This window comes from Xenorhabdus doucetiae, from assembly GCF_000968195.1.
GTDB classification, from domain to species: Bacteria; Pseudomonadota; Gammaproteobacteria; order Enterobacterales; family Enterobacteriaceae; genus Xenorhabdus; species Xenorhabdus doucetiae.
This window is the reverse complement of the sequence record NZ_FO704550.1, coordinates 1,441,784-1,499,454: the sequence shown is the minus strand read 5'-3', so window position 1 is coordinate 1,499,454 and position 57,671 is coordinate 1,441,784. Positions and strand designations below refer to the sequence as shown.

The following is a 57,671-nucleotide window of genomic DNA, read 5'->3' as shown; positions in this document are numbered from 1 at the left end:
AATGGGGTCTTGCAGGCCAATGTGGCGTTCGACAAGGCCCAGTTCAATTGTCAGAACATGGCCAAACGGATGATGGATTTTGCACAAAACAATAAATGGACACAGTCTGCCGCGATGCAGGAATACAAGACGCTGGTTAACAGCGGGGATGGTGATGCAGTGAGAATCAATAATGCCGGCAGCAAAGCCACCGGTACGGGCGGGCATCCGTGGATTGGCGGCAAAAAGCAGGGCGGCAGGGGACAGAATGCTATCCGCCCGACCCGCGATTTGGCCGGCGCGGGATTTAATATGATGAACAACCAACCTGTGCTGAGCCAGTCTGCTGTTCGCCCGCAACACTGTGATGGTGGTGCCTGCCGCAAATTCCAGAATGCGCGTGAGGCGGCCGATGCCGTGGTGAAAGTGCTGGGTGATCGGGCGATCCGCACCTGTGCCAATGCCGCGGAATGCACCAGTGGCGGAGAAAATCAACAACCGGGTGCCACGATGGCCGGCACGGGGTTTGCACCGATGCTGGAAACACATACTCAGGCCAATATTGAGCAACTGGTCAAGCTGGTCAATGGCACGGAAAAACCGACGGCAGCGAATCTGGCCAAACTGAAAACCGGCAGTCTGGCGGTGACCAAAGGGGTGATTCAGGCGTTGCAGCGTGATCCGGACAGTGCCGCGCTGACAGCACGTTTAGCGGGTGAGCTGGCCATGGCGGAAACGACTGAAACGGCGTTGTTGATGCGGCGGATGCTTATCACCGGCATGTCAGAGCCGAATGCGGCGGCCCAGCCGGAAGCCTTAGCTGAAGGGGAACGGCGGGTTGCGGCGCTGGACCGGGAAATCACCGCGCTGAAAAATGAAATGCAACTGAAACAGGAACTAGCCCGCAATTCTATTCTGACTATTATCGAACGGGAAAATGTTCGCATTCAGGCTCATCCACAAAAACAGGTGCCGGACAGTAGCGATGCGCGTTTTCACCGGCTGGAAATGCCCGGCAATAACAGTCGGTCAGGTCGGTGATGGCAGAAATAACAAAAGCACAGATGATTCGGTTAGTGAAAAAAGGGTTCAGGACAGCCCTGATTATCACTGCGGTCACCATTATCACGTTGGTGATGGGCGGCTCAGGACTTAATCATGCTGAAAAATTCACTGACCTTTATCATTGGATTGCAAAAACAAAACCGTTCTGGCTGGTCTGGCGGCTGGGCCTGTATCTGATGCTGGGCTGGGGCGGCTGGAAAATCTGGCAGGTTACCAAAACCAAGCCGGAATACCGTGCGGCGTTGTTGCGTATGATGATGGTCAGCCTGCTGTTTATCCTGCTGTGTGAATATGCCCTGTCAGGCCATTATTGAGGGAACGCCATGACCACAAACAGCTATCTGGAATATTTTCTGACCTTACTGGGTTGGATCGTCAACAATGGCCTGTGGCAGATCCTGATTGCTACGGGGTTGTTTACGCTCCCTTTGGTGATAAAGGTGATAGCTGTCTGGCTGAAAGTCAGGGAAAGCGGCGAAGAGGAAGGTTATGGTGGGTTACAGTCGCTGGCCCGTATTGAAAACACCCTGTACAGCGCCTTTTTCGTCATGATGATCTGCTGTGTGCCGCTGGTGAATGTCAGCCTCAGTACCCTCCAGTATGATCAATCCAGAGCGAAAAGCTGCGGCACCTGGACACCCAAGGCACCCAGCGACAGCAGTTATGCACCGGTGATGTCCAGCCTCAATCATCAGACCGCTGCCGTGCCGCTCTGGTGGGCAGTGGTGCACCGCTTGTCAAAGGGCCTGACGCAAGCGGCGGTTGCCACCATTCCCTGCTGGCCTGATTTGCGGCAACTGCGTTTTGACGTGCAGCACACCCGTATTGCCAACGCCGCACTGGCGGCGGAATTGCAGGATTTTACCAATTACTGTTATGCCTTAGCGTTGTATCAGTGGCAACAACGGGATCAGGGGCAAACCACAGATCCGGCCACACTGCATGATATCGACTGGCTGGGCAGCCGCACGTTTTTAGCCGGTGACTATAACACCCTGCAATCGCGCACGCCCAGAGCCAATTACCCATGGAACGAGAGCCGGGACAGCGGCCGACCCAATACCGGGCAGGGCGGTTATCCGACCTGCAAAGCGTGGTGGTCAACACCCCAAACCGGACTGGAAGCCAGAGTGCTGGCGCAGGCCGATCCGGGATTATGGCTGCGTTTATCAGCGGCCCTGAAAATGATGGGAAAAGACAGTCGTGAATATAAAGAAGCGGTGATCCGCCGTCTGGTCAGTCCGGTTAACCTGGCGGTGTCGCAGGACGGCTATGTGTATGCCGGCTATGGCGGCAATGCAGATTTTACCCTCTGGGACCGGTTCAGTCGGGTTGGTGCAAGTGCGGGCGCGATGTTGGGCGGATTGATTGCCTATCCGATGTTTGATGCCGTGCGCCAGGCCTTGCCGATGATGCAGGCGGTGATCCTGATGGCATTGTATATTCTGCTGCCGTTGATTTTGTTATTTGCCGCGTATGAATTTAAGACCGTTTTTACGCTGACGTTTGTGATTTTTGCGCTGAACTTTCTCACCTTCTGGTGGGAAACCGCCCTCTGGCTGGACAGTTTTCTACTGGAAGCCCTGTACGGTTCAGAGACCCACAGCCTGTTTAATCTGGCGGGGTTGCAGAACACCTCCGATGACTTAATTATGGGGCTGGTGATGGGCACGCTGTTTATCGTCCTGCCGATGGTCTGGCTGGGGGCACTGGCGTGGGCCGGCGTCCGGATGGGGGATATGGCCGGTATGATGAGCCAGGGCGTGGGACAGGTCAGGCAGTCTGCCGGCATGTTCGGGCAGATGGTGATGCAGAAAATGATGTCAAAGGGAAAATAGCAAAATGAGAATTTTCTCTTTCAATGCAGGGTGGAATGATTTTACAGGTTGCATGTCCGATATTATTAGACCGATTTTTCAATAAAAACAGATTAAGCCGGAAGATAAATATTCTTTCGGCTTTTTTGATAGTTATCACATGATGTTGTCTTCGTGAATATGTATCATGTTCATGAAAATTTCGTAAGCGTCAGCTAAACTACACCTTGTTTATCACCTTTTTTCCATGGCAGCAGTTTTCCCAGATCCGGGGCGAGCTGGCATAACTCATCCAGACAAGTCATGACATAATCGAAGGGGATCATGCCATTGGCTTTCGCCGTTTCAATGACACTGTAGAGGATCGCTCTCGCCTGCGCACCGCGCGGGGTATGGCTGAACAGTCACACCTTTCACCTGATGACAAACGGTTTGATCGCCCTTTCCGCCCGGTTATTGTCGATCGACAAGCGACAGTTCTCCAGATAGCGGAGCAGTTTGGGCCATTGGTTGCCCAGGTTGGGTGATGAAGGGACAACCTCCCCTGTTTTCGATATTAAAAACAAGCGATTAAAGGAACTGTGTAAACAGGTTGATGAGCTTAAAGCAGACGATCAGGAAGTGATCTACCGCATTCTGGATATGGCGATCACGCAGGAGAAGATGAAGCAGGTAATGCGTTGATATTTAATCATGGCTGAACGCAATTCAGCACCAGAAGTGACCATTTCCAAAACACAGCACCGTGTGAAAGTCGGCTATGTTGGCATCTGCCACACCAACCGTAAAACCAAAGTCCCCACTCGTTACTCACAAAGCCCCAGCCTCCAGCTTAAAGGCGACTGGCTGAAGGAAGCGGGATTTGACACCAGAACCGGCGTTACTGTGAGGATTTCACAGGGGGGAATCGTGCTGATCGCCGACTGCAACGAGGTGCAGGAACTGCGCGAGCAGCTTTATCAGGTGCGGCAGGTGGTAAAAGGGATTAAGGACGGGATGTTTAGTGTGCTGAACAACGGTGGCTAAATAAAAATAGCCGGGAAGATTTTATTTCTTTCCCGACTTATCCGTAATTATACCAATCTAACTTGAAGATGCAGGTTTTAAAATCTGAAAGTTGTCAGTCAGTCTAGTCGTGAGTTCTTTCGCTTTTTCTGGCAAAGTGACATGAAAAAAGTGACGAAGGGTTTCACGGAATGTCTTCGCATCCGGAAAATAAACATTGTTACGTACTTGCTCATTCATATACTTCCACAATCGCTCTATTGGATTGAGGTTTGGGCTGTAAGGCGGTAGGTAATGCAGTTCAATATTAAGGACATATGCCACCTCTTTCACCAATTCTGCCCGGTGGTAACCCGCCCCATCCAGAATAATATGAATTTTTTGCGAAAGTGGGTAAGTTTCTCTAATAGCGCCGAAAAAATACGCGATATTTTCGGCATTGATACTCGGGTATTCACGGATCACGGTGTCTTCAATTCGTTGTAAATTGAGGGCGCCCAGAAGATTGAGACGGGTACGACTGCCGGTGGTTTCGACCACTTTTACCTGATTTTTCCCCGCTTTCATCCAACCATAGCTGAGCTTTGTGGACTGCGAAGGATGCACCGCATCAATAAATAGGATAGGTTCATTCTGACCTGCCCGGTCTTTCAGAGACTGGTAGTCATCAATAAATTGTTGCTGCTTATCCGCATCGAATTTATGAGGAACGCCCTTTGGCTTTTTGTAGCTGAAACCTTGTCGGTGAAGCCATTTCGTCATGCCTCCCACGCTGAAAGACACCTGCCAACGAGCTCGTACATAATCCACAATTTGAGCGGTCGTATGCAGCAAATTTGCCGTCAAATAATCAACCAGATCGGCGGTTTGTTTGGCAGAGAGATGGCTTTCAGAACCGCCATTTTCGGGGGTGAGTTTTTCCTGCGCGATGAAATCTTTTAGGTGACGGCTTACCGTAGTTTCATGAATACGTAAGGCCTGAGCAATCATCTGAGCTGTCCAGCCCTCTGACGCCAAAAGCACGGCCTTGATGCGATCACAGACTCGACTATCACGAGTGGTATCATGCATCAATTCGAGGGCACGTTTTTGTTCTGGTGTCAGATGAATTTTCATGATTGCAAGCATGATCGGGTTTGGATAAGAAATCAAGCATCTTCAATGGCGATTGGTATATATTTTTTTATCTGGATGATTTGTTGCTATAGAAAATGCTTTATAAATCGCTATCCCAACACTTTCAAAATCTGAATCAGCAGGAAGACATATCATGTCGTCTACTAACATTGTTTCCCATTTATTGATATTGAAATTGTCGAAAGGAATAATTTCAATTCGGTTTCTATCAAAATTCCTCTGAGCAATAACCAACCTACTAGTCCTTAACAGTTCTGAATAAGACTTTGCACCAATCCAGCCACAAAGTTGTTTCCTCAGTTCCTTCAACTCCCACGGAGAATAAGAAGGTTTAATAGCCCCATAATTATCAATAGCTCTTAACACACTCTCACCCAGCAAGGAATAGTTTATGTCTATAGGCAACGAATTTGTTAATGCTACATTTTCACTGGGACATTCACTCTGTCGCTCATCTTGTTTCGAACGCTGAATGATAAAATATTTATCCCCATACTCGTAAATAATGGCATCGTGTTTTTGCATATTAGCCCTACAAGTTTCCAATGGTTGTTGGATCTATTCTGTTCACACTCGTTGGCCCTATAGTCGTTCCAGATAAAGGACCGCTCTCAATAATGCCTCCATTTTGGGACAGTAAAGGATATCCTTTCGTTTGGTTTTTAGTGAATGGAGCCGTTGTTGATGCTTTTGCATCTACTAACTTAATCGGTGAATTAGGTGATGTTATTGCATTATCAACAATAACTCTGTAGTTAACTGGATTACCATTAGCATCTAAAGGACGAATATAGACCTGCTCAAATACATTATTTGCACCATATTTATTCTGAGCAGCCTGAGTAACAGTAGCTTCCCACGTTTTTCCGTTAGCTCTATTTTGGGCTAACTGTTGAGGTGTACATTTTAACCCAAGAGGATCGATCCATGAGAGGGGATTCGGTGCATACCGATATAAGTTAATGCCCCCCGCCAGCCCTATCGGGTCTTCGGGACTACCCCGACACGGTCATACTTTTTGAAGCGATTTTTCCGTTTACTATCAGCACGTTAAAGTACCCACCTTACCCGTTTCGCCCACGCCCGCGAACTCAAAACGCTGATACGCACTTTCAGGATTTTTTTGCCCTGCGCCGGAAGGCAGTATAGCCGCGATTTTCGGCCATGATGGGCTGAACCGCCGGATTTTGTGACCGGTTTCCCTTTCGGCAACGGGCGAACGTCGCCCAACTTGTTTGGGCGGCGGGCGGCCGTTCTGCGGGTGCGGGCGGCACAGAGCCTGCCAGCGGCGCCCCTGCGACGCTCTGGGGCACGGAACGTTCAGGTACAACACTGTGTTTGCATGACAGCGGGTTTTGTTCAAGGGAAGCCCCCTGCGGGGGCTGCACGGGGCGGAGATGGCGAGCACGGCAACGAGCAACGGAGCGCAGCGCAGTGCGAGCCGCGCGCCGCCAGTGCAGCGGGGTTGGGGCGGGGGAGGTAAAACCGGAGGCCGCAGGCCGACCTGCCTTCAGGGTTGTTGGCTGGACGCAGCAAAGCAGCTAAAGAAGAACACGGATTGCTGAGGACTGGCTCAGAAGGTCAGAGCAGAAGGCGCCGCCTTGTGCGCCACACCCTGCGATGCCGAACAGCGGGGGCGCAGACATAATGTTAATTAGGCGATGCGAGCCGCTTTGCGGTGTGCCTGACTGGCACGCACATGAACGGCGAGTTTCGCCTAATTCCCTCGCATTATGTTGAATAGGCTTTGGGCGGCTACGCCAGCGTGAACGGGGACACCGTGGCCGCCGCCGCTCATTGCCTATTTACCCCCGCCGACGCCGAGGCCGACGGGCAGTCCGGCCACGGTCTGCCCCTGCACCGCACCCTGCCCAACTCAACGGGGATTATCGGGCTGTCCGCCACGTTGGGCGTGGTTGTCCAGTGCTGTGCTGTCAGCCATGCTGTGCCCTGAACGGCTCTCCGGGGGTTCGGTATGGCTGTCTGTTTTCGGTAAGGCCGGATTGTCACGTTCGGCCGGATGGGTCTGTTGATGCACTTTCTTGAGCTGGCCGATGGCCACCCGGGTATAGAGTTGCGTGGTATCCAGCTTCTCATGCCCCAGCATCGCCTGGATATGCCGGATATCCGCCCCGTTGTCCAGCATCTGCGTGGCCATTGAGTGCCGGAACAGGTGACAGGCGCCCGGCTTGTCAAGTCTGGCCTGCTGCCGGATGGCTTTCGCGGCGATGTGCGTCAGGTGGCCCGGACTGAGCGGCCGGCCTTTTTGTGAGATAAACAGATACCCGCTGTCATGCTGCCCGGCCAGTTCGGGACGCACCTGCGCCAGATAGCGTTCCAGCCAGTGCAGCGCCCGTTCCCCGACAGGCACCACCCGGTCTTTGTTGCCCTTGCCCTGCCGGACAATCACGGCGCCCCGTTCGACGTCAATATCACTTTGTCTGAGCTGGCGCAGCTCCATGCGCCGGATGCCGCTGCTCCAGAGCACTTCCAGCATCACCCGGTTGCGCAGCCCCAAGATACTCTGGTCATCCAGGCTGTCCAGCACCCGTGCTGTTTCACCTTCACTCAGTATCTGGGCGGGTAACCGCTTCTCTTCTTTCGGCAACACCAACTGCTCGGCGGGGTTATAGAGGATGTGGTGCCGTTGCAGCAGCCAGCGGAACCACAACCGCAGCGTGCTCAGGCGTTCACGCTGCCCGTTATGACCGTAAGGCTGGCCGTCGGCCTTGCGGTAAGCCCGCAGGTAGCGCTGCCAGCTTTCCAGCAACCCCAGCGTCACCTGCGCAGGATAACGGACGGTGCGCTGTTCGCACCAGTCCACGAACGGGAGCAGCCGTTCCCGGTAGCTTTCCAGCGTGCGCGGGGCTTTTCCCTGTGCGGCCTGCGTATCCAGATACGCCTCCAGTTGCTGGCGTAAGGTGGCGAGCAGAGGGGGATGTGAGCTTGTCATCGGAGTTTCCTTCTTTTTTATTGTGTGAGTGAGAGAGGGGACAGTACGGCCGGGGGGGAGTTAGGGAAGTGGCCGGAACAGTGATTTTTGCCTGAGGCCGACCGCGTTGACCGGAAGCCTTGCTATACCTGACGTTGCCGGGATTCAGCTGACCCGACTGCCTGCCGACGGGATGCCGACCTGTGGGCGACTGCTCATCCCTTTACCCCGACCGGAGAAGATCATACTGTCCCGGTCAGGGGGCTATCAGGCCGCACAGGTGCGCCGCCTCGCTGCCGTCACCGTCAAACAGCAGTTCATAGGCGAACGTCAGGCCGCGGCGGTGCAGTAACAGGTATTCCATTTCGACCAGCCGGGACAGGTGCACCTTGAGCTGGGTATCGCCCCACTGCACCGTATCCCGTAACTGCTTGCGGGTAAACATCATTTCGTGGCGGGGCTGGCCGCTGTCCCGTATCCAGTCCTGTATCAGCAACAGTAACTTGCGCGTCTGCGGCGGCATCTCGTCGAGCGTCCGGCCTAAGATGTCATGTGCGAGCTGGTTCGCCAGCCGGATATCGTCCTTGCTGACTTCGATGTATTCCAGCACCCTGCCGCGATGTTCAGCCACCTTGACTTCCCGCTGGTACTGGTGAAGCAGTGCGATGCTCTGGATTAAGGTCAGGTATTTCATATGGTCACGCCGGGTGCGGGTTTTGTCTGACATAAAGGTCAACTGGCTGGCGTAAGGATTGACCACATTCAGCGGTTTCAGCAGCCGCTGGGCGTTCTGGTGCAGTTCAGTGAGGTAGTCCCGTTCGTTCTCAGCCAGCAGGCCTTCGAGCGTCTGCTTATGGCGCTGCACCGCATGGATAGCTTCGGTCTGTTCGCGGGATTCATTGACGGTCAGCACCAGACAGCGGTTCAGCAGCTCTTCATCGACATCAATGGCGGTCGTGGTCAGCATCAGCATCACCGGGCCTTTCACCGTGTAGCTTTTGGTCACCAGATTGCCCGTGGTTTCGTCCTTGCCCGTGCTCGCCATGGTCAGCTCACCGTCACTCTGCAACAGCTTGAGCGCATAGGCCGCCTGCCGCACCCCTTCTTCTTCGGCAATGGCGAGGATTTTATGCTGGAGATTGGTTTCACCGAGGTAGAACAGGCTCTGGCCGGTCATGGCGCTGTACTGGATACGCTCTTCTTCGGGGATCAGGTTGAGCACGGCGTCCATTAATGATGATTTTCCCGCCGCACTGCTGCTCTGGATCAGGACGGCTAAGGGTTTGGGCAGTTTGCGGCTCACCGCCGCCAGATAGCCCGCTAACAGGTTGGTTGATTCACCGACCACGCCACAGGCGGCTAAGTCAGCCGTGATACGTTCAATAAGATTTTCAGCTTGCAGCAAGGCCAGTGCCGCTTCCCGTTCCGCTGTCCCCATCGCCGGGGCTTTCTGTGCCGTGCCCGCGGCCGCCTGCTGCTGCCACTGTTCCACCGCCAGTAACACCTGCCCCAGTGAGCGGCGCAGTTCCGCTTCTCCCAGCCCCAGTTCGGTCGCGGCCAGCCGGGCATAGCTGTTGCGGCTGCGGGCGCTCATCAGGTCAACCCCGTCGGCGAACAGCACCCCGCTTTGGGTGTCCAGTACCTGCGCATTGAGTTTCATCGCTGCCGCCCCTGCCCTGGCTGCACTTAAGCCCCGCAGGCACCAGCGTAATATGCCGATGGAGACCAGCAGTTCACCGTGATCACCGGATTCACAGACCACGCCCGGCGTTACGTTGGGCAGGGAGGCAGCCGCTAAAGAAGCCGCTGGTTCTGGCGCGGTGACGAGTTCCGCTGTCTGCCGCTCAACGATCTCCATGCCTGCCACGGCCTGCATCGGCACCGCGCCCTCAATCAACAGCGAGAAGGCGGTTTCCGGCTCGGCCAGCTGGCACAGATAACTGTTCGCATCCCTGTCCGGCGGGAACACCACGCGCAACGGGGCGATCCCTTTGGCGGCCAGCGCAGCCGCCAGTTTCACTGCAGCGTCATTGCCGGCATGGTCATTGTCGAACGCGATCAGGATTTGCTTAATGCCGTGCTGTTCGAACGCCTGCCAGTGATCATCCGTCACCCCGTTCACGCCATAGGCGGCGGTGACATTACGATGACCGGACACCCAGAACGACATCGCATCCATCAGTGATTCACACAGGATCAGGGTCTTGGACGCACTCAGCGCTGCGGCATTCCAGACCCCGGCCTGTTTGCCCGGCAGATAGAGATGCGCGACCGTGCCGCCACGCAGCCGATCACCGATTTTACGCCCGTACATCTCCTGCACCTGCCCCTCAGGGCCGATCACCGGCACAACCAGCGAGCCGACAAAATGCTCATGCCCCGACTCACGCATGATGCCTGATGTCCGTAAGCGGCGGCGGATCTCCTCGCCCGCTTTCACTTTTTTCGGGGGCAGGCGGTAAGCCAGCGTGCGGTTGGCAAAACCCAGCTTGAACTGCGCCACTAATTCAGGATGGTTGAGCCGCCGCTTCGCCAGATAATCCTGCGCTTCCGGCGCATTCAGCAGGGTATGGTGATAAAACTCAACCACCCGTGCCAGCAGCGCCTGTTGCCCGACCGCCTCCCCGGCCAGTTCCGCAGGCTGCACCAGCGGCTCGACCGAGGGATTAACACCCAGCACGGCACGCAACCGTTCCACGGCATGACGCAGGCTCAAGTTTTCGGTTTTCATCACCCAGTCCAGCACCGACCCGCCCGCGTCGCAGCCAAAGCAGTGATAGAGATTTTTCGATGGGGTAATCACCATGGAGGGCGTTTTCTCTTCATGGAACGGGCACAGCACGGTCATGTCCCTGCCGCGTTTAAAAAGCTGCCGCCCCTGCTGCTTAAGGATAGCCACCAAGGAGACGGCGGTTTTCAGGTGCTGTAATTCTGCGTCGGGAATGCGAGCCATATCATAATCCTTTAAAATCACGTCAAGGTCACTATTGACCTATATAATACAGGTCAATATAATACTTTCAAGACTTAGATTAAAAAAGGACACCTATCATGATGAACAAACACATTAACTGGCTTTGTTCATTTATGACTGATTTTGGTAAACGGCTTGCTGGATTACGCAAGGAAAGACAGCTTACACAACTGGAACTGGCTAATTTGCTGGATATTCAGCCCCGGATGGTTGGGCGCTGGGAGCAAGGGCAGGTTAAGCCACAGTTTGACTACATTATTAAATTGGCACAGTTACTTGAAGTCAGTATTGACCATTTGCTATTAGGCGAGGAAGGCACAACCGCACCTGTTTTTGATATTAAAAACAAGCGGCTAAAAGAGTTGTGCCGGCAGGTTGACGCGTTAGCCGCAGAAGATCAGGACGTCATTTGTCATTTTCTGGATATGGCTATCACGCAAGAGAAGATTAAACAGGCAATTAATATCACACGCTAAGAGTTAACGCGTTCTGATTGTGTTGGAGCACAACCAGAACGCTCACCACAACCAACTACGTAGGAGTTGAATGATGGCTAAGGCGCATTCTAAGCAAAACCGTGCGGTAAATAAAGCAGCGAAAACAGAACGTTATTACACCGTGGGATACGTCCCGCAAAACGACAAGGCCAAAGCACCGCCCGCGATACACCTTAAGGGGCAGTGGCTTAAAGCAGCGGGCTTTGAGATTGGCAGCGCGGTCACAGTGAAGATTATGGAGGGCTGTTTAGTGCTGATCCCCGACAGCGACGAGGCGAACAGCCTCAAACAGCAATACCAGCGCCAGCGGGCGCAAATCAGTGACATTAAGCTGAGAATGCGTGAACTGATTGGAGATTACAAAAGCGGCTAAAAGCAGGGAGTGAGCCGCTCTTAACAAAACAAAGCCGGAAGATCACGGGGATCTTTCCGGCTGTGTTGGATATTAATCTCTACTCATCATATTCGATAGTTGCTTCTAAGGCAGCTCTCAGCCAGTCCCAAAATGATTCGAATTTACTTACATTTTCATATCCTTCACTTGAAAAATCATGAATGATAACAACCTGATCGGGATTATCCTTATCCCAACAAGCAACATCATCATTATCTTCTCGCCGAGCGAAAGGAATAATATCTCTGTTTGGATATCTCTTTTTCAAACCATCATAGCGAACTCTGAGCCGTTCTCCCTCCAAAATGATCCAAGGATCAAAATCAAGTAAATTTTGTTCAATTATCCTTTTAAATTCACGTGGATAAGAAAACCATTCTGGAAGTTCTGATTTTGTTAATAGTTGTTCCATATTAATCAAGAGATCCTATAACATTTGAACCATCAGGATATCTATTTCTATATCCTGCACTTTGTTTTCCTATGCGAAGATTAATAGCTTCTTCCCATGTTGATGGTGTGCCTTTCTTCGTTGTAAAACGTTCGACAAATTCTGTTGGCAGTGGTGATGAACCATCATGAATTCGGGCTTTAACATTAACACCAGCCCTTGATGCAGCTAAAACCCTAGTGTTATCTATTGTTGTCAGTCCGCCATCTTTCATGCTAACTACATCAATTGGATCACCCGCCCAACCTTTAGCTTTCATGCTTTGGGTTATTTCAGCAGCACCATTAACAGAATTCTGGCTAAACCTGATAGTCCTCGGATCTAGCTCAACAACCTCTGGTAGGGTACGCGGTTTGGATGCTCCAGCATCCCCTTTATTCCCAACCCCACCCGCCAGACCGTAAGGATCTATCCACTTCGCCGGATTATGCACATACCCGTACGGATTCACCCCGCCCATCAGCCCTATCGGGTCTGCCGAGATGTACTGTGCCGTGTCCGGATTATAGTAACGAAAACGGTTATAATACAACCCACTCTCTTCATCCGCATATTGGCCGCAGAACCGGAGGTTACAGTTAACATGATAATCCGGATCGTTCGACGCAATCACCTGCGATTTCTCTGCTTTTCCCCACGTCTTCAGCCGCTGCGCCCAGATCAGCACGCCCTGCTCATTCAACATTTCTCGCACGGTGCCCTGATGGTCGCTGACAATATAATGCAGCTTACCTTTTTCAACGCGCGCGGACGGCGTGAGCGCCCCCGGCTCATACAGCCAGCGCACGCGGCTGTCCAGCGCCAGCGAGCCATCGGCGTAAACCGGCGTTTCCTCAACCAGCTGGTCACCGCTCCACAGGTAGTCGTGTCCGTAAATGGCCGTGGCGCGTGGCGTCAGGTCCGGCTTGCCGTCCAGCCACCTTTTCAGGTTCGCCGCTGTGAGTTTTCCATCGTGAATTTTGAATTTGCGTATTCTTCGACCAAAAGCATCGTAGCGATAATGCCAGCGCGAACCGTCCGGTGTTTCACACTGCGTCAATTGATTCAACACATCCCAGCGGTAGCGCCAAACCTGCGGCCGGAAGCCGTCACGTTGCTCAGTTTTTTCAATCAGCCGCCCATTGGTGTCATAACGATAGCGGGTATTGCCGTGCTGAACCACCCGCCCTGCCTGCTGGCGCTGGTCGATTTGCGTCAGTGCGCCATGTGCGTCTACCGGAATATGTTGGCTTAAGTTGCCATTAGCATCATAACTGAACTGCTCTTCAAACGGGCGGGCACCTTGATACAATGTCTGGGCTATCTGCCCGTTAGTATTGTAACGGTAACGGGTCTGTCCCCAGCGGCCATCATCAATCACCCGGATATTGTAGGCCCGGTCATATTGCCAGCTACGGTTGACCGCGGTTGCCTGCGGTGGGAAGTAGGGATCGTTTTGTTGCAGGGTTTCCCGGAACAGGGTTGTCGCCCGGCCTGCCGACTGATGCGCCAGCAAACCTGTCGCGGTGTAGCGGCTGGCGAGAATAAAACCGTGGTCACTTTCCCGCACGCTTTCTTGTCCCAGCGGATTATGCTGTAAAGACAACGGACTATGTTGGTTAAACTGGAAATGGTTTAACCGACCCATTTGGTTATAACCAAAATGCAACGTGTTCCCACCCAGCGTTTCTGCAGTCGGCAGGTCATTGAGATTATCCCATTCACGACTAATTTCACGTCCGTTCAGGCGTTCACTAATCAGATGTCCCGCTTCATTATACTCAAATTCCACCACTGCATCCGCTGAGGTGGCACGGGTCATCCTGCCCTGGATATCGTAGGCATAGTCAGTCACAGCCTGCAACTCAGAATACCATTTTCCTGCCTGCCAGTATTCCTGCCGCTGGATCTGGTCTTTAGCGGTATAACTAAAACGAATTAATTGACCGTTGGGATAGCGTGTCAGCGTCCGGCGGCCTGCACTGTCATAGGTATATTCAATTGTCCGTCCGGTAAAATCGGTTTCACGGATAATTTGCCCGGCTAAATCCCGCTCATAGCGATAGGTTTCACCTGTTGCCATTGTCACGCTGTTTAGGCGAATTAAGCGGTCATAACCAAAATGCAGAACTGTACCATCCGGGCGGGTGAGCCGGGTCAGCAGGTCAAATGCCCCATAGGTATAACGTGTGGTATTTCCCTCACCGTCCGTGACCGCCGTGATCCGGCGTTCATTGTCATAGTCAATGAGCTGTTTCACCCCATCCGGCAATTCAATCTCTGTGACACTGCCTTCCGGGCTGGCATGAAACGCGCAGTGTTGATAACGGGTTTGCTGGCCCAGCGCATCCGTCATACAACGCAGTCGTCCCAGTCCGTCCTGTTCGTAATGTGTGGTGTAACCGTTCGGTGCCAGTACCTGATGCAATCGGTGTTGTTCATATCCATAACGCCACTGGGCACCATCCGGTAATACTCGTCTGAGGACTTCGCCATGTTGGTTGTAACGGTATTCCTCACGCCGTCCTTGCGGATCAGTCACGGCGTCCAGGGCACCTTGTTCGCTGTAGTGAAAAATCCATTTTTTACCGTCCGGCAGTTTGGCCTGCAACAGCTGACCATATTCATCATAGTCATAGACAAATACATCACCGTAAGGCAGCGTGAGTTGGGTTAATTCACCATAGGGGGTGTATTCGAAGGTGGTTTTTCTGCCCAGCGGATCGGTTTCTGAGAGTTTATGGCTCAGGTCCCACTCAAGTACCGTTTCCCGTCCCAGCGGGTCAATTTTGCGGGTGATCTGCCCATCTTCGTTGTACCAATAACGGGTACAACCGCCTTCTGCATCCAGATAGGTGGTCACTTTGTTGACATCATCATACAAAAAACGATCTTGCCAGTAGCCTTGTGGGGTATTGACTGAGGTTACCCGTCCCTGTTTGTCATATTCCATCGACACGTCGGTTGTGTCTGTGTCATGCCAGCGGGTCATATAGCCATGGGGATCATATTCGTGCCACAGATGACTGAACTGAAATGAATGACATTCTGACAGGTAGCGTTGTGTATTATAATGGCAAGTCACCAGTGTCTGGCGAAGCGCTTCTGTCAGATATTCAATGGTTGTCAGCCGGTTCTGGTCGTAATTCAACAACAAACGGTAACCGTCGGAATGGGTGATTTGCGACAGCCGGTGCTTTCTCTCACCAAACGGATCTTCGTAATGGAAATCAATGCGGTTGTGATGACGATCACTGATGGCTGATAACAGTCGATGCTTACCCGCGTGCTGTTCAAAACTCAGGGTTAACTGAGTCTGACGGTCAAACAGGTGCAACCCTTCAGTCAGTGTCCCAAACAGCAGATAATGCCCGGCATGCAGGTTTACGGAAAAGACCTTTTCCTCCGGCGTGTGGAAAGTGTAAACGACGCCATCGGCATCGGTGAAGTGGGTCACTTCACCATCCCGCCTTAAGTGCTGTGACCAGTCATCCGCCCACTTCAGGCCGAACAATCCCGAAAAATTCGCTGTTGAACGGTAGGTTCGGGTCAGTGACAAGGGCAGGGTGCCGGGCAGAGAGAGCATCGGCCACTGTTGCAGGAAGTCTCCTGTGGCCATATCAACCGGGTCACCACAGCAATCATCTTGTTTCGGTTTTTTGCTGTCTTTTTGCGTTGATTCCTTCGGTTTATTAGATGTGGCCGTTCCTTTCTTATTACGAGAAAACGGAAATAAGCCAGCACCAACCACCAACCACTGCAACCACTTATTGTTTTCCTGCAGAATGGGCAGCGCTTCCCCCGTTTCCTTGGTAATGGAAATAGACCCGGCAGCACTGTTAATATTGGCGTCACAGGTGGTGCGGTGTCCCAGCCGGGCAATCGGCTTACCGTTGGCAAACACCGTCTTCGCGCCCTCGGCAATCATCCCCGGTGGGTGGTCACTGCACGCCACCGGATCACCCTTCCGCGCCACAGCTTTCCCCTCAAAGAACACATTGGGTGATCCTTCCAGAACCGTTCCGGTATTGCTGCCATAGCTGCCAAGCGCGGCACCGACGCTGGCACACACTCCCCCGGCAAACCCCCCGGCCAGCCCTCCGGCTACGGCTCCTGCGATAACAGCCAGTGCTACACCGCCCGTTCCGACCACCAGTGCACCCACCACAACCGCCGCGACGGCCCCCATTAAAATTCCACCCAACGCGCCCCATAGCCCCGCATTCTTATTCTGGTGAGCAATGGCATCGCCTTTCCGGGCCGGATTTTCTCCTTCAGTGGACACCTTCTGTTGCCCGAATATGCCGGCAAGCATTGGAGCCACTGTAGGGGCAATCGCCTCTCCCACCCAGGTGCCAATTTCCGCTCCGGCTTTCGCCGACGCGACGCCCGCTACAAACGCCGCCCCACCGACGGGGCCACCCGCAGCAACAGCATAGGTGCCTGCGGCAGCCAGACTTGCTTGTTCAAATTCCTCACTTTGCAAAAAGGTCAGTGCCTTATCCGAAAAGGAGGGGTCGGTTTGTGGCGGTGCGGGAGCGGGTTGCCCGCCCCGTGCTGATGACGGTACGTAAACCTGCGGTGGAATATAGGGGCGCCCCGCCGCTGCTGCCCCGGTCATGACACTTTGTGTTACGCTCATATCACACCTCCCTGTTATGGGTTAGCCTTCTGCTCACCACGCAGCCGGAAGGTTGCCATCATCACTTGCATCTGTTCCCGCTGTGCCGACGTCATTTCGCCCTGACAAGTGCCCGTGAAAATCAAGACTTCCTTGGGGGCATTCAGCATCATCATTAACTGGTGAACAGCGCCATTCGGTGCGCGCCAGCGAAACTCAAAAGTTTCGGTTTCAAACCCGTTTAGTTCCCCCGCCTCATGGGCTATCGCTTCATAATCTTTCAGCTGATTGCCAATCGCAGCCATTTCCCGCGCGGCAAACTGGTTGAAGGCTAACCCCCATGGCAGACTGTCACGGGAGATAGTGAAACTGGTGCCACTTTTTTCATCCGGGCTGTTCAATACCAGAATACTCGCATCCTGCCAGCTGGTCGGCAGCATGATGGTACCCTGATTGAAGTGGAAAGGGGATAAGTCAGGTTTATTCATCATAACTCCTTGTCTTTTTCCTGTGATTTCAATGAGAAAAATGCTTTATTTATTCAAATTAATCGCGCCACCGAGCACGGTTATACCGCTGTCATTCAGCTCAATACTGGAACCGCCAAATGAAATTTTGATGTTTGCCTTCGTCATTTGGATGGTGCCGCCGCCTACTTTCAGCGTGATATCATCTTCCGCTTCATACAACTGTGTCCCCGCGCCGGCTTTACCCGCCGCTGTTTTTACCTGCACCACATTGGCTTCAGTACTGCGTTTTTGGCAGATGTTCTCTGTCAGGTTGCCCTGTTCCACGGTCTTGTGTTCATCACCTGTCTGAATGATTAAGTTTCGGTTACCGGCTTCCACCACCAGGATCTGGTCATTTTTTACCGTGGTATGCATGTCCTTTTGTGCATGCAGGGCAAGTCGTTCACTCCCTTTGGCATCCTCAAACAACAGTTCGTTATACCCTTCGCCCTTGTGGGTCTTGGAGCGGAACGCCATCTGGGTTTTGCTGCCCGGCAGCCCGCCCGGCGGGATATTGCTGGCGTGGTAGGTTCTGCCGGTCACTATCGGCTGGTCCGGTTGGCCGGGCCAGGAAATTCCCCCCCCCCTTCCCTTGGCGAGTGCGCGGGGATGGCCAGCCTCCCCCCACCCCTGCCCTTCCCCCCGGGTTGGTTGACCGGTATTCCAGCAGGAACTTTTATTTTTCAGTTTGGCCGTCCCGTTCCCCCGGGAAACTGGAAGGGGACGCGGCCGTACTGGTCACAAAAGATTTCTTCCCCTGCCGGTCCGACGACGGTGGCAATTTGCGGGCCGTCAATGCGCGGTTTTGGCAGCGGCGTTGGCCGCCAGTGCTGGTTGTGGCGGATAAAGCTGAACTCGCTGTGCAGTGTGGTGCCGCTCCCGCCAGTCGTTGTTTCCAGTGCGCCCGGCTGGCTGCCGGTGTGGCTCGTGCTGACCACCTGCCACGGCTGGTTCAGGTCGGGGCGTGGGTGGTTAGTCAGGATGAACAGTTTGCCCGGCTGGATGGCAATGGCGTGACCGTGCCCCTGTCCGGTCAGCGCGTCATTGCGCAGGGCTTCCAACCGGTAGCGGGTGAACGCTTTGCCGTGGGCTTCGTCCTTGAACCGGCCGGGGTAGTCGTAATGCTCGTAATATTGCTCCTGTAGCTGTTCATCCTTCATCTGCTGACTAAATTCCGCCGGCCACGCCGGGTTCTTGAAGGTGTAATCTTTCAGCTCAACCTTGGCCGGGCGCACCTGCGCGCTGCTGGTGAAACTGGTTACCGACGGCTCGCCGGTGGTGCTGATATCATCCGGCTGGTACGGCAGCATGATGCCCGGCGGCACCGAGCCGGCGTCATCGGCGAACACCAGCGTGTTGCGTCCATTGCCGCATTCGAAGAAGTAGAAGATGCCTTCTTCCGCTGTCAGCCGTTGCAGGAAGTCAAAGTCACTTTCCTGATACTGCACACAGAATTCCCGTGCCGGGTGTGGCTGGCGCAGGCTGAATACTATGTCACGAATGCCATGCTCTTTGAGCAAGGTGGTGAGGATGGTCACGATATCCTGCTGCTGGAAAATACGCGAGTTCTGCCGCAGGGAGGTGCGCCATAAATCCGGGCAGATGGTCATCTGGTAGGTGGTCTGGTGCAGCCCGGTGTTGCCCTGTTCAAAGCGGGCGACGCAGCCACTGATACTGCGCTGCTCTTTGCCGTCCTGCGTAATGGTGAGCGTGGCATTGCGGTCAAGAACAGCGGGGAAGTCAATCGCCGGGTCGGCACTCGCCAGTCCCACGCGGAGGTGAAAGGGCCGGGAGAAGCCTTCGCTCAGTGTAAAATCGGTGACGACGAACGTTTGTGGCGGCAGGACACCTGCCGTCAGGGTAAATTGCAGGCCGCTCGGTGCTGCCCCACTGCCTGACAAGCCGGCACCGGCCTGTTGCAGCACTCTGGCCGCGCCGCTGTGACCGGCTGCCGCTTGCTGCGCCAGACTCTGACGGCCACCAAGTGAACCGGCAAAACCACCGGGATTCATCAGGCTACCCTTACCCCCAAGGCCGGGCGCCTGTTTTGCGAATCCCGCTATTTGCTCTCCCTGTTTCAACAGGGATTGCCCCTTCTGCAACTTCGTCATGTGTTTTTTTATTGACATTGTGTGGTTTCCTTATTTTCATTGGTTGCCTTCAATGTTTGTTTTCCCACTGGATTTCTGTACGCAGTCCGGCCTCCGGGCTGGCATTCACCGCGTTCAGGCCAGATGCACAGGCAGGAAAGGGACAGGCAAAGCGTGCCCTGCTTGCCCGTGCCTTTTTCTCATTATGATGGGTTGCTTAACATTCTATCGGTATGTTCTTCGTTAAATTCGTTATAAATTATGTCAGTAGGTAAATTAAGAATGTTATTTTATTGATTTAAATATAAATTAATTTGATGTCTATTTTACCGCTGTTTGAGAAAAATCTGATCGATAAAGAAACCGTAAAGGTCTGCTTTTTTGATTTTCAGAAAATCAATGGATTGCTGACTGTTGTCACGATCTTATCCACGCTGAACTTTCTCACCGTCTGATGGGAAACTGTCCGTTGATTGGTGTGGATCGGGGTACGGATGGGGAATATGGTGGACATGATGAACCAGAACGTGGGGCAGGTCAGATGGTCAGTCAGCAGGTTCGGGCAGATGATGACGCAAGAAATCCTGCCCAACGGTAAATTATTTAATGGGGTGACGGTATTAAGAATACTCTGAATATTGCCTCATTTATCCCCTTTTATCATCCTATTCAGGGTATTTTGGTGCTGGTTTAACCGACAATTTAGATGAATATGCTTAATGTGACCGCGGCTATGGTGTGGTGATATTAACTTATTGCCGTTTTGTTGCATGTCTTTAGTTAAATAGTCTAAATATGCGCCATTGTGATCAACTTCTTGCCAATCTGATTGAAAATTAAACCGCTCCGGCCATAATACCTTATCTCAAATTTTTCTGACTACCATTCAATAATCATTAAGTATCCGACTGGTTCAATTATGGCAACGGTGACTCGCAGCAACATGTTCGCAGGGTTGGCCGGATGGGCTGTATTTGCTGTTCAGCCTGTGCAGGCAGATGACCAACCTTTTATTCATCAGACGCAGCAGCAGCAGGCGTTAGAGCAACGCCTGGAGGCTACCCTGACGTTATTGTCGTTATTTCAATCCGGTCAGGGATCTTCTCATCAGCAGGTTGCAAAAAATGACCATCACGGCTTAAAACTCACCGAACGGCCGGTGCCGGAGAAAGAAACGGTTGCCACTCAAAGTCACTTAAGGACATTATTGTAATGTAAATGATTTTGATAATTATTTATCTGTTTATTTTAAATAAGGCTATTTTAAACAACCCATTGTCATAGTGTTTTTGTGTTATTAGGAAGAAAATCACATGTTACAAACAGCAGAAAAAATCGGTTGGGATGAATTATTGGATGAGTACTTTTTTTCACATATGTTGCGGCCGACAAGCGAGTGGAGCTACAGAAAGGTGAAGCGGGGATTTGTCAATTTTATGGGGGAAACAGTGCAACCGGATGAGGTGACTCACCGGGATGTCCTGAAGTGGCGGCGTTACCTTCTGGGGGAAAAGAAGCAGTCCAGCCATTACCTGGAACAGTAAGGTATCTCACCTACGGGCGGTTTTCAATTTCGGGATGGAAAGAAAATTATTGCCGCATACCCAGAATCCGTTTAATGATGCAGCGGTCAAAAAAGAGAAGAAAAAGAAGAAAATCCTGAGTAAATCCCAGATCACCCGCATTTATCTGCTGATGCAGCAGTATGAGGAAGCAGAGCGGACACAGGCACCCCCACGGGGACGGCGCAGTGCCCTGTATCCGTGGTATTGGTTGACGGTACTGGATACATTGCGTTTTACGGGCATGCGCCTGAATCAGTTGCTGCACCTGCGGCTGCGGGATGTCAATCTGGAAAATAATTCCATTGAATTGCGCGTGGAAGGGAGTAAAAACCACAGTGAGTGGCGCATACCCATGATCCGGCAACTCAAGCCCCGGCTGGCACAGCTGGTCGAACAAGCGAAAGCCTGCGGTGCGGAAGACGATGATCCGCTGTTTGATTTAAGTCGCTTGCGTTTGCGTTATCATGGACAGGTGACCAGTTACAGTTACGATAGGGAAAATCAATACATACGCTCTTTCTTTTATCGTTTATCTAAAAAATGCGGTTTTGCTGTCTCCCCCCACCGTTTTCGTCATACCCTGGCCACGGAGCTGATGAAATCACCGGACCGAAATTTACATCTGGTAAAATGCTTGCTTGGGCACCGTAGTCTGGCGACCACGATGGAGTATATTGATATCGATATGGACATCGCGGGTAAAACGCTGGAGAGTGAGCTGGTGTTTTATATGGACTTTTCTGTATAAAGATAAAGTAACGTAAAAAAACCAGGGCAGATTTCAGTTTGAAAAGGAGGAAGTGTGAACTGTTCTGCATCAAAATTGATGGGATGGAAAAAATGTGAATATCTGATCCCATATCCAGTGAAGCTTTCTTCCTTAACCAACTCTTACTGAAAATTTTTCTTGGGCAGACCGCTGTCGATGGAAAATGAATGTTTTTACAGCTTGAAAAATTAAGGCTATGAATTAACCCATAATTACAGATGCGGACAAAAACGCCTGAATCATAACATGTGCTTACTGACTTTGCTGGCATTTTTTTATCACCAAAGGTTTGAGTTTACTGACGGAACTTATCAGGCCTGTCGGCGATACTATAGTTCCAACCGCCATTTGTAGGAGACCTTTCAAGCCACTGTCCGAATGCTGGTAGTGGAAAGCTGAGAAATATGAATGGACTTATTACTGAATGAACATGACTGTGATGTGAGTGCAGTCAAAAAAATCTGAATCGCCATTTTGGTGTCATTATGCGCTTTGGAATGTAGGTTCTGTTGCGCCCGGATACTGAAACTTGTATCGCCTTTTCAGCGTGAAACTCAACGGTTAGCTTTTAATGACAGAACTTTCTGTTTGTAAATGGATTCGCTGAGAATTGCTGCTTCCCCTTACTTGACATCAGAATCAATTACTGAAATTATTACTTTTGAATAAGAAAAAGGCGCGTGCTGATACAGGTGCCCTGTATTCTTAACTGGCGGTGTTAATACACCATTATCGCACAAAACAGGACTACAAATTCATTAACATTCCCTTAACGACTCTTGTTTTAAGTTTTCCGTTAAGTCTTTGATAAACTTCGATAAGATGATGTTAAAAATTAGTGCCGGAGGCAGAATCTAACCACCGACACGGGGACATTGGATTCTATCTTTGTCTGAACGGTATAGGTCGGCATGGTATTAATCCTTTAAAATATGAAAACTCAGGTTCTTTTTGCCATCAGTGAGATGCCTTGGGTAAAACCCTGCTTATCTGTCACGCCTTCTTTTATCTGACCATCCGGCAGGCAAACCCGATATTTACGCTGAATTAAAAGGTTGCCTTCGTCATCCGTACAACGATAGCGGGCATGGTATTTAGATTGTTTTACCGGAGTTTCTTCAATTAACGGTTTAATATTAGAAAATCCAGGCAAAAGCGGCTTTTCCTCTTCACGCCCCTGCAATTGCGATATCGCGTAACCCGTTGTCCCTGCTGCGCGATGCGTGAATGAGATCGACTTATAATCAAGCTGCACCGTTTCATACGGGATCTGGTCATTGTCATATATCGAATGCGGATAGTGACAGGAAAAATCAATAATGGTTGCGCCTGTCAGTTTAATTTCATAGAAGAGTTCGAGCTGTCCGGCCTGATAGCGGTTGCCGATAGATTCGGGGGTTGAACAGCCCGCCGAGATTAAGCCTTGTTTCTTGCCCTTTAACGACAAGTAAATAAGATAGGACATTCCTGTCTCCTGTCATCTGATTTTCAATGGATGCTCATTACAGCATCAATTAAACAGGATATAACAGTAATGCTTGGATTCGCATATTAAGCGCAACACCGTAATGAACGAAGTAAATGAGTTGGGGTTCCTGTAAATAACTCATTCGGTGTTTTATAATCTCGTGTCTTACGTGGTCGATTATTTAGTCGGTTTGCCACAAGGTTAACCTCCCGCTCTGATACCTTATTAAAATCGGTTCCTTTTGGGAAGTAATCTCTGATTAATCCATTTATGTTCTCATTTATCCCTCTTTCCCAAGGGGAATACGGATGAGCAAAATAAATTTTTGTCTCTAAATTTTTACCGATCCGTTCGTGTTCGGCAAATTCGAGTCCGTTATCAAAGGTAATTGTTTTAACTTTATGTTTTATCATCGATAAATGTCTTGTCGCCGCTTTGGCAACACCTTCTGCTGTTTTATCTTCAAGTTTAATGATGATCGTAAATAACGATTTTCGTTCAACTAAAGTCAATAAGGCACTTTTACGATCTTTGCCAACGATAGTATCCCCTTCCCAATCCCCAATACGCTGCTTTTTATCAACAATTTTTGGGCGATTATCAATACTGACTCTGTTTTTAATTTTTCCTCTGTGCTCATGGCTTCCATAGCGTTTACGATACGGTTTTTTCGCTATCCTAAGATGTTGCCATAAATCACCGCCATTTATTTTATCTTTATAAATCAATCGATAAATTGTTTCATGATGTAAAGAGATTTTCGCTTCCCGCTTGAGATAACCCACAACTTGTTCCGGACTTAAATCTTGCCAAATTAACTGTTTTATCCACTTTGTTATCTCTGGCGTGATTTTTACGGCTTTTACCTTAGAATGACGGCGTTCTAATGCTTTACGCTGAGCTTGTTCAGGTTCATATTTCTCGGCTTCCCGGTTTCGTCTCAATTCCCGGCTAATTGTTGATGGGGCCCGATTAAGCGACGTTGCAATAAAACGTTGTGTAAAACCGGCTTCTTTTAAGCCGAAAATCTGGTATCTTTCTGTTTCGGTCAGTTGCGTATAGGCCATAGTGCATTTTCCTTTGGCGAGAAAGATGCCTACTATAGCAACTGACCGCCTTTCTTAGAAATTGCACTTACTATGCGAATCCAAGATGCTTATTTATTCCAGCGTGGATAAAAGCACACCAGCAAAATTGTGATTAACCTCTCTTCTTAACTTAAATAAAATCAGATAATTACCTAATTTAAATTTCAGATAGTGCCCTAATAAAAAAACAAATTGATGCACTAAATTTATCTTCTTAGATTCATCCGGCTTTTATTTGTCTGTCAGAAAAGGCAAATACAAATATATTCTCAATGCCAGTGGGCTAATTTTTTCTGGCAATTGCTGATCTTTCTCTGATTCCTTACTCCTCGCATTTTGAGGAGTAAGAAAGTGATCGACAATTTTGAATTTTTGTTTAATTCTAAAATAACACACCAATACAACTTATTGATGTTGGATCAAACTGAACGTTCCGATACCAGAAAAAACAACCGGGTATGTAATTAATATATGATTCTGATACACAGAAAATAGATCGCCTAAATAAACATTCCCACTGTAAAGACGCAAAACGATATTCCTTGGATTAATGTAAAGCTGAAAATTGAGTGGCGTATTGATAATGGATCGAGCATGTTTTATGACGCCTCCCAGATGAATATTATTAAAATTCAATATGGGTGTATTATACCCGCCCTGAATATAGCCGTTGAAATTGGTCTTTTTCCCTGTATTGGGTTGGTGCCCAATAATAGCAGGATAAGATGATACCTGAATAAAGGGAAAGCTGCCATATTGATGATAGGTATTAATATTAAAATGCCCACTGACAAACTCTGTTTGTTGCAAGGCAGGGCTGGTTAATGTATCTGGTTTGACATTTTCTTCAAACAGATGGGCTAATTCAGGTTTTTCTTTTACCAGAATTTCATAATGTGAAATTTCTTGTTCATATCGGGTTTTAGAAAGTTCAAATACATCTTGTATTTCTTCATTGGCAGGTGAGAACAAATTTTCTTTATTCATGATTTATCCCTCTTGGTTAAATAAGTGTGGTGACGTCATGAATATATCAGATAATTTATTTATAGGTGATGTAATAGCCCCGGTTTGGCTCATTAATATTTGTCAGTGATTGTTATTTGAATTTGTGTTAATAGACTGTGGTTTTTTATTAGAAATAGAATATTAAATTCATTTATCCCGTCACCTAATTAAATAGGTGACGGGATATTATTTTAATTTACTGCATCAATAATGGCTTTTGTCAGTCTCGATAGCTGTTCTGCCTGAATAATATAAGGTGGCATCAGGTAAATTAATCGGCCAAATGGCCTGATCCACACACCCTGCCGGACAAAATGGCGTTGCAATGTAGCCACATCAACAGGCTGTTTCATTTCAACAACGCCTATGGCACCCAAAACCCGGACTTCTTTGACTGAACGGTGTGATTTGAGGGGCGCTAATTCCGCTTTGAGTTGCGTTTCAATCGATTGAATGCGTTGTTGCCACGGACTCTCAGAGAGTAATTTCAGGCTGGCACCGGCGACGGCACAAGCCAGAGGGTTGCCCATAAACGTTGGGCCATGCATAAAACAACCGGCTGCACCTTGGCTGATCGTTTCCGCCACATGACGGGTCGTCAGTGTGGCGGATAATGTCATATATCCCCCCGTCAATGCCTTGCCCAAGCATAATATATCTGGCTCGATCTGGGCATGTTCACAGGCGAATAGCTTGCCGGTTCGGCCAAATCCGGTCGCAATCTCGTCGGCAATTAATAAGATCTGATATTCATCACAAAGCCGGCGAATTTGGCGTAGATACTCAGGGTGATAAATCCGCATTCCGCCCGCGCCTTGAACAATCGGTTCTAACACCACGGCGGCGATTTCATTATGGTATTGCAGCAATAATCGTTGCAAAGAATTGATATCTTCCGGTTGCCACTCATCACCAAACTGGCACTGCGGAGCATCAGCAAACAGATGATTGGGGAGATAACCTTTGTACAGGCTGTGCATGGAATTGTCTGGATCGCAGACCGACATGGCACCAAAAGTGTCACCATGATACCCATGACGCAGGGTCAGGAAACGATGGCGTTTTTCCCCCTTGGCTTGCCAATATTGCAAGGCCATTTTCAGAGCGACCTCCACAGCGACAGATCCCGAATCTGCCAAAAAAACCGACTCCAGAGAAGCCGGTGTCATCGCCACTAATTGCCGGCACAGTTCAACCGCAGGAGGGTGGGTGATGCCGCCAAACATAACATGGGACATCTTATCGATCTGAGATTTCGCCGCTTCATTGAGGACGGGATGATTATAACCGTGGATAGCCGCCCACCATGAAGACATGCCATCAATCAATTTGCGACCGTCCGATAAAACCAGCTCCACCCCGCTGGCTGATACAACAGGATAAGTGGGAAGAGGATGGGTCATTGAGGTATAGGGATGCCAAATATGGTGCTGATCAAATGCAAGATCGGAAGGGGTCATCATCACTTTGTTGTAAACCTTTTGTGTTTCATTTTGGTTGACATGATAACCACATTATTTAAACTGACAACATTTTTTACATCGGAGATGTTATTGTGAGCGAGCGTCAACAATGGACCATCAAACAGGCACAGGCACTGTTTGATAAACCTTTTTTTGAATTATTATTTCAGGCACAACAGGTACACCGTGAACATTTTGACCCACAACAAGTACAGGTCAGTACCCTGCTTTCGATAAAAACCGGGGCGTGTCCAGAGGATTGCAAATATTGTCCACAAAGTTCCCGCTACAAAACGGGTCTGGAAAAAGAGCGGTTGATGGAAGTGGAAAAAGTCATTGAATCCGCGCACAAAGCTAAAAAGGCGGGTTCAACCCGTTTCTGTATGGGCGCCGCCTGGAAAAACCCGCATGAACGTGACATGCCGTATCTGGAAAAAATGGTCAAAGAAGTCAAGGCGTTGGGGATGGAAACTTGTATGACACTGGGCATGTTGAATCCCTCTCAGGCACAGCGTTTGGCAGAGGCGGGTCTGGACTATTACAACCATAACCTGGATACCTCACCAGAATTTTACGGCAATATCATCACGACCCGCAGTTATCAGGACAGATTGAACACACTGGATAATGTCCGGGATGCGGGCATTAAAGTTTGCTCAGGCGGTATCGTGGGTTTAGGCGAGCAAATTCGCGATCGGGCGGCATTATTGGTGCAATTGGCGAATTTACCGAAGCCGCCGGAAAGTGTGCCGATTAATATGCTGGTCAAAGTGAAAGGAACCCCACTGGAAGACAATGACGATGTCGATCCGTTTGATTTTATTCGTACCATCGCTGTCGCGCGGATCATGATGCCGACATCTCATGTCCGTTTATCCGCAGGGCGTGAACAGATGAATGAACAAACCCAAGCCATGTGCTTTATGGCCGGCGCCAATTCCATTTTCTACGGCTGTAAATTGCTGACCACCCCCAATCCAGGTGAAGATAAAGATCGGCAACTGTTTCGCCGTTTGGGCATTAATCCTCAACAGACAAAAACGGCATTGGGTGACAATCAACAGCAACAGCACTTGGCGGAAGCCATTATTCATCATGCTGATAATGAACAATTCTATAATGCGGCAGTATGATGAGCTGGTCAGACTTTCTCTCCCGACGTTTGGCCGAACGTCGGGGCACCTCGTTATGGCGTAACAGGCAAGTCCATGAGGGATCGGATGGGCGCTTATTGTCCACTTCGGAGGGGCAATTCCTTAATTTTTCCAGTAACGATTATCTTGGCTTGAGTCAACATCCCCGGATTATTGCAGCCTGGCAGCAAGGTGCCCAGCAATATGGCGTGGGCAGTGGTGGGTCAGGGCATGTGACGGGTTACACCGCCGCGCATCATACGCTGGAGCAACAATTGGCCGAGTGGTTGGGATACTCCCGTGCGTTGCTGTTTATTTCGGGTTATGCCGCTAATCAAGGCGTGATTGCGGCCTTGATGGCCGGCGAAGATCGCGTTATTGCTGATCGCCTGAGCCATGCTTCGTTGATTGAAGCCGCCATACACTCTCCCGCACAACTTCGGCGTTTTCTGCACAATGATGTGGGATCGTTGCAGCAACATTTGGCCAAAGTGTGCGTCGGTAAAACGCTGGTGGTCACGGAAGGGGTCTTTAGCATGGATGGCGATGGTGCACCGCTGGCAGCGATTGCGCAGCAAGCGCAATCGACAGCAAGTTGGTTGATGGTGGATGATGCGCATGGCATCGGTATTCAGGGTGATGAAGGACGCGGCAGTTGCTGGATGCAAAATGTTAAACCGGAGATTTTGATCATCACCTTTGGCAAGGCATTTGGCTTAAGTGGCGCCGCCGTTTTATGTGATGAGCAAACTGCAGAATACTTGCTCCAATATGCCCGGCACCTGATTTACAGTACCTCCATGCCACCGGCTCAGGCCGTGGCACTTTCCGCAGCCGTGCGACAAATCCGGGCAGGAGATGCGTTGCGTCAGCAATTGCAAAACAATATTCGTTACTTTCGTCGCGAAGCGCAGCACCTGCCTTTTTCATTGATGAAGTCAGAAACGGCCATCCAGCCGTTAATCGTGGGTGACAATGCGCGTTGTATCGCACTGTCTCACGCGCTCAAGCAAAAAAAAGTGTGGGTCAAAGCGATCCTTCCGCCCACCGTTCCCCCTGACAGCGCGCGATTACGCATTACGTTAACCGCCAGCCATACCCGGCATGATATCGATCTATTACTGGAGGCGCTGCATGGATCTGGCAGTTAAGTCCGTTGATAAGCAGGCGATTGCCGGTGCTTTTGGCCGTGCGGCTTGCAAGTATGACACGGTGGCTAAATTGCAACAGCAAACCGGTGAATATTTGATGGCGTTGGCACAAGCGGAAGATACCGGCAGGCGGGTATTGGATGCCGGATGCGGAACCGGTTTTTTCAGTGCCCGTTGGCAACAGCAGGGTAAACACGTTATCGCCTTGGATCTGGCTTCCGGCATGTTGAACCATGCAAAGGGACGGCAAGTTGCGGATTATTACCTGCAAGGCGATATCGAACATTTGGGATTGGCGGATAACAGCGTAGACCTCTGTTTCAGTAATCTGGCGGTACAATGGTGCAATGATTTGCCCTGCGCATTGCGCGAGTTTTATCGGGTTACCCGTCCCGGCGGCCTTATCGTGTTTTCCACGCTGGCACAGGGTTCGCTGCATGAATTAGAAATCGCGTGGGAGCGCGTGGATGATTATCGGCATATTAACCAATTTCTGCCCTTGCGGGCGATTACACAGGCCTGCCAACCCTATCGGCATAAAGTCATTAACCGGCAGTATGATCAGTGCTATCCACAACTGCTGCCTTTACTGAATTCCCTTAAAGGGATCGGTGCGACCCACCTTCATCACGGCCGCCAACAGGGATTAATGACGAGAAAACGCCTGAATGCTCTTGCCGAAGCCTATCCACGCAATAACGGGGATTACCCATTAAGCTATCAAATTGCTTTTGGAGTCATTTATTGTGACAAATAAATATTTTCTGACAGGAACCGACACGGAAGTGGGTAAAACGGTGGTGAGTTGCGCCTTGCTGCAAGCGGCTAACCAGAAAGGCTATCTGACTGCGGGTTATAAACCCGTGGCGTCCGGCAGTGAAATGACATCGGAAGGAATACGCAACGGCGATGCCTTGGCCTTACAGCGTAACAGTGCCGTGCCATTAACTTATCAGGAAGTGAATCCGCTGGTATTTATGGAACCGACATCGCCTCACATTATTAGTGCAAAACTGAATCAACCCATCGACTTTTCTGTTTTATCCAAGGGATTGGCGGTGTTGGCTGAAAAATCTGACTGGGTGTTGGTTGAGGGTGCCGGAGGGTGGTATACGCCGCTGTCGGAAAAGACCACGTTTGCTGACTGGGTGATTCAGGCGGATTTACCGGTCATTTTGACCGTCGGTGTTAAATTAGGTTGCATTAACCATGCCGTATTAACCGCAAACGCGATTCTCTATTCTGGGTTGAAACTGGCAGGTTGGGTTGCCAATGAAATTGAGCCAGCCGGCAAATATCAGGCTGAATATTTGGCAACCCTGAAACACATGATTCCTGCACCTTTACTGGGCGTAATCCCTTATCTGGGCGGATCATGGGATGAAAATAATCTGGGAAAATATATCAATATTGATTTATTGGTTAACTAATTGTTTACTTTGGGTTAGTTAAGATCGGCACCTGCAATGGCGCTTTCATTGATGTTCTTAAGTAAAAGAGGTGTTATTTCAACAATGATTGAGCCATTTTTGATCAACAAATAACACGGAACAATCCCAAAACAACATAAAAATATTTTGCGATTGAAAAAATTTATCAGTGGGGATAACTCCGCAACCGCCCATGCTTAATAGGTTTTGCTGAGTTATCCACTATTCCTGTGGATAACCTTGTGTATTAGTTTTAGAAAAGTATCCTCATGCAAGGCGATACGCGGCTTGCACCAGATTTGCTGTTATTCTCGACTTGGATTTTTTTATAATCAAAATCAACACGTTAAATAAAATCAATTCCTTTCTTCATCCCTTTGCTATTCAGTGCTTTATCATTTCAATCGTTAATACAAAAATAGAAAAAAGCAAGATCATTATCTGGGGATAAAAATAGTCACCGTTAATGTTAAGTAAAGGTTACCTTCCCTTCCCAGACTCTCTGGTAAACAGTAACATTATTTTTCGAACTGACTTGAAGCTGTTTTTTTATCCAGTATTATAAAGGGATTTTGTGAGTATACTCGTCATACTTCAAGATGCATTGATATCTCCCCGCGATGCGGAGAGATAATAAGCGGCTTTCGTCTTGCGAGTGGTCACTTGAAGTTTGTAGGGTACAGGTCATACGGATGGCATGGGGAAAATGAGCAAAGAAACGAGCAAGGTATTTAAGTTATGTTCTGATTTTAAGCCGGGCGGCGATCAGCCCTCGGCCATCAGACAATTACAGGAAGGGCTGGAAGATGGGCTAGCCCATCAGACGCTTTTGGGGGTAACGGGGTCGGGTAAAACTTTCACGATTGCCAATGTTATCGCAAACTTAAATCGACCTACGATGATCCTTGCCCCTAATAAGACATTAGCGGCACAGCTTTACAGTGAAATGAAAGCGTTCTTTCCCGAAAATGCCGTGGAATATTTTGTTTCCTACTACGATTATTACCAACCAGAAGCCTATGTGCCCAGTTCCGACACCTTTATCGAAAAAGACGCTTCAGTGAATGAACATATTGAGCAGATGCGCCTGTCCGCAACGAAAGCGTTGCTGGAACGCCGTGATGTCGTTGTGGTGGCTTCGGTTTCGGCGATTTATGGTTTGGGTGATCCTGATAGCTATTTGAAAATGATGCTGCATTTAACGGAGGGCATGTTAATTGACCAGCGTGCCATCTTGCGTCGCCTGGCGGAATTGCAATATACCCGCAATGATCAGGCATTCCAGCGCGGAACATTTCGGGTGCGTGGTGAAGTGATTGATATTTTCCCCGCGGAATCGGATGAGCGTGCCTTGCGCGTTGAATTGTTTGATGATGAAGTCGAACGTCTTTCCCTGTTTGATCCGCTGACCGGGCAGGTGCAATACAATGTGCCGCGTTATACCGTCTATCCCAAGACCCACTATGTGACACCGCGTGAACGTATCCTTCAGGCGATGGAAGAGATCAAAACGGAGCTGGAACAACGGCGCAAGGTTATGTTGGCGTCAGATAAGTTACTGGAAGAGCAGCGTATTACGCAGCGAACCCAATTCGATCTCGAAATGATGAATGAGTTGGGTTATTGCTCCGGCATTGAAAATTACTCCCGTTACCTGTCCGGCCGTTCTGCCGGTGAACCCCCGCCAACCCTGTTTGACTACCTGCCGGCCGAGGGTTTGCTGGTGGTGGATGAATCCCACGTGACGATCCCACAGATTGGCGGTATGTACCGGGGCGATCGCTCCCGCAAGGAAACCTTGGTGGAATATGGTTTCCGTTTACCGTCAGCGCTGGATAACCGCCCATTGCGGTTTGAGGAATTTGAAGCGCTGGCACCGCAAACCATTTATGTTTCCGCTACGCCCGGCAATTATGAACTGGAAAAATCGGGTCATGAAGTGGTTGAACAGGTCGTGCGCCCGACGGGGCTGATTGACCCGGAAGTGGAAGTGCGTCCTGTGGCAACTCAAGTGGATGATTTACTGTCTGAAATCCGTCTCCGTGCGGCAAAAAATGAGCGCGTGCTGGTCACCACCTTAACCAAACGCATGGCGGAAGACTTGACGGAATACTTGCAGGAGCACGGCGAACGCGTGCGTTATCTCCATTCCGATATTGATACCGTTGAACGGGTAGAAATTATCCGTGATCTTCGTCTGGGTGAATTTGATGTTTTGGTTGGCATTAACTTGCTGCGTGAAGGCTTGGATATGCCGGAAGTTTCCCTTGTCGCCATTTTGGATGCAGATAAAGAGGGTTTCCTGCGTTCGGAGCGCTCCCTGATCCAGACCATCGGCCGTGCAGCGCGTAACCTGCATGGTAAAGCCATTTTATATGGTGACAAGATCACCCATTCGATGGCGAAAGCCATTGAAGAAACAGAGCGCCGTCGTGCCAAACAGCAGGCATTTAATGAAGAACACGGTATTGTCCCGCAAGGATTGAACAAAAAAATCGGTGACATTTTGAAAATTGGTCAGCCGGTCAATGGCAAAGGGAAAGCGAGAGGGAAAAGTAAAACAGCCTTGGGTACGGACGATTACCGCAATTTGTCGGCGAAAGAGCTGGAGCACAAAATCCGTCAACTGGAAGAGAAAATGTACCAATATGCACGGGATCTTGAGTTTGAACAGGCGGCCAATATTCGTGATCAGGTTCAGGCACTGCGGGCGCAATTTATCGCCAATTCCTGACAATTAATTTGCAATACACCCGATAAACGTCAAGTTGCCGCTTGCAAGACGAAAGCCATTGATTATCTCCCCGCACCGTGGGGAGATAATCAAGGCACCTTGAAAGTACGATGAATATCTATCCAATCAGGGATCGCTAACCCAATTTTTGCAGAGTCTGTTCAATGGCCTGATGCAATAATTCACGGTCATGGCGGTAAGGAATATCCTGTGCTTCCAAAACCTGTTGGGTCACAATCCGGTCGCTGAAAAGGCTGATATCAGTACATGGGCCGACAATCAGCGCGTTAATCATCTTGCGGCCAATCTTACTCTCCATGATGTCAAGTTTATCTTTTAACGAGAGTCCGGCAGCAGCATGGCTGAGTTCTTTCCCTAAATTACCGATATAAATCATGTTGGCATTACTGCGGCGCAGGGACTGGGTCAGATCTTCCAATAACAACAATGGCATCAGGCTGGTGAAAAAACTGCCGGGGCCGATTAAAATCAAATCGGCTTGCTCAATGGCCTCCAGGGCTTCTTTCGTGGCGTTGACATGAGGGTAAAGCAATAGCTCCTGTGGCACACAATTAAGCTGATCGATATTCACTTCGCCATACACGGTATTGCCCTGATCATCGACAGCCATTAAATCAACCGACTGCTCTGACATAGGGATCAACTGGGCATTGACTTTCAGCAGGTTGCGGATCAGGTTAATCGCCTCAAGGGGACGGACACTTAAATGATCCAGCGCTTTCAACATCAAATTGCCCAAATTATGCCCGGATAATTCGCCATTGCCACTGAACCGATATTCAAACATGGCAGAAGCGACGGTGGGTTCCGTGATTAACTGATTGAGGCAATTGCGCATATCGCCCCACGCGATCCCACCTTCCGAACGCCGTATTCTACCGGTTGAGCCGCCATTGTCCGTTGTCGTGACAATGCCGGTCAGGCGGGCGCCGAGAGAAGAAAGGGAAGACATAACGCGTCCAAGTCCATGACCACCGCCGAGGGCGACAACGCGATCCAAATCAGCTAATGTGCGATTTCGCATAGAATTCCTGTTACTGGCTAAACGTAAGGGCTTTAATAAATCGCAGGTAATCTATCACAAAATATGCTGCTTTCAGAAATACCGCAGAAAGCTGATATTATCACCATGAGTTAACTCGTTGTATAATAAGATAGATATCGATTATGGCATTCGCTTTTTATTATTTTAAGCGTTAGAATCTCAGGCCAGCACACCCGAACTTGGAAGGTGTTATTGTGGAACAACTCGTCGATGTATTCTCGCGCAAGTTCTATTACTTGAGATTGTCTATTACTGATGTGTGTAACTTTCGTTGCACCTATTGTCTGCCTGATGGCTATCGGCCTCATGGCCACAAATCATTTCTTTCCCTGCCTGAAATTCGCCGTATCAGCCGGGCATTTGCTGAACTTGGCACAGAAAAAATCCGCCTGACAGGGGGAGAACCCACTATGCGGCGTGATTTCTGCGACATTATTGCAGCGGTTCATGAAAACCCACACATCAAAAAAATTGCTGTGACAACTAACGGTTACCGGATGGAACGGGACGTTTCCCAATGGAAATTGGCGGGTCTGACCGCGATTAACGTGAGTGTTGATAGTTTAGATCCCCGTCAATTTTACGCCATTACCGGACAAGATAAATTTTTTCAGGTGATGCGTGGCATTGACGCGGCTTTTGAGGCGGGATTCGACACGGTGAAAGTGAATGTCGTGCTGATGAAAAATGTCAATGATACCAACCTGCCTGCGTTTCTTGATTGGATTAAACCTCGTTCTATCCAGTTGCGCTTTATTGAACTGATGGAAACGGGGGAAGGTAGTGATATTTTTCATCACCATCACCTTTCTGGCGACGTGATCCGCCGTCAACTGTTGCAACAGGGGTGGCAACAGCAACCACGTGCGCGGAGTGATGGGCCGGCTCAAGTTTTCCGTCACCCTGATTATCAGGGCGAAATTGGCCTTATCATGCCGTATGAAAAAGATTTTTGCCAAAGCTGCAATCGCCTGAGGGTATCCGCGATGGGTAATCTGCATTTATGCCTGTTTGGTGAACAGGGCATCCCATTGCGTGATTTATTATCGGATGACGCATCACTGGCTGATTTGAAACGACGCATCCAAGGTGGCTTGCGCCATAAACGTGAAACGCATTTTCTACATCAGGGTGACAGCGGCATCACGCCGAATCTTTCTTTTATTGGCGGCTGACTTAGCGGCCAGATTTATTTTCAGGCACAATTTTTAGGAGTAAGCATGTCTCAACTAACCCATATCAATCCGGCGGGTGAAGCGCATATGGTGGATATTTCTGCCAAAGCGGAAACGGTGCGTGAAGCACGGGCAGAAGCATTCGTTACAATGCAGGCTGAAACGTTAGCCATGATTGTTGCCGGCGATCACCACAAAGGGGATGTTTTTGCGACTGCCCGTATTGCGGGTATTCAGGCGGCAAAGCGGACATGGGAATTAATTCCGCTTTGCCATCCGTTGCTGCTCAGTAAAGTCGAAGTTCAACTGGAAGCACAAACAGCACACAACCGAGTCAGAATCGAATCTTGTTGCCGCTTAACCGGGAAAACCGGTGTGGAAATGGAGGCTTTGACTGCGGCATCGGTAGCGGCGTTGACCATTTATGACATGTGCAAGGCTGTGCAAAAAGATATGGTTATCGGGCCTGTGCGTTTATTGGAAAAAAGCGGTGGCAAATCAGGCAATTTTAAGGCGGAGGCATGATAAAGGTACTATTTTTTGCGCAAATCCGTGAATTAGTGGACACGGATTCACTTGAACTGCCGAATGACTACCCAACCGTCGCGCATCTTCGTCAGGCACTGGCCGAAAGGGGAGAACGATGGGCGCTGGCATTGGAAGAGGGTAAAGTGTTGTCTGCCGTGAATCACGCTTTTGCCCATGCAGAATATGCCCTGAATGAGGGTGATGAAGTGGCTTTTTTTCCGCCTGTGACCGGGGGATAACAATGGAACATACGCGGATCACTATTCAACGGGAAACCTTCAATGTTGGTGAAGAGTATCAATGGCTCTCGCAATGTGATGAAGATGGTGCGGTTGTGACCTTTACCGGAAAAGTTCGCAACCATAATCTGGGCGATCAGGTTAAGGCACTGACCTTGGAGCATTATGCCGGCATGACAGAAAAGATGTTGCAGCAAATTGTTGACAAAGCCCGCCAGCGTTGGCCTTTGCAACGCGTCAGTGTGATTCACCGCATTGGTGAATTGTATCCGGGGGATGAGATTGTCTTTGTCGGTGTCACCAGTTCTCACCGTAACATGGCCTTTATGGCAACGGAATTCATCATGGACTATCTGAAAACCCAAGCCCCATTTTGGAAAAAAGAGTCTCTGGCAGAGGGAAAACGCTGGGTAGAGACGAGGCAGAGTGATCACGATGCGGCAAATCGCTGGAAACGGGATAGGTAAATAATATATCACTAAATTTGCCATTAATTGGCGGATGGTTTTATTAATGTTCTATGCTAATGTATAACTTTTGAGTAGATTGTTTATTTTTAAACATTCTTAATCCCTAAACATTGTTATGAAAAGGTAATCGTCATGGACCGATATCAACGTTCTAATGGTTCGATTGTTCAGAAAACGGGTTCTGGTATACAAACGTACATGGCACAAGTCTACGGTTGGATGACTTGTGGCTTGTTATTAACGGCATTTGTTGCATGGTATGTGGTAAATACACCTGAGATTTTATACACCATTATTTTCAACCAAGTTGTTTTCTTTGGTTTGATTATCGCACAGCTTGCACTGGTGTTTGTGTTGTCTGGTTTGATTCATAAAATGAGTGGAACATTGGCAACAGGGTTGTTTATGCTGTATTCCATGCTAACGGGATTGACACTTTCTTGTGTCTTGATCAGATACACAGGTAGTTCTATTGCCAGCACCTTTGTCGTTTCAGCGGGTATGTTTGGTGCATTGAGCGTTTATGGCTATACCACCAAACGTAGCCTGAGCGGTATGGGTAGCTTCCTGTTTATGGGGCTAATCGGTATTGTTCTGGCTTCTCTATTAAATATCTGGCTGAAAAGCCCGGCATTGATGTGGGTAATCACCTATATCGGTGTGGTGATTTTTGCCGGTCTGACGGCATACGACACCCAAAAGTTGAAAGAAATGGGTGAGCAACTGGATGTTAATGATAAAGAGAACCTGCGCAGATACTCAATTACTGGTGCACTGACGCTATATCTGGACTTCATTAACCTGTTCTTGATGTTGTTGCGTATTTTGGGTGATCGTCGGTAATTATTGATATACCTAATCATTCTTTAATGTAAAAAGCCCTACTAATACAGGGCTTTTTATATGTCAAAAAAATAGTATAATAATTATTGACAAGTCTGAAAAAATATTATCCTTGGATTCGCATATTAAGCGCAACACCGTAATGAACGAAGTAAATGAGTTGGGGTTCCTGTAAATAACTCATTCGGTGTTTTATAATCCCCGTGTCTTACGTGGTCGATTATTTAGTCGGTTTGCCACAAGGTTAACCTCCCGCTCTGATACCTTATTAAAATCGGTTCCTTTTGGGAAGTAATCTCTGATTAATCCATTTATGTTCTCATTTATCCCTCTTTCCCAAGGGGAATACGGATGAGCAAAATAAATTTTTGTCTCTAAATTTTTACCGATCCGTTCGTGTTCGGCAAATTCGAGTCCGTTATCAAAGGTAATTGTTTTAACTTTATGTTTTATCATCGATAAATGTCTTGTCGCCGCTTTGGCAACACCTTCTGCTGTTTTATCTTCAAGTTTAATGATGATCGTAAATAACGATTTTCGTTCAACTAAAGTCAATAAGGCACTTTTACGATCTTTGCCAACGATAGTATCCCCTTCCCAATCCCCAATACGCTGCTTTTTATCAACAATTTTTGGGCGCTTATCAATACTGACTCTGTTTTTAATTTTTCCTCTGTGCTCATGGCTTCCATAGCGTTTACGATACGGTTTTTTCGCTATCCTAAGATGTTGCCATAAATCACCGCCATTTATTTTATCTTTATAATCAATCGATAAATTGTTTCATGATGTAAAGAGATTTTCGCTTCCCGCTTGAGCTAACCCACAACTTGTTCCGGACTTAAATCTTGCCAAATTAACTGTTTTATCCACTTTGTTATCTCTGGCGTGATTTTTACGGCTTTTACCTTAGAATGACGGCGTTCTAATGCTTTACGCTGAGCTTGTTCAGGTTCATATTTCTCGGCTTCCCGGTTTCGTCTCAATTCCCGGCTAATTGTTGATGGGGCCCGATTAAGCGACGTTGCAATAAAACGTTGTGTAAAACCGGCTTCTTTTAAGCCGAAAATCTGGTATCTTTCTGTTTCGGTCAGTTGCGTATAGGCCATAGTGCATTTTCCTTTGGCGAGAAAGATGCCTACTATAGCAACTGACCGCCTTTCTTAGAAATTGCACTTACTATGCGAATCCAAGCTTTTCTTTTTTTTGCTGCTCTTGCGGCTATTGCTATATCTGAAGCGATTACTCTTTATTTAGGTTTTGAGAGAACTATCTATTCCAATGCTATTGAGTTAATAGCTTTCATTATTTTATTGCAATCGATTTTTAGTATGTGTAAGGAGTCCAGTACTTTTATAACCACAAAAGGGTGCTATAGGTGCTCAGACAACAGACACGGAAAAATGATGGAGGTTATTGATATAATTCAAAAAAAACTCAAAAGGAATAGGAGTAATTTTTTCAATAACGTAGAATCTACTACTGATGAACGTAAATATGCCAGAATTTTATTCACTCATATTGGCTCCAATGGAAACGAGCAGCTTCTTAGCAAAATAGATGAAATTTGTGATCAATATTTTAAAGATACCGGCCTAAATCCAAAAACCACTTGTGATAAATTGAAAGATTTTTGTTGTTGTCACAAATAAAAAAATGGCTGACGCTATTATGGTCAGCCATTTTTTAAATGGTAAGCATGTTGTAATTGAATTTTATTTTATAATGTGAATATCACCTTTTAACTATTGTTTACCATCAAATCGCCATTATGCCCCCACTCATTAATTTATCGGCATGATAAATTAATGAGTGCTTTTCATTGAGGAATTAACCATTCAGTGTTATCCATTCAACTTAGCCACTGATTTGACTGGTTGGGTTAGCCTCCTTCGGATAAAAATAGTCGTGCTGGTGCGAAATATCTTCACAATACCCCATAAACGGTTCATCAATACGATGAAGCTGAATGGCAGCCGCTTGCTCCTTGGAAGCGGGAAAAAACGCCCCGCCAACTTCCGCAAACATATCGGTATCATCCTGCTGCGCGCCACAGTGCTCGCAGTGGTTCATCCAGTGCTGTCGGCGCAGCCGTTGGCTGACCGCTTTGCGCAAGGTATGGTGAAAGCCGGATAACACATTGCGCACGGTGGTGGGAATATCGGCGACATAAAAGAGGAAAGCCGGGCGGTCCTGCTCTGCGTAGCCCACTTCAGTGCTGATGTCGTCGTCATCTTCATTATTGTCTTCCAGCATCTTATGCCCGGCCGGCAGCATAAACGCGGTCACCGTGGTGGGCTCCTGACAGTGCGGGCAGGTTGTCCGGGTCTGGGCGAGATACCAAAAGGCGGCATGGACATTATAGAACGGCAGCCAGTTCATAAACGGGGTCGGATCAAAACTGTCGTCGATATACCAGATGTTGGCCGCCGCATCCCAGTGTGCGCCCAGCTTCCGCACCTTCTCGTATTCATCATCGGGGACATGTAAATCAATCCGCAGCATGGGGTTTCCTTCATTGTTAAACGGTTATACCCGTCGTCTTTCAAGCTGCCTCTTTGTTGGCTGCGTTCATTCACCCCGGTCACATAGTTATCTATGCTCCCGGGGATGCATTCCCTTGCCGCCGCGATGCAACTTGAAATCCATTGGGTATTAATCAAATAAATTAGTCAGACTATTTAGCTAATTTTCACCAAAGCATAAAGAGTTTATTGCTGATTTGACCTAAAAAAGCCCGCATCCTCGGCATCCTGAACTCCATGACGAGGTGAATAGTTATGCTCTGTTGCTTTTTTTCCCTGTTCCGTGCGGCCTGTCTGCTGGGACTGACGGTATTGTGTATACCACTTGCACAGGCTTCCGAAAAAGATGAACTAGCCGGTGCAAAACGCCTGATTGAACAGGTGCAGGTTGCACTGGAACGCGCCAGCATCGCTGAAAAGCCCTCTGGCCTGTCAAAATTCCCGCGTTATGACTTCGATTACCGGCGTATCAAGGCCGATCTCAACACGATTAAGGCGGGTATCGATCACTACCTGACACCTTCCCGTGCCCAGCCCGGTGAGACTACGTCATTATCCGGTCAATACCGTCAGGAACGCACCCGATGACCGCCGCCCAACGCAATGCTTTTGAAGTGGCCTCAGGGCATTTTGATATCCACTTTTTGTATCTGGTGTGTGTCGGATTTTTCCTGGCCACGCTGTTTCTCTGGGCGGCCTGGGCTGCGGTGGATGTCTGGAACGGCTGGGCGAATGAAAAAGTGCGTAACCAGACCCTCAGCCAGTTTGCCCTGCGAACCGCGATGTTATTGGTCGTGGCAGTCTGGATGTTTGCCGGTTAGTGCGTGTAACACGATAAAAAAGGAAACCGAAGATGAAGCAAATTTTTACTGTCTGGTGTCGGATCAGCATCCATCTGATAACCAGAATCAGTACGCTCTTTTTACTGTTTGGCTTTTCCTGTCAGTCCGCCCGGGCGGATTTACCCGCCATCGAACCCCCAAAAAGTGGCGGCGGGGCGGGATTGCTGGGGCAGCTGAAAGGCTATGCACAGGACAGCATTGTCATCGGGGGACTGATCCTCTCTGCCGTGGCGTTCTACAAGGTTGCCGCCGCTGCGGTAGAAACCTTTTCGGAAGTGCGGGATGGCAAATCCACCTGGACGCAGTTTGGCGCCATTATCGTGGTCGGTGTGGTGCTGCTGGTTGCCGTGATTTGGCTGCTGGCGAAATCGGCCAGCATTATCTTTTAAGGCGACGCTTATGCAGACAATACCGTTCTTACCTGACCGCTTAAATGCCGAACCTGTCGTGTTTCGCGGTTTCACCACCCCGGAGATGGGGCTGACGGAAGAACAAAAGGCGGTACTACTCTCTGCCAGTAAATTACCCCGCTGTTATACCGAAGGTGTGGTACTGGCGAAAAAAATCGAAGCGTTGTTTCGGGTGGTGCCGCCGAGCCTTTATCTGGCGCTGGGGATGACGGAAAAAGAAAAAAAAGCCGAGCGGCGGGCGCTAATGCGTGAGCACCAGTGCAGTGAACTGGAGGCGGCGGTATTGGTAGCCAGAAAAATGGATATTGCGCGGAGATTTAATCGAAAATAACCATATTTAAATTCATTTTTTATTTCATTACTCTACTATAATTAGTATTATGTCGATTTTTATAATGTGCTGATTATTTTATAATGTTTTTATAGAGAAAAATATTCTCTGGAGGTTAGCCATGTCAGATTTTTCAGATTTTTCAGATTATTCTGATGACGATAGTTATCGTCCTGTTATTCATTATTTTTTTAAATTTAATCAGGCTAAGTATATTGAACGGTTAATAAAAGAATTAGAAAAGAATGATCGTGCTGTTACAGATTCAGATAGAGCTGGATTATGCAGTGGAATTACTTTTTATATACTTGGAAATATATTGAGGCATGGTTTTTTTTTAGGTAGAAAAGATATTGAAATAAATAGTAAAACTCAAAACCCTTTTAGATTCTCTACTATAAGCTCAGGTTTCCAAAATATTTATGCAGTGTTTAATTTAGCCAAAACTTATGCGGAGAAAATTAATAAAACCGGTGAGCTAATACAGTTTTATTGGTGGAAAAAAAATAAAAATAATATTAATCAACTACATGAAGTGACATCAAAAAGGCTCTTTGGTGAATCTAAAATGAAAAATGGCTCTGAAGAGGGATATGCTTTATTGCATATAAGAATACCGCAAGAAGATGGTGAGAAAGCTCCTAAAGAGGGATGGCTTAGTGAAAGTAGGAGCGCCTATCTGGAGAGAGATCGTTCAGGAAAACATAATGCTAATCATCTGGGATTTGTTTATTGGAATAATAAAATAGCGTTTGTTTTCGATCCCAATGTAGGAGGGCGTTTAGTTTTTTTACCTGACAGTTATTCATCTCTGTCTGATGAATTCATTGCGTTAGCGATAGAAAATGCCATAAATGCAATGCTTATTCTGGATAATGATTTTAATTTTATTAAAATCGTTTATATTTACAAGCCAAATCTATCAACCTTCCAGTTTATTAGTGATTATGGTTATCTAGCTTGATTTTTTTAAGTTAGATGTTAGTAGCTGAATTAATTTTTTTCTATGTAAATAGGTTTTCAAAATAGTAGATCACTTGAAGGGAACTCAGTCCGATTTTCGCGATCTGATTAATCGCCAAATCAAAACAAATCCCAAAATGGACTGAGTCATGCCAATCATAACATCAATACCCCGAAATGAACGACGTCAAATGAAAAAAGCTATCCAGAAAACCCGGGATAAGAACTATGCACGTCGCCTCACCGCGCTCTTGATGTTGCATGAAGGGAGTACGGTTTCTCACGTTTCCAGAACGCTTCACTGTTCACGTTCTTCAGTTAATCGTTGGGTAAATGGGTTAACATTATACGGGTTGGAAGGGCTTAAAAGCCTCCCTGCGGGAAGGCCTGCCATCTGGAATTTAGCCCCGCTTCTCTCCGTCATTTCTTTCTTATTACAGCACTCTCCACAACATCTTGGCTATCTCCGTTCACGATGGAGCCTTGAACTGATTACACTTAAAATCAATGAGATACTGAATATATCGGTCTCTCAAAGTACACTCTATCGCTACTTTTGTCGGGCGGGCATCGTTTGGCGAAGGGCGGCGCCAACCTTAAAATTACCTGACCCTGAGTATGATGAAAAAATGGCCAAAATCAGCGAGGCGTTATCCAATGCCTCAGGGAAACATCCTGTCTTATATGAGGATGAAGTGGACATCAACCTTAACCCGAAAATCGGTGCAGACTGGTGCTTCAAAGGACAGCAAAAGCGTGTTGTTACCCCCGGAAAGAACCAAAAACACTACCTTGCGGGTTGCCTCAATGCGAAAACGAAAGAAATCACGTATGTCGGTGGCTTGAGAAAGAACTCAGATTTATTTATCAAATTGTTAGATGAAATTAATCATCAATATACCAGTGCCAAGACAATCACGTTAATTTTAGATAACTATTGCATTCATAAGAGCCGGAAGGTCAGGGTTTGGCTGGCAAAAAATCCCCAATTTAGCCTTCTCTTTTTACCGTCCTATTCCCCGTGGTTGAATAAAATTGAACGTCTATGGCAATCCTTGCATGAAACCGTGACACGAAACCACTGCTGCCAATTTATGTGGCAGTTGCTTCACCATGTCAAAATCTTCATGGAAACCGCTTCCTTACAACAGCAGAAACCGGGGATGAGAAAAATGGGTGTATCACAATTATGAAAACCTATAGCTGAATCAATATAACTAGACATAGGTCACATGTTCTGTAAACAGCTCATCAATAGAACATCTTTCTCGTCTTCTTGTGGCTTTTGTTCCCGCCCATTTGTTTTCGATAGGATTTAAATCCGGGCTGTAAGGCGGTAACCATTCTAGCTGGCACCCATGGTGGGTTATCGCTTGGAGTATGTCATGGCGTTTATGGAAGGGCGCATTATCCATCACAATCACGGCACCCTTTGGGAGCTTTGGCAACAAATCTTGTGTCATCCAGGCATGAAACACATTCGCATTTATGTGCCCGGCAAACAAGCTTAAGGTCACAAAGGTATTTTTCATGATGGCGCCAATGACATTAACACGGCCTTTGTGCTGCCAGTCATGTAAATCAAAACAGCGCGACCCTTTTGACGAATAGCCATGCGTACGTGGCATGGACTGTTCAAAGCCGCTTTCATCCAGATAAACAATCTGTTTACCCGCCTGTTCATGATGGCGGATACGCTCGCCAAATACCTGACGAGCGTGTTCGTCAGCGGCGGGATGTTTTAGCGTTTTTTTTAAACGTGATTTTGAGTCGTTTCAAGGCGTAATGGATAGCAGACTGTGAGACCCCCAGACGTTTCGCCCTTTCCCATTGATAGTCATCGGGATAATCCCGGACATCGGCGATAAGTGTCTCATCACTGATTTTAGTCGGGGGTTTATCACGCGTCGTACAGGGTTCTATTTTGTGACTCCACCGAAACAGGGTACGGATAGAGACCTCAAAGTGGTCGCTGGTTTGCTCGAACGTCAACGAATGTTTGTCTTTGTATGCCAAAACTCTTTTTCGGAAATCTAGACTGTAACCCATTTCAACTCTGCCTTGTCATTGGAATGTAGATATTATGACATAGTATTTTGATTCTGCTATATTTAGGAAGACAAACTATCCTGCATCACGCGTTATTAACCACTCTTCTTGCCATCTCTCTCCGGTAAACGCCGATAACGGAGATGTCATCCCGCCTTCATATGGCCCAGGAGATTTATAAAGTGTCTCTTGTGGCTGGGTTAGCAATACATCTATTTATTGTTGATAAAGTGAGGGTTTATATGAGTACGAAATATTTTGCATTATTGACACATGCTGGTACAAAAAAACTAGAAAAAGCAGCCTTATCAGGCATCAAACTTGAAATTACCCATATGGCTGTTGGTGACTTAGTAAAGTGGAAACCTTGACGAGTGATGCCAATGCGATAACCGCCAAGGTTGATGCTGAAAGACGACTGGAAGACGGAGATGGTTTGTCGAAAGATACATTAACGATATCCGTCACAACACCTCAATTGGGTTGGGTTCCGAACTTCTATTATCAGGTTATAGGGTATTAAGGTTAGCGCTATTCCATTATTTCAAAATGGAATAGTCTCACTATAACCCCTTGTAAATCAGGTGATCGCCTCGGCGATCACCTTACTTTTTCTTCAACAGATCTTCCAGCGCCTTAAGGTTTTCATTGCTGCTGTTATTTTCGAGCCAATCTTTGATAGATTTTTTGGCTTTCTGCTGTAATTCATCACGCAACATCGATTCCACATTCAGCGCATATTGCAGGTTATTCCAGTCACCATAAACCCGCAGTGGGATTTTTAATTGCGCCAAGCGCCGTACAAACTCGTTCTGCTTGCCCCATCCCTTGGTCAATTGCACCCATAATGCAACATCAGTGTCCTGTTTCAGTAAATTCGCTCTTCCCTGCCCTTTAATATTGAACATACTTGAAGCCGCTGTAAGTTCGCTGATTCTAATCTCACCGCGATCCAAGTGTGCTTTCACTGACATATTCTTAGCTTCAGTGAAATCATCGGTATTCGTGGGTTGACTGACTTGATCTGTTGCCCGTGAAAAAGATTGTTGAATAAGCTGAGGAATGTTCAGCCCTTTCAGGCGGGCATTTTTTAGGTCGATAGTTAAATCACCTTGCCAATCATGAGAAATCGCGTATTCGTCGTAACCTTTCCCTGAAAGATCCCCGTCAACATTAAGTTGACCGCGGAATATCGCCGGCAATGCCAATGCCGTTAACAAAGGCTGGACTTCAATCTTCTGCAAGAGCGGCTTTGTGTGCAGTCTTGCAGGAACAACCGTAGCATCAATCGAAGTCGGCAGCGCAAAATGCCCACCAAACACGTTGCCACTTAATTGCGTAATTTCCGTCAGGCCATCATTATTGACTGCTTTCAGGCCAAAATGATCAATATCCATGCCCTGATAAATGAATTTATCTGCTGTAAATGAGACATTAGCATCAAACCCTTGCAAAAAGGTAAGATCATAGTCGGATAATGCTGAAACCGACGTCGCAATCACCGGTTTTAATGAATTATTTTCAATCCGATAATCGTGTTTTGCCTGCGGGGTATTTTTCGGTAAGGCATCCCACCCCAATAAGTTATCCAGATTCAACCTTGGCGAATTCAACTTGATGGCGTACTGCGGCTTATCTTTCAAGGTGGCAGTAATATCCCCCTTAAGCGCACTCTCATCATTTATCGTCAATGCCAGTTTTTGCAGCGAAATTGATTCAGGTGAAGCCTGATATTTCACAATGGCACTCCCCTCTCCCTGGATACCCGTAGACGGCAACCCAACTCCCTGTAATTGATACTTAAAGGAACCAATGTCAGCCGATAGCTGCTGCGGATAATCAGAAATATTGACCGACGAATTCAGTTCAAATGACAGCTCTTGCTGGTTTTTATTGATCTTACTACGCAGGTTAAGGTCAACGTGGTCCTGATCACTTTTTTCCAATAACAAATTGATATCACGGACATTTAACTGGGAATTTTCGTTGATTTGCCAGATCAGCAAGCTATCCACTACCTTGATTCTGGCAATATCCAGTTTCCAGGCCCGACTTCCCGTGACGATGGGATAATGCACATCGCTTTCCGGTGCAATCGGCGCCTCTGGCTGCTTTTGTGGTTGGCTATCTGGAGTGAACCGCAAGACCGCCCCTTTCAGCATCACCTCTTTCACAGCGAGTTGGTGAGATAGCAGTGGCAGCAACTCCACATCCAGACGCATATTTTCTGCCACCACCGCCGGCGCTTTGGCATTCTCAGCGGTTAAAGCGATCTCCCCGGTCAGAATGCTCAACTTTGGCCAAATATGCCAGCGTAAGTCATCCCGAAACACGAGCTGGTAACCACTCTTCTTTTGTACTTGTTTGACGATATAGCCACGAAAATCATTTGGATTCACCAGCATAACCAATGCAGTCAAGCCAGTCACAATGACTACTAACAAAATAATGAGTGTCGTCAACAATCTTTTCATGACTTCCCCAGTCTCATGTTTACAAGAAGACCATTCTTTCACCAGAAAGCGTTACCAGAAAAGATTAATCCTCACTGATTCGGCTACCCACAGCTCCCTGCTGATTTTTATATTTAGCATCCTGACGTCGGTTATAAGGCCGTTCAGCCGAGCCTGAAAGGGGTTCGAAGCTCAATGCCCCTATGACCATACCGGGACGTAAAGCTAAAGGCAGTTTGCCTGAATTGTAGAACTCCAGAACAATTTGCCCCTGCCAGCCCGGATCAATACGGTGCGCAGTCACATGAACCATCAGGCCAAGACGCGCCAGCGATGAACGCCCATCTAACCACCCGACTAAATTATCAGGCAGTGTGACAGATTCCAACGTCACTGCCAAAGCCAATTCACCGGGATGGAGGAAAAAGGCTTCTCCATCCGGCAACGTAATTTCATCGCTCATGACACGGTCCAGTGCCGCATTGACTTCTGCCTTAGGGCCACTCAAATCAATATAAGCGGCAGTATGACCACGAAAAACACGAAACTGATTCCCAAGGCACACATCAGCCGTTGCCCCATTAATGCGTTCAACAGGCGGACGAGGGGTAATTACCAGCTTACCTTCATCCAGCCATTTAATAATGTCACGGTCACAGAGTCGCATTATTTCCTCTCAAATACGATGATACTGATGAATGTCTGAACAACAGATTATTCGCAAAATTGGCCAATCTTGGCTTTTAAGATATCAATAGCCACGCGGTTTTTACCGCCACGAGGAACAATAATATCGGCATATTGTTTCGATGGCTCGATAAATTGCAGGAACATCGGGCGCACGGTTTTTTTGTATTGCTCCATAACGGAATCCAGTGAACGCCCGCGTTCATTGACATCACGCTTAATACGGCGCATCAAACAAATATCCAGTGGGGTATCGACAAAAATGGAGAAATCCAGCTCTTGGCGCAAACGCTTATCCGTTAATAGTAGAATACCTTCGAGGATAATGACTCTTTTCGGTTCAAAATGAATGGATTCGGGCTTGCGGGTGTGTTCAACGTAGTCATATTGCGGCAATTCAATGGATTTTCCGGCCTTCAATGCCTGAAGATGCTCGAATAATAAATTGTGATCCATTGAATTTGGGTGATCGTAATTAACTTTATAACGCTCTTCTATCGGGGTATGGGTTTGGTCTTTATAATAGCAATCTTCTGGAATAACGCCGATATTGTGGTCACCAACCTGAGCCCGTAATTCTTTATAAAGTGTGCTGGCAATAAGGCTTTTGCCTGAGGCGGAGGCACCTGAAATACCTACGATTGTACACTTATGTGCTTCATCAGCCATACTAAAAATAACCTGGTCAAAAAAGAAAAATAAAGTGGGAATAGGGTGTTTACTGACTCGATGTCGCTAACACCGTGTTTGGCGGATTATAGGGAGTTAATGACTTCTATTCCAGAGTAAACAAGATAAGTCTCGTTTTTTTCGATACGCTTCGCATAAAAATTCCGCAATTCTAGGCATCTGACAGAAAATATTCTACAAATAGAACCCGATACCTTTCGTTGACTGTTACAACCAAGGAAAAATAAAACACCAGAGGAGCAATGAATTAAATTAAATAATATTTAATTCATTGCCAGAAAACGCCGCTCTATCAAAAAGCATTAAACTAAAACGGCGTTTGTCGTAGGTGAGTTGCCCAGTTTCTCAAATTAAATGACGGCTTAAGTCAAACTGAGCGGAAGGAGATTTCAGTTGGGATTTTTTCGCCCTGCCAATACATCTTCGCCGAAATATTGGCCGCAATTTCACGATAAATATCCGCAAATTCGCTGTCAGGCTGGCAGCTCACGGTGGGTTCACCACGATCAAGATCTTCACGCAGTGAGATATGCAGCGGGATCTGCCCCAGTAATTGACAATGATATTTTTCTGCCAGTTTTTCTGCCCCACCAGTACCAAAAATCGGCTCATGATGACCGCAGTTGCTACAAATATGGCTGCTCATGTTCTCAATAATGCCCAACACCGGCACATTGACCTTCTGGAACATGACAATGCCTTTCATCGCATCAATCAGGGCAATGTCCTGCGGTGTTGTGATAACCAATGCCCCGGTTACCGGAATATTCTGGGACAGCGTTAACTGAATATCCCCGGTCCCCGGCGGCATATCAATCACCAAGTAATCCAGATCCGGCCACAGCGTATCTTGCAGCATCTGCATCAAGGCCTTGCTGGCCATCGGGCCACGCCATACCATCGCGTTATCATCAGTAACAAGGTAGCCGATGGAATTGGTTGCCATGCTGTGCACCATAATGGGTGCCATATGCTGACCATCTGGGGACGTCGGGCGCTCTTTGGCTGTACCCAGCATATTGGGGATGGATGGGCCATAGATATCCGCATCCAGAATGCCGACTTTTGCGCCTTCCTGTGCCAGCGCCAGCGCCAGATTCACCGCGGTACTGGATTTCCCTACACCACCTTTGCCTGAACTGACGGCCACAATATTGCGCACGCCATTGACACCCGGCAAGTTATTGGCACGGCGCAATGTGCTAATATCGTGGGTTAATCGCCATTCTACCGATTTTGCGCCCGTCGCGGATTGCAGCGGTTGAGTGAGGGCTTTCTTCAATATTTCGAAGGCGCGTTTCCAAACAAACGGCATGATTAATTCAATATGCAGTATCCCATCCAGCATGGTGCATTGGTGCAGTGCTTTCAGCGCAATTAAATCTTGCTCTAATGTTGGATGTTTGAATGTTGCCAATATCTTAGCAACCTGTTCTTTCAGCAGGTCAGGATGGGTCTGCTCGGGGGATTGTGAGTTCATCCCGGCTCCTTTTGTTTTATCTTCTTCAACCTAAAACTGTCCCGCCATCATAACAGAAGCAACGGCTTCGGATAAGGAACAAGTAAAAGTGGTGAAGATTTCGCGTTACCCTAGCGACAACGCGCCTTATCAGGTAACATCAAAAACCCTTTTCATTTTACGGAAGTCAGATCCTAACTATGTCTCACGTCGCGAATAAATTACTGGTGACCTGTGCGTTACCTTATGCTAACGGTCCAATTCATCTCGGTCATATCCTGGAACACATTCAGGCTGATATTTGGGTTCGTTATCATCGAATGCGCGGCAAAGAGGTTCACTTTGTCTGTGCCGATGATGCCCACGGTACACCCATTATGCTGAAAGCCCAACAGATTGGGGTTTCGCCAGAAGAGATGATTGCCAAGGTGAACCTAGAGCATCAGCAGGATTTTGCTGGTTTTGCCATTAGCTATGATAATTATCACTCTACGCATAGCGAAGAAAACAGAGCCCTTGCCTCTAAAATTTATCTGGAACTGAAAAAGAACGGTTACATTAAAAACCGGACGATTTCCCAATTGTATGATCCCGAGAAAGGCATGTTCCTGCCGGACCGTTTCGTTAAAGGTGCCTGTCCGAAATGTAAGGCGGAAGATCAGTATGGCGATAACTGTGAAGTCTGCGGAACCACTTATTCCCCAACGGAATTGATCAACCCGCGTTCCGTTGTCTCCGGCGCAACACCAGAAATGCGTGATACCGAGCATTTCTTTTTCGATCTGCCGGCGTTCAGCGAGATGCTGCAAAAATGGACGCGCTCCGGCACTTTGCAAGAACAAGTGGCCAATAAAATGCAAGAGTGGTTCGAAGCCGGGCTGCAACAATGGGATATTACCCGTGATTCACCTTATTTTGGCTTTGAGATCCCCGATCAGCCGGGTAAATTTTTCTATGTCTGGCTGGATGCCCCAATTGGTTATATGGGCTCGTTCCAAAATCTGTGTGATAAACGCGGTGACCTGAATTTCGATGAGTTCTGGGCGAAAGATTCAAAAGCCGATCTCTACCATTTCATCGGCAAAGATATCGTTTATTTCCACAGCCTGTTCTGGCCGGCCATGTTGGAAGGGTGTCACTACCGTAAACCCACTAACCTGTTTGTCCACGGCTATATCACGGTTAACGGCACCAAGATGTCCAAGTCCCGTGGCACCTTCATCAAAGCGGAGACTTACCTGAAACACTTTGATGCAGACTGCCTGCGCTATTACTATGCGGCGAAACTCTCTTCCCGCATTGATGATATCGATCTCAATCTGGAAGATTTTGTCCAGCGTGTGAACAGCGATGTCGTTAACAAAGTGGTCAACCTGGCTTCGCGCAATGCCGGCTTTATCAATAAACGTTTTGGCGGCAAACTGGCCGACCAACTGGCTGATCCCGCGCTGTATCAGAAATTTGTCGATGCGGCACAGGTGATTGCAGAAGACTTTACCCACCGTGAATTCGGCAAGGCCATCCGTGAAATTATGGCTCTGGCCGATCTTGCCAACCGCTATGTTGATGAACAAGCACCATGGGTTGTGGCGAAACAAGAGGGTCGTGACGCGGATCTGCAAGCGATCTGCTCAATGGGCATTAACCTGTTCCGTGTGCTGATGACGTACCTGAAACCGGTTCTGCCGGGCTTGACCACTCGTGCAGAAGCCTTCCTGAATACTGAACTGACTTGGGATGGCATCCAGCAACCCTTGCTGAACCATGACGTTTCACCCTTCAAGGCACTGTTCAATCGTATCGAAATGGCGAAAGTGGAAGCGATGATTGCGGATTCAAAAGAGAGCATCGAACCACAGAAAACCGTGACAGGTCCATTGGCAGATGATCCGATTCAGGACACCATCACCTTTGATGATTTTGCTAAGGTTGACCTGCGGATTGCCCTGATTAAACAGGCTGATTTTGTCGAAGGTTCAGATAAGTTATTGAAACTAACCCTTGATCTCGGTGGTGAAACTCGCCAAGTCTTCTCTGGTATTCGTGCCGCTTATCCTGATCCCAAGGCGTTGGAAAATCGTCTGACCGTGATGGTTGCCAACCTTGCTCCACGCAAGATGCGCTTCGGTATTTCAGAAGGGATGGTGATGGCAGCAGGCCCAGGTGGAAAAGAGATTTTCCTGTTAAGCCCAGACAGCGGCGCCCAACCCGGTATGCAGGTTAAATGATAATGGCACATCTTTAACAAAGATTATTAATTATCAAATAGATAATAAAGCGGGCTCCCCAAAAGGCCCGCTTTTTTATGTGATGTATGGCACATTTACAACGTTAGTCGTATGATAAGACCCTCGCTATATTGAGGAATAATTGATGATGTCTTTCCAAAATGTGCTGATGATAGGTTGGCAATACCTGCGCGCATTTGCGTTGCTCTATTTGTGCCTGATCGCGGGGAATATCATTTCAGCACGACTTCCTTTCTCTCTCCCCGGCAGCATTATTGGCTTACTGCTTCTGTTTTGTTTACTCGCATTCCAAATTATTCCCTCACACTGGGTAAAACCAGGCTGTAGTCTGTTGATGAAAAACATGACACTGCTCTTTTTGCCCATTGGAGTGGGGATCATGGATTATTATCCACAACTTAGCCAACAGATGCTGCCGATCCTCCTTTCTTGTGTCGTTAGTACCGTCATTGTTATGGTCGTCGTTGCTTACTGCTCCCACTATGTTCATCGTGAACGCATCATTATTGGTACTAAGCCTAAGCCGGAAGAGAAAGAAAAATGTTAAGTCATATTTGGTGGTCATTGCCGTTAACTCTGATTGTATTTTATTGTGCCAAAAAGCTGTCCGTCTGGCTCAAACTGCCGGTATTTAATCCCTTATTGATATCCATGGCCGTTATCATTCCCTTGCTGCTGATGACGCATACACCTTATGCACACTATTTTGCCGGCAGCCGGATACTGAACGATTTGTTGCAACCTGCCGTTGTCGCCTTGGCTTTCCCGCTGTATGAACAGCTACATCAAATCCGCGCCCAGTGGAAATCCATTATTAGCGTCTGTTTTATTGGCAGCATGGTCGCCATGATCACGGGGACTGCCATCGCATTATGGGCAGGTGCTACGCCTGAAATTGCCGCCTCTGTCCTGCCTAAATCAGTAACGACCCCCATTGCGATGGCGGTGGCCACTTCCATTGGCGGAATTCCTGCCATTAGCGCAGCTTGTGTCATTGCAGTCGGTATTTTGGGCGCTATTTTTGGTCACAATCTATTTAATTTTCTAAAAATAAAAACACAGGCTTCACGGGGGTTGGCAATGGGTACTGCCTCCCATGCCGTGGGAACGGCTCGCTGTGCGGAAATGGACCATATTGAAGGGGCATACAGTTCGCTGGCCTTAATGACCTGCGGCATTATTACCTCACTGATTGCACCGTTTCTATTCCCGATATTACTGCATCTGTTTGGTTAATTATTCCACAAATGACTCTGCTATTAGAGGTGAAGTGATTCATGGCTGTTGCAACCAATCATAGTGATTGGAATGGTTATGAAATCGTAACGTAAAAGTGAACAAATCCACTGAGATATTAAAAATTTGATATAAATCACTAAAATAATATCTTTATTACACCAATTTCACTAATTTTATGGTTGTTATCACATTGCAAACCTGAAAAGACGTCCTAGAATGATCTTCAATTAATATGGAGATCATTCTATGCAAGCTCGTTTTCACGCTATTTGGCCGGAAATTGCGCCCAGATTGCAAAAAGCGCTACTGCCTTATCTTGGCAGTGACGATTTTCCAGCTATGCTGACAGCAGAGCAAGTGGAAGCCATCAAACAGATCAGCGGATTTGATGAACAGGCACTGGCACTGGCTTTATTGCCGCTTGCCGCAGCCTGCTCCCTGGCGCCTATTTCTCATTTTTATGTTGGCGCAATTGCACGGGGAGAAAGCGGTAATCTCTATTTCGGTGCCAATATGGAATTTGCCGGCGTTCCCTTACAGCAAACCGTTCATGCAGAGCAATCCGCCATCACGCATGCTTGGCTGCGTGGGGAGAGAAAGCTGGTTTCCATCACGATCAACTATTCACCCTGCGGTCATTGCCGGCAATTTATGAATGAATTGAACAGTGGAACACAATTGGCAGTTTACCTGCCCAACCGTCCACAGTTAACGTTGGCCGACTACCTGCCGGAAGCCTTTGGCCCGTGTGATTTGGCCGATACGCCATTATTGCTGGATACGGTTAATCACGGCTATTCATTGGCGACCCGCGACGAATTGGTTCAGGCAGCACTGGAGGCAGCGAACCGTAGCCATGCACCTTATAGCCAATCCCATGCCGGCATTGCCCTGCTGGATGAACAAGGGAAAATTTATACCGGCCGTTATGCGGAAAATGCTGCATTTAATCCGAGTTTGCCACCCTTACAGGCAGCGCTGATAGTGATGAATATGGCAGGTGGAAATTGTCAATCCATAAAACGAGCGGTATTGGTGGAAAACGGAAATAGCCATTTATCACAATGGAGTGCGACGGAATCCACATTAACTGCTCTTGGCTGTACAAAAGTAGAACGGTACACATTTTAAGCATATACGCCCTAAAAGCAAAAATTGAATAACTTAACAAAATAGCAACCTTACCCCCGATTAGTATCCAAGGGGGCAAAATAAAATATTTAGTAACATTTTATTAGCTAATTCTGTATGTTATCTCTCATTTTTGCTCATGATAATGATAACTAAGTAACATTTACTGTACTTATTTTTCTTATCTTCTTAGGATCTATAACCGATTTTGTCATTAATAAGTTCGAAGAGTAAGCATCATGGAACTGGAACACGAAAGCAAACGTCCTCTCTATATTCCCTACGCTGGCCCTATCCTGTTGGAATTTCCTCTGTTGAATAAAGGCAGTGCCTTTACAGAAGAAGAACGCAGTCATTTCAACTTGCACGGCTTACTGCCACAAACCGTTGAAACCATAGAAGAACAGGCCGAACGCGCCTACCGCCAATATCGCGATTTCAAAAATGACACCGATAAACACATTTATTTAAGGAATATTCAGGATACCAACGAAACGCTGTTTTACCGGCTCCTTGACGCCCACCTCAGCGAAATGATGCCGATTATCTACACGCCAACCGTTGGGGCAGCCTGCGAACACTTTTCTGACATTTACCGCCGTGCCCGTGGCTTGTTTATCTCCTACCCAAACCGGGATTACATTGATGACATGCTGCAAAATGCTACCAAGCAGAATGTCAAAGTTATCGTGGTTACTGATGGTGAGCGCATTCTTGGTTTGGGTGATCAGGGCATCGGCGGCATGGGGATTCCTATCGGTAAACTGTCATTGTATACCTCCTGTGGCGGGATCAGCCCGGCTTATACCCTGCCCGTGGTGCTGGATGTCGGGACTAATAACCCACAACGCCTCAATGACCCTCTCTACATGGGCTGGCGTCATCCACGCATTACCGGCAAAGAGTACGATGAATTTGTGGATGAATTTATTCAGGCCGTGAAACGTCGCTGGCCTAACGTACTGCTGCAATTTGAAGATTTTGCCCAGAACAATGCCATGCCGCTGTTGACCCGTTATCGCGATGAGCTTTGTTGTTTCAATGATGATATCCAAGGCACCGCCGCCGTTGCCTTGGGTAGCCTGATTGCCGCCAGCCATGCCGCAGGTCACCAATTGAAAGATCAAACGGTGGCATTTCTGGGTGCCGGCTCCGCGGGCTGTGGTATTGCAGAACAGATCATTGCCCAGATGAAATCGGAAGGATTGAGTGATGAACAGGCGCGTGCCCGTGTGTTTATGGTTGACCGCTTCGGTCTCCTGACTGACAAGCTGCCAAACTTACTGGATTTCCAAAGTGCCTTGGTACAAAAAAGCACGGCCTTGCAATCATGGGATGTCACCAACGATTCTCTCTCATTAATGGATGTGGTTCGCAATGCCAAGCCGACTGTCCTGATTGGTGTTTCCGGACAGTCAGGTCTGTTCTCTGAAGAAATTATCCGTGAAATGCACAAACATTGTGAACGCCCAATCGTAATGCCGCTGTCCAACCCAACATCGCGGGTGGAAGCCCGCCCGGAAGACATCATCAACTGGACAAACGGCCAAGCGCTGGTCGCAACAGGCAGCCCGTTTGCCCCTGTGAAATATGATGGTCAGGAATACCCCATCGCACAATGTAACAACTCCTATATCTTCCCGGGGATCGGTTTAGGCGTTATCGCTGCCGGTGCCAAGCGCGTCACCGATGATATGTTGATGGCGGCCAGCCGCACGTTGGCGGATTGTTCACCGCTGGCACAGACAGGCTCTGGCCCGTTGTTGCCGCTGATTGATGACATCCAGGATGTCTCCCGCAAGATAGCCAAAGAAGTGGCGAAAAAAGCCCAAATTCAAGGCGTCGCGGTGGTGACATCGGAAGATGCACTGGATGAAGCGATTGAGCGCAATTTCTGGAAACCAGAATATCGCATCTATAAACGCACTTCATTCTGATCATCTCTGTGATAAGCCTGTCAATCTTATTGGCAGGCTTTAAAAATAACCTAAAAAACTCACCAGTTAAACTATCACTCACCTCTCAGCATTGAATCAGATGAGTTCTGATATACTCCAGCGAAAACTTGCTTCGCTATTTCAAGTCAAGTAGCCTTTAGGACAATTAATTCATCAGCACATATCACTTTTAAGGCAAACAAAAATCATGTGGAAACGCTTGATTACGGGTTTCATTTTTATCATTGCTGCCCTGATATTGACAGCTATTATGCTTGATCGTTGGATTAGCTGGAAAACCGCCCCTTACATTTTTGATGATCTCAGACAACTTCCTGAACGGGAAGTCGGTATGGTACTTGGCACATCTAAATATTATAAGACGGGTAAATATAACCAATATTATTTCTACCGAATTCAAGGTGCCGCTAATGCTTACAACAGTGGAAAAGTCAAATACCTGCTATTGAGTGGGGATAACGCCCAACATAATTATAATGAACCCATTACCATGCGGAAGGATTTGATCAAGGCAGGCGTTCCGGCCAGTAGCATTGTCATGGATTTTGCCGGTTTCAGAACACTGGACTCAGTTGTCAGAACCCGAAAGGTGTTTGATACCAATGACTTTACTATCATCACCCAGCGCTTCCATTGCGAACGAGCGCTGTTTATCGCCATGCACTTTGGTATAGAAGCACAATGTTATGTCGTTCCCTCCCCGAAAAATATGATGACAATTCGTCTCAGGGAAGTATTGGCGCGTCTCGGTGCCTTAACTGACCTCTATATTTTAAAACGTGAACCGCGCTTTTTAGGCCCATTAACGCCCATTCCTGCGCCACATACCATACCAACAGGAATTCAAGGTTATCCTGCGGTATCACCGGAAGAATTGCAGGAATTAGAAAGAAAGCCACAAAAGAAATAAGCATGGAGTTGCAGTTTACCTAAAAACGGAAACTGCAACTTAAAATCTGTCAAACCTTACCAGCCAATTTTGCGGTTAAACCGCGCCAGAGTTTTTCCATCGGCCCCTGAGAATAATGTTTCAACCACCAGCAAGCAAACCCGATATTCAATGCCCAGATAAAGGGAATAAATGCCATCAACTCTAAACGACTAA

54 protein-coding genes and 9 pseudogenes (2 of these 63 running past the window's edge) are annotated in these 57,671 nt (G+C 48.0%); 38 read left to right on the top strand and 25 right to left on the bottom strand.

Going from position 1 to position 57,671, the window contains the following annotated elements; all coding sequences use genetic code 11:
• The 3 genes in view from XDD1_RS06970 to XDD1_RS06960 are tightly spaced (at most 9 nt apart) and all read left to right on the top strand, a layout consistent with a single transcriptional unit that may run on beyond the window.
• Positions 1-1,020, top strand: the 3' portion of a protein-coding gene (locus XDD1_RS06970) for an integrating conjugative element protein (RefSeq protein WP_045969869.1). 420 nt of this gene lie to the left of the window's left edge; the window shows 1,020 of its 1,440 coding nt (coding positions 421-1,440); the start codon falls outside the window, past its left edge; the stop codon is at positions 1,018-1,020.
• Positions 1,020-1,358, top strand: a complete 339-nt coding sequence (locus tag XDD1_RS06965) for a hypothetical protein (protein ID WP_231854472.1) — start codon at positions 1,020-1,022, stop codon at positions 1,356-1,358. The genes XDD1_RS06970 and XDD1_RS06965 overlap by 1 nt, the downstream gene beginning before the upstream one ends.
• Before the next feature lie 9 nt (positions 1,359-1,367).
• Complete coding sequence (locus XDD1_RS06960) at positions 1,368-2,882, top strand: conjugal transfer protein TraG N-terminal domain-containing protein (RefSeq protein ID WP_045969867.1); 1,515 nt, start codon at positions 1,368-1,370, stop codon at positions 2,880-2,882.
• A gap of 194 nt (positions 2,883-3,076) precedes the next feature.
• Here XDD1_RS06960 and XDD1_RS19625 read toward each other — a convergent pair.
• Positions 3,077-3,379 (bottom strand): annotated as a pseudogene (locus tag XDD1_RS19625) (IS66 family transposase); the annotation flags it as partial.
• A 1-nt stretch (position 3,380) separates the two neighbouring features.
• Here XDD1_RS19625 and XDD1_RS06955 point away from each other — a divergent pair.
• Complete coding sequence (locus XDD1_RS06955) at positions 3,381-3,545, top strand: hypothetical protein (RefSeq protein ID WP_231854535.1); 165 nt, start codon at positions 3,381-3,383, stop codon at positions 3,543-3,545.
• A gap of 9 nt (positions 3,546-3,554) precedes the next feature.
• Entirely contained in the window at positions 3,555-3,887 is a 333-nt protein-coding gene (locus XDD1_RS06950) for a SymE family type I addiction module toxin (protein WP_045969865.1), read from the top strand.
• Between the two features lie 57 nt (positions 3,888-3,944).
• Here XDD1_RS06950 and XDD1_RS06945 read toward each other — a convergent pair whose 3' ends face one another.
• The 6 genes and pseudogenes from XDD1_RS06945 to XDD1_RS06925 form a co-directional block, all read right to left on the bottom strand.
• Positions 3,945-4,982, bottom strand: coding sequence for an IS630 family transposase (locus XDD1_RS06945; RefSeq protein WP_045968390.1), 1,038 nt, complete (start codon positions 4,980-4,982; stop codon positions 3,945-3,947).
• 42 nt (positions 4,983-5,024) lie between these two features.
• Positions 5,025-5,528 carry a contact-dependent growth inhibition system immunity protein gene (locus XDD1_RS06940; RefSeq protein WP_045969864.1) on the bottom strand — a complete coding sequence of 168 codons (504 nt, stop codon included), beginning with the start codon at positions 5,526-5,528 and terminating at the stop codon, positions 5,025-5,027.
• Positions 5,529-5,903: 375 nt separating this feature from the next.
• Positions 5,904-5,991 (bottom strand): annotated as a pseudogene (locus tag XDD1_RS20345) (RHS repeat-associated core domain-containing protein); the annotation flags it as partial.
• A 54-nt stretch (positions 5,992-6,045) separates the two neighbouring features.
• On the bottom strand, positions 6,046-6,366 hold the full coding sequence (locus XDD1_RS06935) for a hypothetical protein (RefSeq protein WP_045969862.1): 321 nt from the start codon (positions 6,364-6,366) through the stop codon (positions 6,046-6,048).
• 513 nt (positions 6,367-6,879) lie between these two features.
• The gene (xerC, locus tag XDD1_RS06930; RefSeq protein ID WP_045969860.1) at positions 6,880-7,956 is read right to left on the bottom strand and encodes a site-specific tyrosine recombinase XerC; all 1,077 of its coding nucleotides are present in this window, start codon (positions 7,954-7,956) and stop codon (positions 6,880-6,882) included.
• A gap of 235 nt (positions 7,957-8,191) precedes the next feature.
• Positions 8,192-10,888, bottom strand: a complete 2,697-nt coding sequence (locus XDD1_RS06925) for a CHC2 zinc finger domain-containing protein (RefSeq protein ID WP_045969858.1) — start codon at positions 10,886-10,888, stop codon at positions 8,192-8,194.
• A 98-nt stretch (positions 10,889-10,986) separates the two neighbouring features.
• Here XDD1_RS06925 and XDD1_RS06920 point away from each other — a divergent pair, with 98 nt between their 5' ends.
• Positions 10,987-11,385 carry a helix-turn-helix domain-containing protein gene (locus XDD1_RS06920; protein WP_045969856.1) on the top strand — a complete coding sequence of 133 codons (399 nt, stop codon included), beginning with the start codon at positions 10,987-10,989 and terminating at the stop codon, positions 11,383-11,385.
• Between the two features lie 73 nt (positions 11,386-11,458).
• Positions 11,459-11,779, top strand: coding sequence for a SymE family type I addiction module toxin (locus XDD1_RS06915; protein ID WP_045969853.1), 321 nt, complete (start codon positions 11,459-11,461; stop codon positions 11,777-11,779).
• Positions 11,780-11,858: 79 nt separating this feature from the next.
• On the opposite strand, the gene XDD1_RS06910 is transcribed toward XDD1_RS06915, so the two are convergent.
• From XDD1_RS06910 to tssI, 4 genes and pseudogenes are all read right to left on the bottom strand, one after another.
• Entirely contained in the window at positions 11,859-12,212 is a 354-nt protein-coding gene (locus tag XDD1_RS06910) for a hypothetical protein (RefSeq protein ID WP_013183863.1), read from the bottom strand.
• Position 12,213: 1 nt separating this feature from the next.
• Positions 12,214-16,872: an RHS repeat-associated core domain-containing protein gene (locus XDD1_RS06905; RefSeq protein ID WP_084720964.1), complete on the bottom strand. Its 4,659-nt coding sequence runs from the start codon at positions 16,870-16,872 to the stop codon at positions 12,214-12,216.
• A 14-nt stretch (positions 16,873-16,886) separates the two neighbouring features.
• Positions 16,887-17,342 (bottom strand): DcrB-related protein, encoded by a 456-nt coding sequence (locus tag XDD1_RS06900; RefSeq protein WP_045969852.1) that lies wholly within the window; start codon positions 17,340-17,342, stop codon positions 16,887-16,889.
• A 42-nt stretch (positions 17,343-17,384) separates the two neighbouring features.
• Positions 17,385-19,489 (bottom strand): annotated as a pseudogene (gene tssI / locus XDD1_RS06895) (type VI secretion system tip protein TssI/VgrG).
• A gap of 38 nt (positions 19,490-19,527) precedes the next feature.
• On the opposite strand from tssI, the gene XDD1_RS20200 reads away from it, so the two are divergent.
• The 5 genes and pseudogenes from XDD1_RS20200 (at position 19,528) to XDD1_RS06885 (ending at position 21,763) form a co-directional block, all read left to right on the top strand.
• Complete coding sequence (locus tag XDD1_RS20200; protein ID WP_269450540.1) at positions 19,528-19,659, top strand: hypothetical protein; 132 nt, start codon at positions 19,528-19,530, stop codon at positions 19,657-19,659.
• A gap of 108 nt (positions 19,660-19,767) precedes the next feature.
• Entirely contained in the window at positions 19,768-19,905 is a 138-nt protein-coding gene (locus XDD1_RS19375; protein ID WP_156979648.1) for a hypothetical protein, read from the top strand.
• A complete protein-coding gene (locus XDD1_RS19620; protein WP_167541626.1) occupies positions 19,905-20,048 on the top strand; it encodes a hypothetical protein in 144 nt (47 codons plus the stop codon). The genes XDD1_RS19375 and XDD1_RS19620 overlap by 1 nt, the downstream gene beginning before the upstream one ends.
• A 321-nt stretch (positions 20,049-20,369) precedes the next feature.
• Positions 20,370-20,663, top strand: a complete 294-nt coding sequence (locus XDD1_RS06890; RefSeq protein WP_045969850.1) for a hypothetical protein — start codon at positions 20,370-20,372, stop codon at positions 20,661-20,663.
• A 100-nt stretch (positions 20,664-20,763) separates the two neighbouring features.
• Positions 20,764-21,763, top strand: a pseudogene (locus XDD1_RS06885) (tyrosine-type recombinase/integrase).
• A gap of 1,210 nt (positions 21,764-22,973) precedes the next feature.
• Here XDD1_RS06885 and XDD1_RS06880 read toward each other — a convergent pair.
• The 4 genes and pseudogenes from XDD1_RS06880 to bioA form a co-directional block, all read right to left on the bottom strand.
• A pseudogene (locus tag XDD1_RS06880) lies at positions 22,974-23,249 on the bottom strand (Hcp family type VI secretion system effector); the annotation flags it as partial.
• A gap of 86 nt (positions 23,250-23,335) precedes the next feature.
• Positions 23,336-24,319: an IS30 family transposase gene (locus tag XDD1_RS06875; protein WP_045968892.1), complete on the bottom strand. Its 984-nt coding sequence runs from the start codon at positions 24,317-24,319 to the stop codon at positions 23,336-23,338.
• 426 nt (positions 24,320-24,745) lie between these two features.
• Positions 24,746-25,327: a hypothetical protein gene (locus tag XDD1_RS06870; RefSeq protein ID WP_045969848.1), complete on the bottom strand. Its 582-nt coding sequence runs from the start codon at positions 25,325-25,327 to the stop codon at positions 24,746-24,748.
• A 212-nt stretch (positions 25,328-25,539) separates the two neighbouring features.
• Positions 25,540-26,808, bottom strand: a complete 1,269-nt coding sequence (bioA, locus tag XDD1_RS06865) for an adenosylmethionine--8-amino-7-oxononanoate transaminase (RefSeq protein ID WP_045973372.1) — start codon at positions 26,806-26,808, stop codon at positions 25,540-25,542.
• Positions 26,809-26,903: 95 nt separating this feature from the next.
• On the opposite strand from bioA, the gene bioB reads away from it, so the two are divergent.
• The 5 genes from bioB (at position 26,904) to uvrB (ending at position 33,259) form a co-directional block, all read left to right on the top strand.
• Positions 26,904-27,944, top strand: a complete 1,041-nt coding sequence (gene bioB, locus XDD1_RS06860) for a biotin synthase BioB (protein ID WP_045969846.1) — start codon at positions 26,904-26,906, stop codon at positions 27,942-27,944.
• Positions 27,944-29,095 (top strand): 8-amino-7-oxononanoate synthase, encoded by a 1,152-nt coding sequence (bioF, locus tag XDD1_RS06855; protein WP_045969844.1) that lies wholly within the window; start codon positions 27,944-27,946, stop codon positions 29,093-29,095. The genes bioB and bioF overlap by 1 nt, the downstream gene beginning before the upstream one ends.
• Positions 29,079-29,852 (top strand): malonyl-ACP O-methyltransferase BioC, encoded by a 774-nt coding sequence (gene bioC, locus XDD1_RS06850; RefSeq protein ID WP_045969842.1) that lies wholly within the window; start codon positions 29,079-29,081, stop codon positions 29,850-29,852. The genes bioF and bioC overlap by 17 nt, the downstream gene beginning before the upstream one ends.
• Positions 29,842-30,525, top strand: a complete 684-nt coding sequence (bioD, locus tag XDD1_RS06845; RefSeq protein ID WP_045969840.1) for a dethiobiotin synthase — start codon at positions 29,842-29,844, stop codon at positions 30,523-30,525. Before bioC ends, bioD begins: the two co-directional genes overlap by 11 nt.
• Positions 30,526-31,231: 706 nt before the next feature.
• Positions 31,232-33,259, top strand: a complete 2,028-nt coding sequence (uvrB, locus tag XDD1_RS06840; protein ID WP_045969838.1) for an excinuclease ABC subunit UvrB — start codon at positions 31,232-31,234, stop codon at positions 33,257-33,259.
• A 136-nt stretch (positions 33,260-33,395) separates the two neighbouring features.
• Here uvrB and yvcK read toward each other — a convergent pair whose 3' ends face one another.
• On the bottom strand, positions 33,396-34,304 hold the full coding sequence (yvcK, locus tag XDD1_RS06835) for a uridine diphosphate-N-acetylglucosamine-binding protein YvcK (protein ID WP_045969836.1): 909 nt from the start codon (positions 34,302-34,304) through the stop codon (positions 33,396-33,398).
• A 215-nt stretch (positions 34,305-34,519) separates the two neighbouring features.
• Between yvcK and moaA the strand changes: the two genes are divergently transcribed.
• The 5 genes from moaA (at position 34,520) to XDD1_RS06810 (ending at position 37,580) form a co-directional block, all read left to right on the top strand.
• Entirely contained in the window at positions 34,520-35,500 is a 981-nt protein-coding gene (gene moaA, locus XDD1_RS06830) for a GTP 3',8-cyclase MoaA (RefSeq protein WP_045969834.1), read from the top strand.
• A 45-nt stretch (positions 35,501-35,545) separates the two neighbouring features.
• A complete protein-coding gene (gene moaC / locus XDD1_RS06825; protein WP_045969832.1) occupies positions 35,546-36,025 on the top strand; it encodes a cyclic pyranopterin monophosphate synthase MoaC in 480 nt (159 codons plus the stop codon).
• Positions 36,022-36,267 carry a molybdopterin synthase sulfur carrier subunit gene (gene moaD, locus XDD1_RS06820; protein ID WP_045969830.1) on the top strand — a complete coding sequence of 82 codons (246 nt, stop codon included), beginning with the start codon at positions 36,022-36,024 and terminating at the stop codon, positions 36,265-36,267. Before moaC ends, moaD begins: the two co-directional genes overlap by 4 nt.
• 2 nt (positions 36,268-36,269) lie before the next feature.
• The gene (moaE, locus tag XDD1_RS06815) at positions 36,270-36,734 is read left to right on the top strand and encodes a molybdopterin synthase catalytic subunit MoaE (protein WP_045969828.1); all 465 of its coding nucleotides are present in this window, start codon (positions 36,270-36,272) and stop codon (positions 36,732-36,734) included.
• 135 nt (positions 36,735-36,869) lie between these two features.
• Positions 36,870-37,580: a Bax inhibitor-1/YccA family protein gene (locus tag XDD1_RS06810; RefSeq protein ID WP_045969826.1), complete on the top strand. Its 711-nt coding sequence runs from the start codon at positions 36,870-36,872 to the stop codon at positions 37,578-37,580.
• A gap of 125 nt (positions 37,581-37,705) precedes the next feature.
• Here XDD1_RS06810 and XDD1_RS18775 read toward each other — a convergent pair.
• A pseudogene (locus XDD1_RS18775) lies at positions 37,706-38,689 on the bottom strand (IS30 family transposase).
• A 72-nt stretch (positions 38,690-38,761) separates the two neighbouring features.
• On the opposite strand from XDD1_RS18775, the gene XDD1_RS06795 reads away from it, so the two are divergent.
• The gene (locus XDD1_RS06795; protein WP_045969822.1) at positions 38,762-39,232 is read left to right on the top strand and encodes a hypothetical protein; all 471 of its coding nucleotides are present in this window, start codon (positions 38,762-38,764) and stop codon (positions 39,230-39,232) included.
• 205 nt (positions 39,233-39,437) lie between these two features.
• Here the strand turns inward: XDD1_RS06795 and XDD1_RS06790 are convergent, their stop codons facing one another.
• Entirely contained in the window at positions 39,438-40,085 is a 648-nt protein-coding gene (locus XDD1_RS06790; protein ID WP_045969820.1) for a DUF5710 domain-containing protein, read from the bottom strand.
• Positions 40,086-40,360: 275 nt separating this feature from the next.
• Between XDD1_RS06790 and XDD1_RS06785 the strand changes: the two genes are divergently transcribed.
• From XDD1_RS06785 to XDD1_RS06760, 7 genes and pseudogenes are all read left to right on the top strand, one after another.
• Positions 40,361-40,693 (top strand): integrative conjugative element protein, RAQPRD family, encoded by a 333-nt coding sequence (locus tag XDD1_RS06785; protein ID WP_045969818.1) that lies wholly within the window; start codon positions 40,361-40,363, stop codon positions 40,691-40,693.
• Positions 40,690-40,926, top strand: coding sequence for a TIGR03758 family integrating conjugative element protein (locus XDD1_RS06780; protein ID WP_045969258.1), 237 nt, complete (start codon positions 40,690-40,692; stop codon positions 40,924-40,926). Before XDD1_RS06785 ends, XDD1_RS06780 begins: the two co-directional genes overlap by 4 nt.
• Positions 40,927-40,958: 32 nt before the next feature.
• Positions 40,959-41,336 carry a TIGR03745 family integrating conjugative element membrane protein gene (locus XDD1_RS06775; protein WP_045969816.1) on the top strand — a complete coding sequence of 126 codons (378 nt, stop codon included), beginning with the start codon at positions 40,959-40,961 and terminating at the stop codon, positions 41,334-41,336.
• Between the two features lie 10 nt (positions 41,337-41,346).
• Positions 41,347-41,397, top strand: a pseudogene (locus XDD1_RS20340) (TIGR03750 family conjugal transfer protein); the annotation flags it as partial.
• A gap of 30 nt (positions 41,398-41,427) precedes the next feature.
• Positions 41,428-41,688: pseudogene (locus XDD1_RS06770) on the top strand (type VI secretion protein); the annotation flags it as partial.
• 121 nt (positions 41,689-41,809) lie between these two features.
• Positions 41,810-42,652, top strand: coding sequence for a hypothetical protein (locus tag XDD1_RS06765; protein ID WP_045969812.1), 843 nt, complete (start codon positions 41,810-41,812; stop codon positions 42,650-42,652).
• 148 nt (positions 42,653-42,800) lie between these two features.
• Positions 42,801-43,844, top strand: a complete 1,044-nt coding sequence (locus XDD1_RS06760; protein WP_045969810.1) for an IS630 family transposase — start codon at positions 42,801-42,803, stop codon at positions 43,842-43,844.
• A 24-nt stretch (positions 43,845-43,868) separates the two neighbouring features.
• On the opposite strand, the pseudogene XDD1_RS06755 reads toward XDD1_RS06760, so the two are convergent.
• Together XDD1_RS06755 and XDD1_RS06750 are read right to left on the bottom strand one after the other, a co-directional pair.
• Positions 43,869-44,348: pseudogene (locus XDD1_RS06755) on the bottom strand (IS630 family transposase); the annotation flags it as partial.
• A gap of 28 nt (positions 44,349-44,376) precedes the next feature.
• A complete protein-coding gene (locus XDD1_RS06750; protein WP_045969806.1) occupies positions 44,377-44,700 on the bottom strand; it encodes an IS630 transposase-related protein in 324 nt (107 codons plus the stop codon).
• Positions 44,701-44,861: 161 nt separating this feature from the next.
• Here XDD1_RS06750 and XDD1_RS19860 point away from each other — a divergent pair, with 161 nt between their 5' ends.
• Both XDD1_RS19860 and XDD1_RS19370 read left to right on the top strand, forming a co-directional pair.
• A complete protein-coding gene (locus XDD1_RS19860; RefSeq protein WP_045969804.1) occupies positions 44,862-45,071 on the top strand; it encodes a phage tail-collar fiber domain-containing protein in 210 nt (69 codons plus the stop codon).
• On the top strand, positions 45,059-45,223 hold the full coding sequence (locus tag XDD1_RS19370; protein WP_156979647.1) for a hypothetical protein: 165 nt from the start codon (positions 45,059-45,061) through the stop codon (positions 45,221-45,223). The genes XDD1_RS19860 and XDD1_RS19370 overlap by 13 nt, the downstream gene beginning before the upstream one ends.
• Positions 45,224-45,305: 82 nt before the next feature.
• Here XDD1_RS19370 and asmA read toward each other — a convergent pair whose 3' ends face one another.
• From asmA to apbC, 4 genes are all read right to left on the bottom strand, one after another.
• Positions 45,306-47,174, bottom strand: coding sequence for an outer membrane assembly protein AsmA (asmA, locus tag XDD1_RS06740; protein WP_045969802.1), 1,869 nt, complete (start codon positions 47,172-47,174; stop codon positions 45,306-45,308).
• A gap of 64 nt (positions 47,175-47,238) precedes the next feature.
• Complete coding sequence (gene dcd / locus XDD1_RS06735) at positions 47,239-47,820, bottom strand: dCTP deaminase (RefSeq protein WP_045969800.1); 582 nt, start codon at positions 47,818-47,820, stop codon at positions 47,239-47,241.
• A gap of 47 nt (positions 47,821-47,867) precedes the next feature.
• Positions 47,868-48,509, bottom strand: coding sequence for a uridine kinase (gene udk, locus XDD1_RS06730; protein ID WP_045969799.1), 642 nt, complete (start codon positions 48,507-48,509; stop codon positions 47,868-47,870).
• Between the two features lie 388 nt (positions 48,510-48,897).
• On the bottom strand, positions 48,898-50,010 hold the full coding sequence (gene apbC / locus XDD1_RS06725; protein WP_045969797.1) for an iron-sulfur cluster carrier protein ApbC: 1,113 nt from the start codon (positions 50,008-50,010) through the stop codon (positions 48,898-48,900).
• 179 nt (positions 50,011-50,189) lie between these two features.
• Between apbC and metG the strand changes: the two genes are divergently transcribed.
• From metG to sanA, 6 genes are all read left to right on the top strand, one after another.
• Positions 50,190-52,217: a methionine--tRNA ligase gene (gene metG / locus XDD1_RS06720; protein WP_045969795.1), complete on the top strand. Its 2,028-nt coding sequence runs from the start codon at positions 50,190-50,192 to the stop codon at positions 52,215-52,217.
• A gap of 148 nt (positions 52,218-52,365) precedes the next feature.
• Positions 52,366-52,785 carry a CidA/LrgA family protein gene (locus XDD1_RS06715; protein WP_045973371.1) on the top strand — a complete coding sequence of 140 codons (420 nt, stop codon included), beginning with the start codon at positions 52,366-52,368 and terminating at the stop codon, positions 52,783-52,785.
• Entirely contained in the window at positions 52,779-53,474 is a 696-nt protein-coding gene (locus XDD1_RS06710; protein WP_045969793.1) for a CidB/LrgB family autolysis modulator, read from the top strand. Before XDD1_RS06715 ends, XDD1_RS06710 begins: the two co-directional genes overlap by 7 nt.
• A 249-nt stretch (positions 53,475-53,723) precedes the next feature.
• The gene (gene cdd / locus XDD1_RS06705) at positions 53,724-54,608 is read left to right on the top strand and encodes a cytidine deaminase (RefSeq protein ID WP_045969791.1); all 885 of its coding nucleotides are present in this window, start codon (positions 53,724-53,726) and stop codon (positions 54,606-54,608) included.
• A 239-nt stretch (positions 54,609-54,847) separates the two neighbouring features.
• Complete coding sequence (locus XDD1_RS06700) at positions 54,848-56,545, top strand: NAD-dependent malic enzyme (RefSeq protein WP_045969790.1); 1,698 nt, start codon at positions 54,848-54,850, stop codon at positions 56,543-56,545.
• Between the two features lie 208 nt (positions 56,546-56,753).
• A complete protein-coding gene (gene sanA, locus XDD1_RS06695; RefSeq protein WP_045969788.1) occupies positions 56,754-57,476 on the top strand; it encodes an outer membrane permeability protein SanA in 723 nt (240 codons plus the stop codon).
• Positions 57,477-57,525: 49 nt separating this feature from the next.
• Here the strand turns inward: sanA and yeiB are convergent, their stop codons facing one another.
• A protein-coding gene (gene yeiB / locus XDD1_RS06690; protein WP_045969786.1) for a DUF418 domain-containing protein YeiB crosses the window boundary here: on the bottom strand, positions 57,526-57,671 show its end. Its footprint extends 1,012 nt past the window's final position; the window shows 146 of its 1,158 coding nt (coding positions 1,013-1,158); its start codon lies off the right edge, out of view; its stop codon occupies positions 57,526-57,528.

Excerpts from the sequence above, each read along its gene's own strand:
- XDD1_RS06905 (WP_084720964.1), bottom strand. The coding sequence starts at position 16,872 with ATGAGCGTAACACAAAGTGTCATGACCGGGGCAGCAGCGGCGGGGCGC.
- uvrB (WP_045969838.1), top strand. The coding sequence starts at position 31,232 with ATGAGCAAAGAAACGAGCAAGGTATTTAAGTTATGTTCTGATTTTAAG.
- XDD1_RS06910 (WP_013183863.1), bottom strand. The coding sequence starts at position 12,212 with ATGGAACAACTATTAACAAAATCAGAACTTCCAGAATGGTTTTCTTAT.
- moaC (WP_045969832.1), top strand. The coding sequence starts at position 35,546 with ATGTCTCAACTAACCCATATCAATCCGGCGGGTGAAGCGCATATGGTG.
- bioA (WP_045973372.1), bottom strand. The coding sequence starts at position 26,808 with ATGACCCCTTCCGATCTTGCATTTGATCAGCACCATATTTGGCATCCC.
- bioC (WP_045969842.1), top strand. The coding sequence starts at position 29,079 with ATGGATCTGGCAGTTAAGTCCGTTGATAAGCAGGCGATTGCCGGTGCT.
- XDD1_RS06890 (WP_045969850.1), top strand. The coding sequence starts at position 20,370 with ATGGCAACGGTGACTCGCAGCAACATGTTCGCAGGGTTGGCCGGATGG.
- dcd (WP_045969800.1), bottom strand. The coding sequence starts at position 47,820 with ATGCGACTCTGTGACCGTGACATTATTAAATGGCTGGATGAAGGTAAG.
- XDD1_RS06875 (WP_045968892.1), bottom strand. The coding sequence starts at position 24,319 with ATGGCCTATACGCAACTGACCGAAACAGAAAGATACCAGATTTTCGGC.
- XDD1_RS06710 (WP_045969793.1), top strand. The coding sequence starts at position 52,779 with ATGTTAAGTCATATTTGGTGGTCATTGCCGTTAACTCTGATTGTATTT.
- XDD1_RS06790 (WP_045969820.1), bottom strand. The coding sequence starts at position 40,085 with ATGCTGCGGATTGATTTACATGTCCCCGATGATGAATACGAGAAGGTG.
- XDD1_RS06940 (WP_045969864.1), bottom strand. The coding sequence starts at position 5,528 with ATGCAAAAACACGATGCCATTATTTACGAGTATGGGGATAAATATTTT.
- sanA (WP_045969788.1), top strand. The coding sequence starts at position 56,754 with ATGTGGAAACGCTTGATTACGGGTTTCATTTTTATCATTGCTGCCCTG.
- XDD1_RS06950 (WP_045969865.1), top strand. The coding sequence starts at position 3,555 with ATGGCTGAACGCAATTCAGCACCAGAAGTGACCATTTCCAAAACACAG.
- XDD1_RS06925 (WP_045969858.1), bottom strand. The coding sequence starts at position 10,888 with ATGGCTCGCATTCCCGACGCAGAATTACAGCACCTGAAAACCGCCGTC.
- XDD1_RS06795 (WP_045969822.1), top strand. The coding sequence starts at position 38,762 with ATGCGAATCCAAGCTTTTCTTTTTTTTGCTGCTCTTGCGGCTATTGCT.
- XDD1_RS06715 (WP_045973371.1), top strand. The coding sequence starts at position 52,366 with ATGTCTTTCCAAAATGTGCTGATGATAGGTTGGCAATACCTGCGCGCA.
- XDD1_RS06960 (WP_045969867.1), top strand. The coding sequence starts at position 1,368 with ATGACCACAAACAGCTATCTGGAATATTTTCTGACCTTACTGGGTTGG.
- XDD1_RS06750 (WP_045969806.1), bottom strand. The coding sequence starts at position 44,700 with ATGGGTTACAGTCTAGATTTCCGAAAAAGAGTTTTGGCATACAAAGAC.
- udk (WP_045969799.1), bottom strand. The coding sequence starts at position 48,509 with ATGGCTGATGAAGCACATAAGTGTACAATCGTAGGTATTTCAGGTGCC.
- XDD1_RS06810 (WP_045969826.1), top strand. The coding sequence starts at position 36,870 with ATGGACCGATATCAACGTTCTAATGGTTCGATTGTTCAGAAAACGGGT.
- XDD1_RS19375 (WP_156979648.1), top strand. The coding sequence starts at position 19,768 with ATGTCTATTTTACCGCTGTTTGAGAAAAATCTGATCGATAAAGAAACC.
- XDD1_RS19860 (WP_045969804.1), top strand. The coding sequence starts at position 44,862 with ATGGCCCAGGAGATTTATAAAGTGTCTCTTGTGGCTGGGTTAGCAATA.
- bioF (WP_045969844.1), top strand. The coding sequence starts at position 27,944 with ATGAGCTGGTCAGACTTTCTCTCCCGACGTTTGGCCGAACGTCGGGGC.
- XDD1_RS06965 (WP_231854472.1), top strand. The coding sequence starts at position 1,020 with ATGGCAGAAATAACAAAAGCACAGATGATTCGGTTAGTGAAAAAAGGG.
- XDD1_RS06900 (WP_045969852.1), bottom strand. The coding sequence starts at position 17,342 with ATGATGAATAAACCTGACTTATCCCCTTTCCACTTCAATCAGGGTACC.
- XDD1_RS06765 (WP_045969812.1), top strand. The coding sequence starts at position 41,810 with ATGTCAGATTTTTCAGATTTTTCAGATTATTCTGATGACGATAGTTAT.
- XDD1_RS06700 (WP_045969790.1), top strand. The coding sequence starts at position 54,848 with ATGGAACTGGAACACGAAAGCAAACGTCCTCTCTATATTCCCTACGCT.
- cdd (WP_045969791.1), top strand. The coding sequence starts at position 53,724 with ATGCAAGCTCGTTTTCACGCTATTTGGCCGGAAATTGCGCCCAGATTG.
- XDD1_RS06915 (WP_045969853.1), top strand. The coding sequence starts at position 11,459 with ATGGCTAAGGCGCATTCTAAGCAAAACCGTGCGGTAAATAAAGCAGCG.
- asmA (WP_045969802.1), bottom strand. The coding sequence starts at position 47,174 with ATGAAAAGATTGTTGACGACACTCATTATTTTGTTAGTAGTCATTGTG.
- moaD (WP_045969830.1), top strand. The coding sequence starts at position 36,022 with ATGATAAAGGTACTATTTTTTGCGCAAATCCGTGAATTAGTGGACACG.
- XDD1_RS06775 (WP_045969816.1), top strand. The coding sequence starts at position 40,959 with ATGAAGCAAATTTTTACTGTCTGGTGTCGGATCAGCATCCATCTGATA.
- apbC (WP_045969797.1), bottom strand. The coding sequence starts at position 50,010 with ATGAACTCACAATCCCCCGAGCAGACCCATCCTGACCTGCTGAAAGAA.
- metG (WP_045969795.1), top strand. The coding sequence starts at position 50,190 with ATGTCTCACGTCGCGAATAAATTACTGGTGACCTGTGCGTTACCTTAT.
- XDD1_RS06920 (WP_045969856.1), top strand. The coding sequence starts at position 10,987 with ATGATGAACAAACACATTAACTGGCTTTGTTCATTTATGACTGATTTT.
- XDD1_RS06870 (WP_045969848.1), bottom strand. The coding sequence starts at position 25,327 with ATGAATAAAGAAAATTTGTTCTCACCTGCCAATGAAGAAATACAAGAT.
- XDD1_RS06760 (WP_045969810.1), top strand. The coding sequence starts at position 42,801 with ATGCCAATCATAACATCAATACCCCGAAATGAACGACGTCAAATGAAA.
- XDD1_RS06785 (WP_045969818.1), top strand. The coding sequence starts at position 40,361 with ATGCTCTGTTGCTTTTTTTCCCTGTTCCGTGCGGCCTGTCTGCTGGGA.
- XDD1_RS06780 (WP_045969258.1), top strand. The coding sequence starts at position 40,690 with ATGACCGCCGCCCAACGCAATGCTTTTGAAGTGGCCTCAGGGCATTTT.
- xerC (WP_045969860.1), bottom strand. The coding sequence starts at position 7,956 with ATGACAAGCTCACATCCCCCTCTGCTCGCCACCTTACGCCAGCAACTG.
- yvcK (WP_045969836.1), bottom strand. The coding sequence starts at position 34,304 with ATGCGAAATCGCACATTAGCTGATTTGGATCGCGTTGTCGCCCTCGGC.
- moaE (WP_045969828.1), top strand. The coding sequence starts at position 36,270 with ATGGAACATACGCGGATCACTATTCAACGGGAAACCTTCAATGTTGGT.
- XDD1_RS06945 (WP_045968390.1), bottom strand. The coding sequence starts at position 4,982 with ATGAAAATTCATCTGACACCAGAACAAAAACGTGCCCTCGAATTGATG.
- XDD1_RS19620 (WP_167541626.1), top strand. The coding sequence starts at position 19,905 with ATGGGAAACTGTCCGTTGATTGGTGTGGATCGGGGTACGGATGGGGAA.